This window comes from Vulcanococcus sp. Clear-D1 (assembly GCF_014654725.1).
Lineage (GTDB): Bacteria > Cyanobacteriota > Cyanobacteriia > PCC-6307 > Cyanobiaceae > Vulcanococcus.
The window spans coordinates 1-57,204 of sequence record NZ_JACVZV010000018.1; the positions used below are offsets into that span (position 1 = coordinate 1).

The 57,204-nt window shown below is 65.2% G+C and carries 52 protein-coding genes, 1 tRNA gene and 1 pseudogene (1 of these 54 only partly in view); 23 read left to right on the forward strand and 31 right to left on the reverse strand.

Annotated elements, in window-relative coordinates; genetic code table 11:
- Both H9532_RS06850 and mgtE read right to left on the reverse strand, forming a co-directional pair.
- Positions 1–310, reverse strand: a 310-nt coding sequence (locus H9532_RS06850; protein ID WP_296366840.1) for a sigma-70 factor domain-containing protein, incomplete at its 3' end; no start/stop codon positions are given.
- Positions 311–432: 122 nt separating this feature from the next.
- Positions 433–1,842 carry a magnesium transporter gene (gene mgtE, locus H9532_RS06855; RefSeq protein ID WP_296366843.1) on the reverse strand — a complete coding sequence of 470 codons (1,410 nt, stop codon included), beginning with the start codon at positions 1,840–1,842 and terminating at the stop codon, positions 433–435.
- Between the two features lie 71 nt (positions 1,843–1,913).
- Here mgtE and H9532_RS06860 point away from each other — a divergent pair, with 71 nt between their 5' ends.
- On the forward strand, positions 1,914–2,384 hold the full coding sequence (locus H9532_RS06860; RefSeq protein ID WP_296366846.1) for a glutathione peroxidase: 471 nt from the start codon (positions 1,914–1,916) through the stop codon (positions 2,382–2,384).
- Positions 2,385–2,550: 166 nt separating this feature from the next.
- Here the strand turns inward: H9532_RS06860 and H9532_RS06865 are convergent, their stop codons facing one another.
- Genes H9532_RS06865 through gyrB form a run of 4 tightly spaced genes read right to left on the reverse strand, consistent with a single transcriptional unit; the run spans position 2,551 to position 5,620 of the window.
- Entirely contained in the window at positions 2,551–2,967 is a 417-nt protein-coding gene (locus H9532_RS06865; RefSeq protein ID WP_296366847.1) for a CrcB family protein, read from the reverse strand.
- On the reverse strand, positions 2,960–3,322 hold the full coding sequence (locus H9532_RS06870) for a CrcB family protein (RefSeq protein WP_296366849.1): 363 nt from the start codon (positions 3,320–3,322) through the stop codon (positions 2,960–2,962). Before H9532_RS06870 ends, H9532_RS06865 begins: the two co-directional genes overlap by 8 nt.
- 3 nt (positions 3,323–3,325) lie before the next feature.
- Complete coding sequence (locus tag H9532_RS06875; protein WP_296366852.1) at positions 3,326–3,646, reverse strand: SH3 domain-containing protein; 321 nt, start codon at positions 3,644–3,646, stop codon at positions 3,326–3,328.
- A 12-nt stretch (positions 3,647–3,658) separates the two neighbouring features.
- Positions 3,659–5,620 carry a DNA topoisomerase (ATP-hydrolyzing) subunit B gene (gyrB, locus tag H9532_RS06880; RefSeq protein WP_296366854.1) on the reverse strand — a complete coding sequence of 654 codons (1,962 nt, stop codon included), beginning with the start codon at positions 5,618–5,620 and terminating at the stop codon, positions 3,659–3,661.
- A 209-nt stretch (positions 5,621–5,829) separates the two neighbouring features.
- Here gyrB and miaA point away from each other — a divergent pair, with 209 nt between their 5' ends.
- On the forward strand, positions 5,830–6,765 hold the full coding sequence (gene miaA / locus H9532_RS06885) for a tRNA (adenosine(37)-N6)-dimethylallyltransferase MiaA (RefSeq protein WP_296366856.1): 936 nt from the start codon (positions 5,830–5,832) through the stop codon (positions 6,763–6,765).
- Positions 6,766–6,810: 45 nt separating this feature from the next.
- The gene (infC, locus tag H9532_RS06890) at positions 6,811–7,458 is read left to right on the forward strand and encodes a translation initiation factor IF-3 (RefSeq protein ID WP_296366858.1); all 648 of its coding nucleotides are present in this window, start codon (positions 6,811–6,813) and stop codon (positions 7,456–7,458) included.
- 26 nt (positions 7,459–7,484) lie between these two features.
- Here the strand turns inward: infC and H9532_RS06895 are convergent, their stop codons facing one another.
- Complete coding sequence (locus H9532_RS06895) at positions 7,485–8,222, reverse strand: dienelactone hydrolase family protein (RefSeq protein WP_296366859.1); 738 nt, start codon at positions 8,220–8,222, stop codon at positions 7,485–7,487.
- Positions 8,223–8,437: 215 nt separating this feature from the next.
- Between H9532_RS06895 and H9532_RS06900 the strand changes: the two genes are divergently transcribed.
- Entirely contained in the window at positions 8,438–9,451 is a 1,014-nt protein-coding gene (locus H9532_RS06900; protein WP_296366861.1) for a GntR family transcriptional regulator, read from the forward strand.
- A 22-nt stretch (positions 9,452–9,473) separates the two neighbouring features.
- On the opposite strand, the gene H9532_RS06905 is transcribed toward H9532_RS06900, so the two are convergent.
- A tRNA-Gly gene (locus H9532_RS06905) sits at positions 9,474–9,545 on the reverse strand.
- A 2-nt stretch (positions 9,546–9,547) separates the two neighbouring features.
- Between H9532_RS06905 and cysE the strand changes: the two genes are divergently transcribed.
- Positions 9,548–10,390: a serine O-acetyltransferase gene (gene cysE, locus H9532_RS06910; protein WP_296366863.1), complete on the forward strand. Its 843-nt coding sequence runs from the start codon at positions 9,548–9,550 to the stop codon at positions 10,388–10,390.
- Between the two features lie 7 nt (positions 10,391–10,397).
- Here cysE and secA read toward each other — a convergent pair whose 3' ends face one another.
- From secA to rfbA, 5 genes are read right to left on the reverse strand one after another with little or no spacing between them, the layout of a single operon-like run.
- Entirely contained in the window at positions 10,398–13,268 is a 2,871-nt protein-coding gene (secA, locus tag H9532_RS06915) for a preprotein translocase subunit SecA (RefSeq protein ID WP_296366865.1), read from the reverse strand.
- Between the two features lie 29 nt (positions 13,269–13,297).
- On the reverse strand, positions 13,298–14,383 hold the full coding sequence (gene rfbB, locus H9532_RS06920) for a dTDP-glucose 4,6-dehydratase (RefSeq protein ID WP_296366868.1): 1,086 nt from the start codon (positions 14,381–14,383) through the stop codon (positions 13,298–13,300).
- Positions 14,383–15,303 carry a dTDP-4-dehydrorhamnose reductase gene (gene rfbD / locus H9532_RS06925; RefSeq protein ID WP_296366871.1) on the reverse strand — a complete coding sequence of 307 codons (921 nt, stop codon included), beginning with the start codon at positions 15,301–15,303 and terminating at the stop codon, positions 14,383–14,385. The genes rfbB and rfbD overlap by 1 nt, the downstream gene beginning before the upstream one ends.
- A complete protein-coding gene (gene rfbC / locus H9532_RS06930) occupies positions 15,300–15,890 on the reverse strand; it encodes a dTDP-4-dehydrorhamnose 3,5-epimerase (protein ID WP_296366873.1) in 591 nt (196 codons plus the stop codon). The genes rfbD and rfbC overlap by 4 nt, the downstream gene beginning before the upstream one ends.
- The gene (gene rfbA / locus H9532_RS06935; protein WP_296366874.1) at positions 15,880–16,764 is read right to left on the reverse strand and encodes a glucose-1-phosphate thymidylyltransferase RfbA; all 885 of its coding nucleotides are present in this window, start codon (positions 16,762–16,764) and stop codon (positions 15,880–15,882) included. Before rfbA ends, rfbC begins: the two co-directional genes overlap by 11 nt.
- Before the next feature lie 29 nt (positions 16,765–16,793).
- Between rfbA and H9532_RS06940 the strand changes: the two genes are divergently transcribed.
- Positions 16,794–17,249 carry a GNAT family N-acetyltransferase gene (locus tag H9532_RS06940; protein WP_296366876.1) on the forward strand — a complete coding sequence of 152 codons (456 nt, stop codon included), beginning with the start codon at positions 16,794–16,796 and terminating at the stop codon, positions 17,247–17,249.
- Between the two features lie 4 nt (positions 17,250–17,253).
- Here H9532_RS06940 and ribH read toward each other — a convergent pair whose 3' ends face one another.
- Positions 17,254–17,733 carry a 6,7-dimethyl-8-ribityllumazine synthase gene (ribH, locus tag H9532_RS06945; RefSeq protein ID WP_296366878.1) on the reverse strand — a complete coding sequence of 160 codons (480 nt, stop codon included), beginning with the start codon at positions 17,731–17,733 and terminating at the stop codon, positions 17,254–17,256.
- A gap of 22 nt (positions 17,734–17,755) precedes the next feature.
- Positions 17,756–17,944: a photosystem II reaction center protein PsbZ gene (gene psbZ / locus H9532_RS06950; RefSeq protein ID WP_010312528.1), complete on the reverse strand. Its 189-nt coding sequence runs from the start codon at positions 17,942–17,944 to the stop codon at positions 17,756–17,758.
- A gap of 146 nt (positions 17,945–18,090) precedes the next feature.
- Between psbZ and mutS the strand changes: the two genes are divergently transcribed.
- Positions 18,091–20,862, forward strand: a complete 2,772-nt coding sequence (mutS, locus tag H9532_RS06955) for a DNA mismatch repair protein MutS (protein ID WP_296366884.1) — start codon at positions 18,091–18,093, stop codon at positions 20,860–20,862.
- Here mutS and H9532_RS06960 read toward each other — a convergent pair whose 3' ends face one another.
- Positions 20,863–21,528 (reverse strand): precorrin-8X methylmutase, encoded by a 666-nt coding sequence (locus H9532_RS06960; protein ID WP_296366887.1) that lies wholly within the window; start codon positions 21,526–21,528, stop codon positions 20,863–20,865. It abuts the gene before it with no gap.
- Between the two features lie 197 nt (positions 21,529–21,725).
- On the opposite strand from H9532_RS06960, the gene H9532_RS06965 reads away from it, so the two are divergent.
- The 3 genes from H9532_RS06965 (at position 21,726) to H9532_RS06975 (ending at position 25,390) form a co-directional block, all read left to right on the forward strand.
- Complete coding sequence (locus tag H9532_RS06965) at positions 21,726–22,460, forward strand: type II toxin-antitoxin system Phd/YefM family antitoxin (protein ID WP_296366889.1); 735 nt, start codon at positions 21,726–21,728, stop codon at positions 22,458–22,460.
- Complete coding sequence (holA, locus tag H9532_RS06970) at positions 22,460–23,437, forward strand: DNA polymerase III subunit delta (RefSeq protein WP_296366891.1); 978 nt, start codon at positions 22,460–22,462, stop codon at positions 23,435–23,437. The genes H9532_RS06965 and holA overlap by 1 nt, the downstream gene beginning before the upstream one ends.
- A gap of 99 nt (positions 23,438–23,536) precedes the next feature.
- Positions 23,537–25,390 carry an aspartate kinase gene (locus H9532_RS06975; protein WP_296366893.1) on the forward strand — a complete coding sequence of 618 codons (1,854 nt, stop codon included), beginning with the start codon at positions 23,537–23,539 and terminating at the stop codon, positions 25,388–25,390.
- A gap of 1 nt (position 25,391) precedes the next feature.
- Here the strand turns inward: H9532_RS06975 and purF are convergent, their stop codons facing one another.
- From purF to H9532_RS07015, 8 genes are all read right to left on the reverse strand, one after another.
- Positions 25,392–26,969 (reverse strand): amidophosphoribosyltransferase, encoded by a 1,578-nt coding sequence (gene purF, locus H9532_RS06980; protein ID WP_296366895.1) that lies wholly within the window; start codon positions 26,967–26,969, stop codon positions 25,392–25,394.
- A 45-nt stretch (positions 26,970–27,014) separates the two neighbouring features.
- Positions 27,015–29,390, reverse strand: coding sequence for a phosphoribosylformylglycinamidine synthase subunit PurL (purL, locus tag H9532_RS06985; RefSeq protein WP_296366897.1), 2,376 nt, complete (start codon positions 29,388–29,390; stop codon positions 27,015–27,017).
- Between the two features lie 38 nt (positions 29,391–29,428).
- On the reverse strand, positions 29,429–30,568 hold the full coding sequence (locus tag H9532_RS06990) for a M10 family metallopeptidase (protein WP_296366899.1): 1,140 nt from the start codon (positions 30,566–30,568) through the stop codon (positions 29,429–29,431).
- A gap of 171 nt (positions 30,569–30,739) precedes the next feature.
- Positions 30,740–31,537 carry an RNA methyltransferase gene (locus H9532_RS06995; protein WP_296366901.1) on the reverse strand — a complete coding sequence of 266 codons (798 nt, stop codon included), beginning with the start codon at positions 31,535–31,537 and terminating at the stop codon, positions 30,740–30,742.
- Complete coding sequence (gene dnaN, locus H9532_RS07000) at positions 31,534–32,664, reverse strand: DNA polymerase III subunit beta (protein ID WP_296366903.1); 1,131 nt, start codon at positions 32,662–32,664, stop codon at positions 31,534–31,536. Before dnaN ends, H9532_RS06995 begins: the two co-directional genes overlap by 4 nt.
- 488 nt (positions 32,665–33,152) lie before the next feature.
- Positions 33,153–34,211: a threonine synthase gene (thrC, locus tag H9532_RS07005; RefSeq protein ID WP_296367441.1), complete on the reverse strand. Its 1,059-nt coding sequence runs from the start codon at positions 34,209–34,211 to the stop codon at positions 33,153–33,155.
- A gap of 79 nt (positions 34,212–34,290) precedes the next feature.
- Positions 34,291–34,887, reverse strand: a complete 597-nt coding sequence (locus H9532_RS07010) for an alpha/beta hydrolase (protein ID WP_296366905.1) — start codon at positions 34,885–34,887, stop codon at positions 34,291–34,293.
- A 27-nt stretch (positions 34,888–34,914) separates the two neighbouring features.
- On the reverse strand, positions 34,915–37,017 hold the full coding sequence (locus H9532_RS07015; RefSeq protein WP_296366907.1) for an AarF/ABC1/UbiB kinase family protein: 2,103 nt from the start codon (positions 37,015–37,017) through the stop codon (positions 34,915–34,917).
- 107 nt (positions 37,018–37,124) lie between these two features.
- Here H9532_RS07015 and recN point away from each other — a divergent pair, with 107 nt between their 5' ends.
- From recN to uvrA, 4 genes and pseudogenes are all read left to right on the forward strand, one after another.
- Complete coding sequence (gene recN, locus H9532_RS07020) at positions 37,125–38,795, forward strand: DNA repair protein RecN (protein ID WP_296366909.1); 1,671 nt, start codon at positions 37,125–37,127, stop codon at positions 38,793–38,795.
- 48 nt (positions 38,796–38,843) lie between these two features.
- Entirely contained in the window at positions 38,844–39,074 is a 231-nt protein-coding gene (locus H9532_RS07025; protein ID WP_296366911.1) for an AbrB/MazE/SpoVT family DNA-binding domain-containing protein, read from the forward strand.
- A gap of 74 nt (positions 39,075–39,148) precedes the next feature.
- A pseudogene (locus tag H9532_RS07030) lies at positions 39,149–39,412 on the forward strand (type II toxin-antitoxin system PemK/MazF family toxin); the annotation flags it as partial.
- A gap of 54 nt (positions 39,413–39,466) precedes the next feature.
- Positions 39,467–42,433, forward strand: a complete 2,967-nt coding sequence (gene uvrA / locus H9532_RS07035) for an excinuclease ABC subunit UvrA (protein WP_296366913.1) — start codon at positions 39,467–39,469, stop codon at positions 42,431–42,433.
- A gap of 17 nt (positions 42,434–42,450) precedes the next feature.
- Here the strand turns inward: uvrA and H9532_RS07040 are convergent, their stop codons facing one another.
- From H9532_RS07040 to H9532_RS16015, 4 genes are all read right to left on the reverse strand, one after another.
- On the reverse strand, positions 42,451–44,769 hold the full coding sequence (locus tag H9532_RS07040; protein ID WP_296366915.1) for a DEAD/DEAH box helicase family protein: 2,319 nt from the start codon (positions 44,767–44,769) through the stop codon (positions 42,451–42,453).
- A gap of 9 nt (positions 44,770–44,778) precedes the next feature.
- Complete coding sequence (locus tag H9532_RS07045) at positions 44,779–45,159, reverse strand: PIN domain-containing protein (protein ID WP_296366917.1); 381 nt, start codon at positions 45,157–45,159, stop codon at positions 44,779–44,781.
- Positions 45,156–45,422 carry an AbrB/MazE/SpoVT family DNA-binding domain-containing protein gene (locus H9532_RS07050; protein WP_296366919.1) on the reverse strand — a complete coding sequence of 89 codons (267 nt, stop codon included), beginning with the start codon at positions 45,420–45,422 and terminating at the stop codon, positions 45,156–45,158. Before H9532_RS07050 ends, H9532_RS07045 begins: the two co-directional genes overlap by 4 nt.
- A 71-nt stretch (positions 45,423–45,493) precedes the next feature.
- On the reverse strand, positions 45,494–45,835 hold the full coding sequence (locus tag H9532_RS16015; RefSeq protein WP_366664539.1) for a Uma2 family endonuclease: 342 nt from the start codon (positions 45,833–45,835) through the stop codon (positions 45,494–45,496).
- Positions 45,836–46,183: 348 nt separating this feature from the next.
- On the opposite strand from H9532_RS16015, the gene H9532_RS07060 reads away from it, so the two are divergent.
- From H9532_RS07060 to H9532_RS07070, 4 genes are all read left to right on the forward strand, one after another.
- Positions 46,184–46,426 carry a CopG family transcriptional regulator gene (locus H9532_RS07060; RefSeq protein WP_296366921.1) on the forward strand — a complete coding sequence of 81 codons (243 nt, stop codon included), beginning with the start codon at positions 46,184–46,186 and terminating at the stop codon, positions 46,424–46,426.
- Positions 46,426–46,869, forward strand: coding sequence for a TA system VapC family ribonuclease toxin (locus tag H9532_RS07065; protein ID WP_296366923.1), 444 nt, complete (start codon positions 46,426–46,428; stop codon positions 46,867–46,869). The genes H9532_RS07060 and H9532_RS07065 overlap by 1 nt, the downstream gene beginning before the upstream one ends.
- A gap of 90 nt (positions 46,870–46,959) precedes the next feature.
- Entirely contained in the window at positions 46,960–47,202 is a 243-nt protein-coding gene (locus tag H9532_RS16020) for an AbrB/MazE/SpoVT family DNA-binding domain-containing protein (protein ID WP_366664540.1), read from the forward strand.
- A 2-nt stretch (positions 47,203–47,204) separates the two neighbouring features.
- Positions 47,205–47,603 (forward strand): type II toxin-antitoxin system VapC family toxin, encoded by a 399-nt coding sequence (locus H9532_RS07070; RefSeq protein ID WP_366664547.1) that lies wholly within the window; start codon positions 47,205–47,207, stop codon positions 47,601–47,603.
- A 25-nt stretch (positions 47,604–47,628) separates the two neighbouring features.
- On the opposite strand, the gene H9532_RS07075 is transcribed toward H9532_RS07070, so the two are convergent.
- The 3 genes from H9532_RS07075 to queG are packed head-to-tail and all read right to left on the reverse strand — an operon-like array spanning position 47,629 to position 52,037.
- Positions 47,629–50,133 carry a DNA topoisomerase (ATP-hydrolyzing) gene (locus H9532_RS07075; protein WP_296366928.1) on the reverse strand — a complete coding sequence of 835 codons (2,505 nt, stop codon included), beginning with the start codon at positions 50,131–50,133 and terminating at the stop codon, positions 47,629–47,631.
- Positions 50,134–50,186: 53 nt separating this feature from the next.
- Positions 50,187–51,071, reverse strand: coding sequence for a hypothetical protein (locus H9532_RS07080; protein ID WP_296366930.1), 885 nt, complete (start codon positions 51,069–51,071; stop codon positions 50,187–50,189).
- Positions 51,072–51,098: 27 nt separating this feature from the next.
- The gene (gene queG / locus H9532_RS07085) at positions 51,099–52,037 is read right to left on the reverse strand and encodes a tRNA epoxyqueuosine(34) reductase QueG (protein WP_296366932.1); all 939 of its coding nucleotides are present in this window, start codon (positions 52,035–52,037) and stop codon (positions 51,099–51,101) included.
- 32 nt (positions 52,038–52,069) lie between these two features.
- On the opposite strand from queG, the gene H9532_RS07090 reads away from it, so the two are divergent.
- The 5 genes from H9532_RS07090 to H9532_RS07110 all read left to right on the forward strand — a co-directional run.
- On the forward strand, positions 52,070–52,720 hold the full coding sequence (locus tag H9532_RS07090) for an HpsJ family protein (RefSeq protein WP_296366934.1): 651 nt from the start codon (positions 52,070–52,072) through the stop codon (positions 52,718–52,720).
- Positions 52,721–52,776: 56 nt separating this feature from the next.
- Complete coding sequence (locus tag H9532_RS07095) at positions 52,777–53,526, forward strand: DUF502 domain-containing protein (protein ID WP_010312605.1); 750 nt, start codon at positions 52,777–52,779, stop codon at positions 53,524–53,526.
- On the forward strand, positions 53,526–54,152 hold the full coding sequence (gene nusB / locus H9532_RS07100; RefSeq protein WP_296366938.1) for a transcription antitermination factor NusB: 627 nt from the start codon (positions 53,526–53,528) through the stop codon (positions 54,150–54,152). Before H9532_RS07095 ends, nusB begins: the two co-directional genes overlap by 1 nt.
- Before the next feature lie 13 nt (positions 54,153–54,165).
- Positions 54,166–55,923: a signal recognition particle-docking protein FtsY gene (ftsY, locus tag H9532_RS07105; protein ID WP_296366940.1), complete on the forward strand. Its 1,758-nt coding sequence runs from the start codon at positions 54,166–54,168 to the stop codon at positions 55,921–55,923.
- Between the two features lie 150 nt (positions 55,924–56,073).
- Positions 56,074–57,204: the 5' portion of a GAF domain-containing SpoIIE family protein phosphatase gene (locus H9532_RS07110; RefSeq protein ID WP_296367443.1), read on the forward strand. The gene runs 189 nt beyond the window's last position; the window shows 1,131 of its 1,320 coding nt (coding positions 1–1,131); the start codon lies at positions 56,074–56,076; its stop codon lies off the right edge, out of view.

Below are 57,204 nucleotides of genomic sequence, written 5' to 3' on the forward strand. Positions count from 1 at the left end.
CCACGCTCACCACCAGGCGCAGGTTGGCCGCCACCATCCGCTCCTTGGCCCGCTGGCCGGAGCGCAGGCGCTTTTTGAGCTGTTGGGGGGTGAGCTGGGCAGCTTTCGCCAGCTGCTCGTGATCGGGCTTGGCGCCGCCGGCACGCATCTCGAGCTCCTGCTCGAGCTCCTCTAAGGCCACCAGCTCCTGCACCTGGCGGCCAAGGGTGATCTCCTGCTCATGGGAGAGCAACGGCACGCGACCGATATCGCGCAGGTAGGAGCGCACCAGATCGGTGCTCAGCCCCGAGGCATCAACAGCAACGACCACGGCAAGGCCTGTGAACTGATGTAAAGCCTACCCTGAAGAAGTGTGAAGCGTCTCTCAGAAAGCTCGCGGATCCCTCGGGAACGCTTTGGGATCAGGCCATGTCCAGCGTCTTCCGGCCTTCCTCAGCTCCCCGAACGGCTCAGCAGCCAGCTGGCGGTCTGCAGGTAGATGAACACGCCGGCCACATCGGTGGCGGTGGCAATAAATGGGGCTGACATCAACGCAGGATCCAGACCCAAGCGGTTGAACAACAGCGGCAGGGCAGCGCCCGCGGTGGCCGCCAGGGTGGTGATCGCCACCAGGCTGATGCCAGCGGCACTGGCCACCAGCCAGTTGCCACCGCTCACGTAGCCCGACCAGGGCACCACCACGAGCATCATCAACAGTCCAAGCAGCGCCCCAGCGATCGCCTCACGGCCAATCGCCTTGGCAGGCCCCAGGCTTTGAATCCGCTGGGTGCTGAGGCCGCGGATCACCACTGTGGAACTCTGGGCGCCCACGTTGCCGCCGGTGCCGATCAACAGCGGGATGAAGGCCGCCAGCACCACCACCTGCTTGAGCACCCCATCCATCGAGGCGATCACGGCGGCGGTGCCGCTGTTGGCCAGGAGCAGCACCAACAGCCACACCACGCGGCGGCGAGCCACGCTGAACAGATTGCTCTGGAAGTAGTCGTCTTCATCGCCGGCCTGCACCGCGCCGGCGGCGTAGAGATCGCGGGTGGCCTCCTGCTGGATCACGTCGATCACGTCGTCCACGGTCACGATCCCCACCAGCCGCTGCTCGCGGTCCACCACCGGCACGGCGAGGAAGTCGTAGCGCTGGATCACGCGCGCCACCTCCTCCTGGTCGGTGTCAGTGCCCACGCTCACCACCTCGCGGGTCATCACATCGCCCACCCGCTCCTCGGGATCGGCCACCACCAGATCCCGCAGCGAGAGGATGCCGGTGAGATGGCGGGATGCGTCGGTGACGTAGAGGGCGTAGATCGTTTCGGTGTCGCGGGCGCGGCGGCGCACGATCGTGAGCGCCTGGGCCACGCTGTGGAATTCCTTGAGGTCGATGAACTCGGTGGTCATCAACCGGCCGGCGGTCTCCGGCTCGTAGCCGAGCAGCTGGGCGGTCACGCGCCGTTCCGCCGGGCTCAGCTCCGCCAGCAGGCGCCGCACCACCTTGGCTGGTAATTCATCAAACAGATCCACCCGGTCGTCGGGGGCCATCTGCTCCACCAGCTCGAGCACCTCACCGGAGCGCAACCGCTCAAGCAGCGTCTGCTGCACGCTGGGCTCGAGGTATTCGTAAACCGCGATCGCTTCATTTTTAGGAAGCAGGCGGAAGGCGAGGGCCTGCAGGGTGCGAGGCAAACCACCGATTGCCTCGGCGATATCCACCTCCTGTACAGGCTGCAGGAGCAGCTTCACACCGTCGTAGTTGCCGGCCTCGAGCAGACCCTTGAGCTGCTGGGTGAGCCCCTCCGCCAACGCCGGGCCGTTGCTGGGAGGAACAGCTGCAGCGGCAGACGCCTCGCTCATGGCCCCGGGGCTGCGGCAGACTGAGTGTATGGGCTGAAGTGGCTAAGGTCCGGCCTTCTCAAACACGAGCGATGGCAATCAACGTGAGCGATGTGGTGGTGCACACCGCCTCAGGCGCTGAGCAAAAGCTGGGTGAGCTCGATGGCCAGGTGCGCTTGATCGTGAACGTGGCCAGCCGCTGCGGCTTCACCCGCCAGTACAGCGGCCTCCAGGCCCTGCAGGAGGCCTACGGCAGCCAAGGCTTCTCGGTGCTCGCCTTCCCCTGCAACGACTTCGGCGCCCAGGAGCCCGGCAGCGTGGAAGAGATCCAGCAGTTCTGCTCCACCACCTACGGCGTGAACTTCCCCATCTACGCCAAGGTGGCGATCAGCGCCGCTCCGTTCGACACGCTGGTGCAAGCCGAGCCCGCCGGCCCCGTGGCCTGGAACTTCGAGAAGTTCCTCGTCGGCAAAGACGGCAGCGTGATCGCGCGTTTCAAGAGCGGTGTTGAGCCCGAGTCCGCCGAGCTGAAGGGCGCGATCGAAGCAGCACTGGCGGCCTAATCGGGATCACCTCACAGCGCTGTCCAGGATTTTGTACAGATTGCACGGAATCCTGGACAGTTGCGCGGGCAGAACCAACCCAGCAGCCAGCGAAGTAAGGAGGCTGATTAGCGGCTCTTAGGGAGGAGCGGGAGCTCTGAACAGATGCAGAAGGCTCCTGCCCTGATCAGTCGAGCGGAGAACGGAACACCGATCGGCTCAGCGCAAGGCCACCCGCCGCGCAGAGGAGCCCAAGCACCAGGCTGGCGGCGATCAACAACAGGCCCCAAATGGGGCTGCCTGCCTGGATCAACTTGGCCACATCCAACATCCAGCTGCTGAAGGTGGTGAGGCAGCCGCAGAAGCCGATACCCAGCAGCAACACCAGGCTGGTGCGGCGGGGGATCGGCCCGGCCAGGAACCCGAGGATGAACGAACCCACGAGGTTCACCAGCAGATCAGCACCGGCACTGCCTCCCAGATGCGGTCCGAGCTGTACACCGCTCTGCCAGCGCAACAGAGCACCAGGCACGGCTCCGAGGCCCACCAGCAATAGCTCTCTGAGCTCGAAGCTCAGGCGCCGGGCTTCGAGCTGATCAGCCACCGATCACCATCCCGGCTGCCACGGCCACCAGCCCCGCCGCCACCGAGCCACCCATCAGCCAGAGAGCCTGGCGGCGCTGGCCACCCAGCCACGACTGCAACAGTTCCACCGCAAAGGTGGAAAAGGTACTGAGGCTGCCCAGAAAGCCCGTGGCCAGCAGCAAGGCGATCTGCTGATCCGGTTGGCAACGACCAGCCAGGGCCGCAATCAAGCCAAGTGCAAAACAGGCCGTGATGTTCACGCCAAAGGTCGCCCAGTGCTTGCGGGGGACCAAGGGCTCGAAGTGGTTCACCAGCCGGAAACGCAGCCAGGCACCGGGCACAGCCCCGATCGCCACCAGGAGCGCGTCACGCATGGATCAAGCAACAGCGAGCCAACCGCGCTGCTCACCCACCTCCACCTGCAGCCACTGCTCACCGCCGTGATCACACCAGCTACGCATTACCCGCAGGGGCTGATCGACATCAACCTCGGCTAGAGCAGGAGCCAGTTGATCCGGTGCGACCTGCAGCGCCTGGCTGCCAGTGCTGAGCAAAGGCTCGCCGGCGTTGCGGCGGCGCAGGTCGGGCAGACGTCGATCTGCACCCCCGGCAGGCAATGAAACCGGAGCAAACAAGGCAAAGGCCAGCACAGCCCCCCAGCGCCAGGCGCTGAAGCGCTGATCAACGGGGCGCGACACAGATCGACCCACTCAGATATCCAGTTGCGCCAGATCCAGCTCGGCGCTGTGGGTTTCAATGAACTCACGGCGGGGAGCCACTTTGTCGCCCATGAGGATGTTGAAGATGCGATCGGCTTCGGCGGCGTCTTCAATCTCCACGCGCTTCATCATGCGTGTGGTGGGATCCATCGTGGTTTCCCACAGCTGCTTCGGCATCATTTCACCCAAGCCCTTAAAGCGCTGGATCGTGTAATTTGCCTTCTCGCCGAAGCCTTCGATGGTGCTCCTCAGATCAGCTTCGTTGTAGCAATAGGTGTGGTTTTTGCCGCGCTCCACCTTGTAAAGCGGAGGGCAGGCGATATAGATGTAGCCGCCCTCCACCAACGCCTTCTGGTAGCGGTAGAAGAAGGTGAGCAGGAGCGTTCGGATGTGAGCACCATCCACATCGGCATCGGTCATGATCACGATGCGGTGGTAGCGAAGGTTCTTCTCATCGAACTCTTCGCCTTTGATGCCGAGGCCTAGGGCGGTGATCAGCGCCTGGATCTCGGTGTTCTTGTAGATCTTGGCGTCGTCGGTTTTCTCAATATTCAGGATCTTGCCGCGCAACGGCAGGATCGCCTGGAAGCGGCGGTCGCGGCCCTGCTTAGCAGAGCCTCCTGCGGAATCACCCTCCACGATGTAGATCTCGGATTCGCCGGGATCGCGCGAGGAGCAATCGGCGAGCTTGCCGGGGAGAGTGGAGCTCTCAAGCACGCTCTTGCGGCGCACCAGCTCCCGGGCGCGGCGGGCGGCCTCAGCGGCGTTGAACGCCTGGATCGCCTTCTCCAGGATCAGGTCGATCACCGAGGGGTTGAACTCCAGGTATTCGCTGAGGGCCTCACCCACCAACGAATCCACGATGCCGCGCACCTCAGTGTTGCCCAGCTTGGTTTTGGTTTGGCCCTCGAACTCAGGCTCGGGCACCTTCACCGACAACACAGCGGTAAGACCTTCGCGGATGTTTTCGCCGGCGAGGTTGGCGTCAGCATCCTTGCGCTTGCCGCGCTTCTTGGCAAAAGCGTTGAGCGTGCGGGTAAGAACGGTTTTCAGACCCTCGATGTGCGTGCCGCCATCCACCGTGCGGATGTTGTTGGCAAAACCGAAGATGTTGTCGGAGTAGGCATCCACGCACCACTGCAGCGCCGCCTCCACCTGAACACCATCCTTCTCGGAGTTCACATAGATGATGTCGGGATGAAGGGCATCCTTCTCCGCATTCATGTAGGCAACGTATTCCTTAATGCCGCCTTCGTAGAAGTAGATCTCTTCATGCGCAGCGCCTTCGTCATTCCTGGCCGCGGGGCGCTCGTCACGGAAGACGATCTTCACGCCACCGTTGAGGTAAGCGAGTTCGCGCAGGCGGGCCGAGAGGGTGTGGTAATCGAACTCAATGCCGCCCGAGAAGATCTGGATGTCGGGCTTGAAGCACACCGAGGTGCCTGTGCGGCTGGGATCCGCCGCGAGCTTGGAGGCCAGCGTTCCGATCGGGGCACCACGCTCGAAGCGCTGCTGGTGCTCTTGACCCTGGCGATGAACCGTCACCTCCACCCACTCGGAGAGGGCGTTCACAACGGAAACGCCCACGCCGTGCAGACCACCCGACACCTTGTAACCGCCGGCGCCGAACTTGCCGCCGGCGTGCAGCACCGTGAGCACCGTTTCCAGGGCGCTCTTGCCAGTGCGGGGGTGCACGTCGGTGGGGATGCCGCGGCCGTTGTCGGTCACGGCGCAGCTGCCGTCCTCATTGAGGACGACGAGAATTTCGTTGCAATGGCCGGCGAGCGCCTCGTCGACCGAGTTGTCGACGACCTCGTACACCAGGTGGTGCAAGCCCCGCGGCCCGGTGGTGCCGATGTACATCCCCGGGCGCTTGCGCACCGGCTCCAGGCCTTCCAGCACCTGGATCTGCTCGGCGCCGTAGGCGGCCTGAACTTTGGTGGCTTCGCTCATGGGTTCCGGCGGGGGCACGTCCTCCTGCCGCAGGAGCCCGTTGGCAAGCGCGGCAAGGGGCAGGGAGGCGCGCAAAGGCCGTGCCTGAAGGCCCAATCTACCACCGATGCAATAGAGAAGCTCCTGGCGGCCACTCCGCGCGCTTTTCGGCAAGGGGTGCAACAAGTGACCCACGAGCAGGGCAACAGGCCCGCCGGCAAAGTGCCCGGATGAGCCAAGCCGAAAGCCTCGCCACAAGCGGTCGACAACACCCCGATCAGCCCCTGGTGATCGTGTTGCTGGGCCCCACCGCCAGCGGCAAAACGGCCCTTGGCATCGAGCTGGCCCAAGCGCTGGATCTAGCGGTGCTGTCGGTGGATTCGCGCCAGCTCTATCAAGAAATGGATATCGGCACCGCCAAGCCCACGGCAGCGCAGCGGGCGGCCGTGCGGCACGAGCTGCTCGATCTGCGCCGCCCTGATCAACCGATCAACCTGCAGGAGTTCCGCGCCGAAGCCGAACAGGCCATCGCCGCAGAACACGCCCGCCGCGGTATCGCCCTACTGGTGGGCGGCAGCGGGCTGTACCTCAAAGCGATCACCCAGGGGATGACCCCGCCGGCGGTGCCGCCTCAGCCGGAGCTGCGGGCGCAGCTTGAGGCCCTTGGCCAACCCCTCTGCCACCAACTGCTCTGCGCCGCTGACCCAACCGCCGGGGCGCGGATCATGGCCAACGACGCCGTTCGCACCCAACGAGCCTTAGAGGTGCTCTATTCCACGGGCCAACCGCTCAGCAGCCAGCAAGGCGCTACGCCACCGCCCTGGCGGGTGCTGGAGCTAGGCCTGAATCCGCCGGATCTCAAGCGCCGCATCGCCCTGCGCAGCGCCAACCTCTATGCCGAAGGCCTGGTGGAGGAAACCCGCGGCCTGATCGAGCGCTACGGCGCCGACTGCCCACTGCTCGACACCATCGGCTACGGCGAAGCCAAGGCGGTGCTGCACGGGGAGTTGCCAATCGACGCTGCGATCGCCCTCACCACCAAGCGCACCCAGCAATTCGCCAAGCGCCAACGCACCTGGTTTCGGCGGCAACACCAGCCGATCTGGCTCGATGGGGGCGACGCTTTACAGCAGGCGTTGCCGGCGATCGAGCGCGTCCTAGGGTGAAGGGTGAACAGCTTCTGTTTTCTCCTCGTCCTCTCGCCCGCCTGAATGCCACCCCGTCCTCGTTTTGACCGCCGCGCTCCCGTGCGGGAGCTCCCCAACATCAACGACCGCATCAGTTACCCCCAGCTGCGGGTGGTGGATGCCGACGGCAGTCAGCTGGGGGTGATCACGCGGGAGGCGGCCCTCGAGGTGGCCAAAGACCGAGAGCTCGACCTGGTGCTGGTGAGCGAGAAGGCTGATCCGCCGGTGTGCCGGATCATGGATTACGGCAAGTTCAAGTTCGAGCAGGAAAAGAAGGCCAAAGAAGCGAAGAAGAAGTCGCATCAAACCGAAGTCAAAGAGGTGAAGATGCGCTACAAGATCGACCAGCACGATTACGACGTGCGGATCGGTCAGGCCTCTCGCTTCCTCAAAGCTGGAGACAAGGTGAAATGCACCGTGATCTTCCGCGGCCGCGAGATCCAGCACACCGCCCTGGCTGAACAGTTGCTCCGGCGCATGGCCAAGGATCTCGAGGAGAAGGCTGAGATCCAACAGGACCCCAAGCGCGAGGGCCGCAACATGATCATGTTCCTCACACCGCGCAAAACCCCGCTGGCCAAGGAGAAGGAGGCCGAAGCCGCCGCCAGCAAGGCCGTGCGCACGATCGAAACGCCGCGCCAACAAGCTGCTGCAGCGGCAATCGAGGGCTGACCCAAAGAGCGCCTATGCCGGCGCTCTCACAGCACCTCTCCAAAGAGCCCAATCATCGCCGCCCAGCCGGCAGCTGAGGCTTCGGGGTGGAAATCGCCACGGGCTTCGCACATGTAACCGTGGCCGGCACCCGGGGCCAACACGAAGCGATGGCGGCCACCGGGCACCGCGACCAGGGCCTGCTCAATGGCGCTGAGCTCCTCTGGGGGCATCAGCGGATCCTGATCGCCGCAGAAACACCACAACCGGCCGGGAATCTGCGGCACATCCGTGAGCGTGGGGGCTCCACCACCGGGCCGGTCGGTGGAGACGCGCGCGCCATAGAAGTCGCAGGTTGCGGCAATCACCGGCAGGGTGGCCGCCAGCATCGCCAGGTGGCCGCCGAAGCAGAAGCCCACGCAGCCGAGGGGCTTACTGGCGAGCCCATCAGCGCTGTGGTGCCGCTGCATCCATGCGGCGGCAGCGGTCACGTCGGCACGAAGCTGATCAGCGCGAACCTGATCGCGATGCTCACGCCCCAGGGCAAGACCGGCCTCGTTGTAATCCGCCTCCAAGTGCGGGGCCGTGCGCCAGAAGGTGCTGATCGCCAGAGCGGCATAGCCCTGTTCCGCCAAGCGATCCACCACGCTGCGCACCCAGCCGTTCACGCCAAACACCTCCGGCAGCACCAGCACAGCCGCCCGCGGTGCCTCAGGCCGGGCCCACCAGGCGGGCATCACGCCGTCAGGAGTGATCACTTCGGTCCAGTTCGCCTGAATCGCCATCGCGTCGGTGTGCGGGAGTGATGGATCGCGACTAACCGCGCGATTGATCACATCAGAACACCGGCAACACACAATCCAAGCTTTCGTACAGACCGTACAGAATACGGATGAGCGCGTCACCAACGGCAACCGGCACAGCCGCTTATGCCGGGATTGCAATTGTCACCGGCGCCAAAGCTCCGTATGGTGGCGCCGCAGTGTTGTGCCAATCCGGTTTGCGGTTCCACATTCAGCAGGACAGCGACATCCCGGCGTCGAGCCAGTTGTACAACCAGATCTGCTTTGCCATCGCCGCGCGCCACTTCCCGCCCGGCCATCGCTTACCGAGCACTCGCCAGCTGGCGATGCAGACCGGCCTGCACCGCAACACGATCAGCAAGGTGTACCGCCAGCTTGAGAATGACGGCGTGGTGGAAGCCATGGCCGGCTCCGGCATCTATGTTCGCGATCAGCAGAACCCGCGCGAAATCAAGCTCGCCCCCGGCCCCCGCAGCCGCCACCTGCCTGACATCGACCGCGAGGTGCGCCAAAGCGTGGACGGTCTGCTCAACGCCGGCTGCACCCTGCAGCAGGCGCGCGATCTGTTCACTCGCGAGATCGACTGGCGCCTGCGCTGCGGCGCCCGCGTGCTGGTGAGCACTCCCCGTGAAGACATCGGCGCCTCAATGCTGATCGCCGAGGAGCTCACCCCCCATCTGGATGTACCCGTGGAGGTCGTGCCGATGGAGGAGCTGGAAAGCGTACTGGAGAGCTCCAGCAACGGCACAGTGGTGACGAGCCGCTATTTCCTGCAGCCGGTGGAGGAGATCGCGCGCCGCCACAGCGTGCGCGCCGTGCCGGTCGACCTCAACGACTTCCGCCACGAGCTTGATCTGCTCAAGGATCTCAAAGCTGGCAGCTGCGTGGGTCTGGTGAGCATCAGCCCGGGCATCCTGCGGGCTGCTGAGGTGATCCTGCACAGCATGCGAGGCAATGAGCTGCTGTTGATGACGGCGACTCCTGATCTGAGCAGTCGTCTCTTGGCGCTGCTACGCGCCTCGAGCCATGTGCTGTGCGATCGGCCCAGCTTGCCACTTGTGGAGCAGAGTCTGCGCCAGAACAGAGCACAGTTGATGCGGCTGCCTCAGGTTCATTGTGCCCAGAGCTATCTGGGAACTGCGACGATTGACCTGCTACGTAAAGAGATCGGTCTACTAAATTTGGAAGCAATAAGACTAGATAACCCTTAGTACCTAGTCATAATCAAACGTAAGCGGATGAAGAGATTCGAACTCTCGACCCTCTCCTTGGCAAGGAGATGCTCTACCACTGAGCTACATCCGCGTTTGCCGGGGCTGAACCGCCGACCCAGAGATCATGCACGACGGAGGGCCCTTCGGTCAAACCATGGAGGCCTTAGGCAGGATGGGGAGATGCTCAAAGCCCTGCGTGCCGACCTGGCCATCATCAAAGAGCGGGATCCAGCGGCTCGTGGGACGCTGGAGATCCTGCTGTGTTATCCGGGGCTCCATGCTCTGAGCCTGCATCGGCTGAGCCATCGGCTATGGCGCCTCCAATGGCCGTTGTCGCCCCTCATTGCCCGGTTGCTCAGCCAGATAGCGCGTTGGTGCACAGGTATCGAGATTCATCCAGGCGCGAGCATTGGTCACGGGGTGTTCATCGATCACGGCATGGGGGTCGTTATCGGCGAAACTGCTGTGATCGGGCATCAGTGCTTGCTGTATCAGGGCGTCACCCTGGGGGGTACAGGGAAGGCCCATGGCAAGAGGCATCCCACGCTGGGCAACAACGTGGTGGTTGGAGCAGGGGCCAAGGTATTGGGGGCGATCACCGTGGGCTCAAATACGCGTATTGGTGCAGGGTCGGTCGTGCTTCGCGATGTCGCTTCCGACAGCACCGTGGTGGGCATTCCAGGCCGTGTGGTTCACCAAAGCGGTGTTCGGGTAGACCCACTGGCCCATTCCGCTTTACCTGATGCGGAGGCTCGTGTGATTCGGAACCTGATGGAGCGCATCGATGCGCTCGAAGGAGAATTGGCCCGCACGCAAGCTTGTCTCAAGGAAGTAGCCGCTGGCCGCCCCCTTGAGGAGCCTTGCCGGGGGGCATCCCAAAACCTCAAGGATCGGGAAATCCTTGAGTTTCTCGGTGATGGGCCGGATATCGATTAATTATCTATTAAGCAGCCTGTGGTGCTGGAGCTGGCTGGAACATAAACATTGAATAAATCACATTGCGGCGCATCTGGGTCATCATCTCGAGGAACATGTCGTAGCCCTCGTTTTTGTATTCGATTAGCGGATCCTTCTGACCGTAGCCGCGCAGGCCCACCGATTCGCGTAAGGCATCCATGGCTTGGAGGTGTTCCCGCCAGAGGGTGTCGATCTGCTGAAGGATGAAGAAGCGCTCGGCTTCGCGCATCAGGCCGGGGCGCTGCTGCTCGATCTGCCCTTCTTTGATGTCGTAGGCATTGCGCAGCTGCTCCTGCAGGAAGGCCTTGAGCTCCTCCACCGAGAGGCCTCGCAGCTGCTCGGGCTTGAGATCCTCCAGCAAATACACGAATTCCTGAACCTTGCTCACCAGGCGATCGAGATCCCACTCCTCGGGGGGCAGGTCCGGATTCACATAGGCCTCCACGATGTCGGTCATGGTGCGCTCGCCGTAGCCCACAACCTGCTGCTTGAGCTCGCGGCCCTCGAGCACACGCCGGCGCTCCGCATACACGGCCTTGCGCTGGTTGTTCATCACCTCGTCGTACTCGAACACCTGCTTGCGGATGTCGTAGTAATACGTCTCCACCTTCTTCTGAGCACCCTCGAGGGAGCGGGTGAGCATGCCGGATTCGATCGGCATGTCTTCCTCCACGCGGAAGGCATTCATCAGGCCGGCCACACGGTCGCCGCCAAAGATGCGCAGCAGGTTGTCTTCCAGCGACAGGAAGAAACGGGTGGAACCCGGGTCGCCCTGACGGCCGGCGCGGCCGCGGAGCTGGTTGTCGACACGGCGGGATTCGTGGCGTTCAGTGCCAATCACGTGCAAGCCGCCGGCTTCGCGCACCTGCTCGTCTTCGCTGCCGGTCACCACCTCATATTCCGCCTTCACGCGAGCGATCATCGAGCGCAGGGCCTGGATCTGCGGGTCGTCGGTGGGGGCTTTCTCAGCGGCCTGGGCGATCTTGTCTTCCAGCTCGAGAACGGTGAGTTTGCGATCGCCCCAGGCCTTCACCAGATCGTGGGCGAGCTCGGAGAGGGAGTGCTCGGTGGCGTCGGTGAGGGCGCAGGGGTAGAGAGCGCCGATGGCGCGGGCTTCGGAAGGAGCCTTGGCGGCCGCAGCATTCGAGGCCGCTCCAAAACCGGGGGCTGCTTCGGGGGCACGCTGCAGGGGCACCGGCGGCTTATGGCCTTCCTCCGGGCGCACCAGGCGAGGCAGCAGCACCTCGCGCAGCTTGAGGCGAGCCATGTAGTCGGCATTGCCGCCCAGGATGATGTCGGTGCCGCGGCCGGCCATGTTGGTGGCGATGGTCACGGCGCCGGCGCGACCCGCCTGGGCGACGATCTCGGCCTCGCGCTCCACGTTTTCCGGCTTGGCGTTAAGCAGGTTGTGGGGGATCTGCTGTTCCGCCAACAGAGCGGATAGCAGCTCCGATTTCTCCACGCTGGTGGTGCCCACCAACACCGGCCGGCCAGTTTTGTGAACCTCGGCGGTTTCCAGCGCCACGGCGCGCCACTTGGCGGTTTCGTTTTTGTACACCTGATCGGTCCAGTCGGCCCGGGAGCGAATCCGGTTGGTGGGCACGATGGTGACTTCGAGCTTGTAGGTCTTCTCGAATTCCACTTCTTCCGTTTTGGCAGTGCCTGTCATGCCGGCCAGGCGCGGGTAAAGCAGGAAGAAGTTCTGGTAAGTGATCGAGGCGAGGGTTTGGGTTTCAGGCTGGATCGGCAGGCCTTCTTTGGCTTCGATCGCCTGGTGCTGGCCATCGCTCCAACGGCGGCCGGGCATCACGCGGCCGGTGAACTCATCCACGATCACGGCATCGCTGCCGCGCACGATGTAGTTCACGTCTTTCACGAAGAGTTCCTTCGCTTTGAGCGCGTTGTTGATGTAGTGGGCCCAGGGGTCGGCGGGATCGAACAGATCACTCACGCCGAGCAGCTGCTCGGCCTTGGCGTAGCCCTCATCGGTGAGGGTGCAGTTGCGCTGTTTCTCGTCAACTTCGTAGTCGCCCTCGGGGTCGATGCCGTCTTTACCGAGTTCGGCGGCGCGCACCAGGGCGGCGGCCACCTCGGCGGCCTTCTGGTATTTCTCCTGGGGACGCTCCACCTGGCCGGAAATGATCAGCGGCGTGCGGGCTTCATCGATCAGGATCGAGTCGACTTCATCAATCACGCAGTAGTGGAAGTCGCGCTGCACCACCTCGGCGATGTCGGCCGCCATGTTGTCGCGCAGGTAGTCGAAGCCGAGCTCTGAGTTGGTGGCGTAGGTGATGTCGCAGCCGTAGTTGAGGCGGCGGGTGGCGGGATCCATGTCTTGCTGGATCAGGCCAACCGAGAGGCCGAGGAAGCGGTGCACCTGGCCCATCCACTCGGCGTCGCGACGAGCGAGGTAGTCGTTCACCGTGACGACGTGCACCCCGCGGCCAGTGAGGGCGTTGAGGTAGGCGGGCAGGGTGGCCACGAGGGTTTTGCCCTCGCCGGTTTTCATCTCAGCGATCTGGCCGTCATGGAGCACCATGCCGCCGATCAGCTGCACATCGAAGTGGCGCATGCCGAGCACGCGCTTGCCGGCTTCACGCACCACAGCGAAGGCCTGCGGCAAGAGCTCATCGAGCAGTTTTCGCTCGCGCTCGAGCGTGGCTTCGAGGCTCAAACCGCGGTTTTTGCACTCGAGCTGTAGGGCGGCGAGCTTGCCGCGAAATTCGGTGGTGAGGCTGCGCAGCTCGTCGTCGCTGAGGGGAGCCACCTCCTCCTCCAGCAGATTGACGTCCGACACGATCGGCTGGTAACGCTTCAGCTTGCGGGCATTGGGGTCACCCAGCAGCAGCTTGAGCATGGAAAACGCCGACGTGTGCTGCGGGCAGCCTACTGAGAGTGGTGACCTGCCTTCAGGCCCTGCCGCTCCCCGCTCCAGCCGGAACGCTGACGCATCTCTGCGCACCATTCCAGATGGGCCAAGTACCAATCCACGGTCTGAGCCAGGGCCTGATCAAAGCTGTGCTGGGGTTGCCAACCCAACTCGGCTTGGATCCGGGATGGGTCGATGGCATAGCGCCGGTCATGGCCAGGGCGATCCGTCACCGGCGTGATCAACGCGGCATGGGGAGCGCTGGACTGTCGACGCTGATCCAGGAGGGCACAAATGCTCTCGACCACCTGCTTGTTGGTGCGCTCGCCCGAACCACCCACGCAGTAGCTGCGACCGGACTCGCCGCGAGTCGCCGCGAGCAAGAGAGCATCCACGTGATCCTCCACGTAGAGCCAGTCGCGCACGTTGCCCCCATCGCCGTAGAGGGGAATCGGTTCACCGGCGACGGCTTTGAGAATCACAACCGGGATCAGCTTCTCGGGAAACTGCCAGGGACCGAAGTTGTTCGAGCAGTTCGTCAGCACCACGGGCAAGCCATAGGTGTGGTGCCAAGCGCTCACCAGGTGATCGCTGGCAGCCTTGCTGGCGGAATAGGGGGAGCGAGGGTCGTAAGCCGTCGTTTCTGAAAAACGACCGTGCTCCTCTAAGGACCCGAACACCTCATCAGTACTGATGTGGTGGAAGCGAAAAGCGCTCTGACGCTCCGTTGGCAACTGCTCCCAGTGGCTCCGAACCGCCTGCAGCAGGTTGAAGGTGCCCAGCACATTGCTGCTGACAAAGACACCGGGACCATCGATCGATCGATCCACATGGCTCTCAGCCGCCAGGTGCATCACCAAATCCGGGTCCGCCTGCCGGATCGCCGCGGCTGTGGCCTCAGCATCACTGAGATCAACCCGAAGCAAGTGGTGGCGTTCATGCTCACCAATGCTCGTGAGATCACTGGCATAACCGCACTTATCCAGGTTGAAGACCTGGATCTGGCTTTCGTTGAGCAGCCGGCGCACCACGGCGCCGCCGATAAAGCCCGCGCCTCCTGTCACCAGCACCCGCTGAATCGAACCAGGCAGCAGAACCGACATCACAGAGGGGGGCTGGCTTGCGAGGAGGCTATGTGGCCCAGGACCTGCTGCAGGGCCTGACGCCAATGCAAGGCTTCAAGGCCCAGGGTCTCATGAGTCGCCGTGCAATCAAGCAGCGAATAGCTGGGGCGCTGCGCTGGCGTGGGGTAGTCCGCCGTGGTGATCGGCTGGATCCGCGCGGGGTTGGAGAGCAGACCTGCGGCCTGGCCGAGCTCAGCAATGGCGACGGCGAAGTCATACCAACTGGCCGCGCCGGCATCGCTCCAGTGAAGAGTGCCGCTGGTGCCCTGCTCCAACACGGTCCAACAGGCGCCGGCCAGACCAGCCGTCGAAGTTGGGCAACCCACCTGATCGGCCACCACCCCCAGCTGCTCGCGCTGCGCCATCAGCCGCAGCATCGTGAGCAGAAAGTTCTTGCCCACCGGGCCATAGACCCAGCTGGTGCGCAGGATGCAAAGCCGCTCGGGCGCGAGTGCCGACGCCGCGGACGCTTCGCCCGCAGCCTTGCTGGCGCCATAAACACCCAGGGGATGCACCGGCTGATCCGGTCGATAGGGAGAACCCTGGGCTCCGTTGAACACAAAATCAGTGCTCAGCTGCAGGAGCCGGCCACCCGTCGCAGCCAAAGCTTCAGCCATCGCTCCAGGGGCTTGAGCATTCACCGCATGGGCCAGCTCCGGCTCGCTCTCCGCCTTGTCCACGGCGGTGTAAGCCCCGGCATTGATCAGCCAATCGGGCTGATGCTGCTGCACCAGGGCCCGGCACGCCTCGGCGTCAGCCAGATCCAAGGCAATCGTGCCCTCCCCGCCGCTGCGGGTGGTTGTGATCAGCTGCACGGCAGTGCCAGCGATCGCAGCGGGCGCGCTGCGGCGCAAGGCCTGACCCAGCTGGCCGGCTCCACCGGTGAGGATCACCTTCATGGCTCAGACAGAGCAGTTAGCAACGGGGCTGCCGCATCCTTCTCAGAGAGCAGGGGTCCATCAGCTCCCAACTCGGCCACAGCCGGCCAGGTGATCGCCAACTGCGGGTCGTCCCAGCGAATGACTCGCTCGCAATCGCGGCTCCAAAAATCGGTGGTCTTGTAGAGGACCTCGGCCGACTCGCTCAAGGTGAGAAAACCATGGGCAAATCCTTCCGGCACCCAGAACTGCTGATGGTTGACCGCGCTCAGTCGAGCCGCCACCCATTGGCCGAAGGTGGGCGAGCCATGGCGAATGTCGACCGCCACATCAAAGATCTCGCCCAGCACGCAGCGCACGAGCTTGCCCTGGGGATGGGGCGGCAGCTGGTAGTGCAGCCCCCGCAGCACTCCCTGGCTGGAGCGGGAGTGGTTGTCTTGGACAAACTCGGGCACAGGCTGACCATCAGCTTCAAGAGCGGCCGCAAAAGCGCGCTGGTTCCAGCTCTCAAAAAAGAAGCCGCGATCGTCGCCAAACACCCGGGGCGTGATCAGCAGCGGACCGATCACGGCGTCTCCGGCCTGGGAGAACAGGCGCTCAGCCTTCATGCTCAAGCTCCAGAAGACCGAGCAGATAGCTGCCGTAACCGCTTTTGCAAAGGGGCTGAGCCAAACGCTCCAATTGCCCAGCGTTGATCCAGCCCATCCGCCAAGCCACCTCCTCGGGACAGCCCACCTTCAGGCTCTGGCGGTGCTCCAGGGTGCGGATGTAGCTGGAGGCCTCGTGCAGCGAGTCGCAGGTTCCGGTGTCGAGCCAGGCCATGCCGCGGCCCATCAACTCGACCTGCAGCAAACCTTCCTCCAGGTATTGGCGATTGAGATCGGTGATCTCCAACTCACCGCGGGCCGAGGGCTGCACCCGGCGAGCCCGTTCCACGACCGAGTCGTCGTAGAAATAGAGACCGGTCACGGCATAGCGCGATTTCGGCTTGGCCGGCTTCTCCTCGATGCTCAGCACCCGGCCGCTGCCATCGAACTGCACCACGCCGTAGCGCTCAGGATCTCGCACGGGATAGGCGAACACCGTGGCGCCAGCAGTGGCCGCCGCCACGCCGCTACCGAGTTGGGTATCGCCATGGAAGAGGTTGTCGCCAAGCACCAGAGCCGCCGGTGCCCCCGCCAGAAACTCGGCACCAATCAAGAACGCCTGGGCCAGACCATCGGGGCTGGGCTGCACGGCATAGCAGATCTCCATCCCCCAGCTCGCTCCATCCCCGAGCAACCTCTGAAACGCCACTTGATCGTGGGGTGTGGTGATGATCAACACCTCACGAATCCCCGCCAGCATCAGCGTGCTGAGCGGGTAATAAATCATCGGTTTGTCGTACACCGGCAGCAGCTGTTTGCTGACCGCCTGGGTGATTGGATGAAGCCGCGTACCGGAGCCCCCGGCGAGGATGATCCCCTTGCGCTGCTGAGCCAAGGTTTCCCGCCCGCTGGGAAGATGTTGGCATGGAAGGCACCAGGCTGATCCTGCACGCCCCAGGCGCTCCGGGCCTGCGCTGGTTTGGTCTTGGTCCGACCTGGAAACCAAGCCGCGGGCTCTACAAACTGCAGCGCCTGCTGAATCAACATGCCTTTTGGGCCCAGGGACGCTCAATCAAAGAGCTGAGACGCATGCTGCGGGGCAGTGCCGCCGTAGCCAGCCTCTGGCAAGGAAAACGTCTGGTGGGCTTTGCCAGAGCCACCAGCGATGGGATCTACAGAGCCGTGCTGTGGGATGTGGTGATCCCAGAAGATCTGCAGGGAAAAGGATTGGGAAGGCTATTGGTCGAAGCCCTGATGAGCTCACCACAGCTGCGCGATGTGGAGCGGATCTACCTGATGACAACCAACGGAGCGGGTTTCTACAAACAGCTGGGCTTTCAAGAGGTGGCAGGCCAGCGGCTGATGCGACGCGACAACTGAATCCTCAGCCAGGCAGGGCAGCCATCAAGCTGCCCATCTCGATCGCCTGCAGGCCGTAGCTCCAACCCAGATTGCTCTTGATGCCAGCGCGCTCAAGGGCCTGCTGCATGGTGTCGGTGGTGAGCACACCGAAGATCACCGGAACGCCGGTGTCACGGCTCACCGAAGCCACGCCTTTGCTCACCTCGGCCACCACCACATCGAAATGGGGTGTGTCGCCGCGGATCACAGCACCCAGGGTGATCACCACTTGATAGCGGCCACTGGCAGCCAGCTTCTGCGCCACCAGGGGGATCTCAAAGCTGCCGGGCACCCAGGCCGTATCAAGCTGGGTGCTGGCGGCGGAGGTATCGATGCCGTGGCGCGACAGGCAATCGAGGCAACCGCTCAGCAATTTGGCGGTTACCAGGTCGTTGAAACGAGCCACCACAATCGCAACGCGCAGCGACTGGGCACCAACGAACTGGCCTTCAAAAACGGTCACGCGGACTGGCCGTGAACTCGTCTCACACTACGAAGAAGCTCATGCCCCAGTTCACCAGCACCAAAGCCACCCAGGCGAGACCACCCAACAGGATCAGACGGTTGGAACGGCCGCTGGTGTCTTCACTGGCGTAAAGCACGGGCACCGCCACGATCAGGGCGAACGACATCACCACCAAAGCCAGAACCGTGAGGGTGTTGAGGATCGTCATGGAACAGCGGCGGCGCCGGCCGAGCAGTTGAGCGATTCTCCCACGCGCGTTCATGGCGAACGGCGCCTGCGCGAGGGTTCCTTCACATGTTGTGGCCGGTGAACGCCAAAACGGCCCACCTACGATCAGGCACCCGCTCCTGAGCCTTGACCGCGTCTTCCCCGCAGCAGCCGGAACTGGCCCTGCAGGGAACGCTGTTCGGCCTTGAGCCCGTTGATTCAGCGCCCCAAAAACGGGGCCAACAAGACAGCCAGAGATCAGCTGCATCCGGCGAAGCCAGCTGCGATCCACTGGATGAAGCCGCCCTAACCGAAGATGCCAACCGCCGGCCGCGGCAACGCCAGCAACCGCAAGCAGCCGCCGCCGAGGACGCCACCCCAGAGACCCCAGGCGCCGATACCTTCGACTCCGACCTGCCCCCCTGGCACCACCACGGCCTGGTGGAAGCGGAACAGCTCACGCCGATGCTGCGCCACTACGTGGAGCTCAAAGCCGCCCATCCCGAGCGGGTGCTGCTCTACCGCCTGGGCGACTTTTTTGAGTGCTTCTTTGAAGACGCCATCCAGCTCTCGCGCCTGCTGGAACTCACCCTCACCGGCAAGGAAGGTGGCAAGGCAATCGGACGGGTGCCCATGGCCGGCATTCCCCATCACGCCGCTGAGCGCTACTGCGCCGAACTGGTGAGCCGCGGCCTCAGCGTGGCCCTCTGCGATCAGGTGGAAACCACGCCCGCCAAGGGAGCCCTACTCAAACGCGAAATCACCAGGGTGCTCACCCCGGGCACCGTGCTCGAAGAAGGACTGCTCAGCGCCCGCCGCAACAACTGGCTCTGCGCCGTGGTGTGCGAGCAGTCGCGCTGGGGGCTGGCGGTGGCCGATGTGAGCACCGGCGAATTCCGCGTGACGGAACGCGATGGCAGCGATCAACTTCACCAGGAGCTGCTGCAGGTGGACGCCGCGGAGGTGCTGTGGCCGGGCGACGGCGAGCCCGCCTGGTGTCCAGATGCGCTACGGCTCACCCCCCTGCCCCGCACACCGTTCAGCGCCGAGGAAGCACGGGTGGCACTGCTGGAGCGCTTCCGGCTGGCCAGCCTCGATGGCCTCGGGCTGGGCGAGATGCCCCTGGGGATGAGAGCCGCCGGCGGTTTGCTCCGCTATCTCGACGACACCCAACCCGGCAGCGCGGTGCCCCTGGAGCTGCCCACTACCTGGCAGGCGGGCGATCAGCTGGTGCTCGATGCCGCCACCCGGCGCAACCTGGAGCTCACCCGCACCCAGCTAAATGGCGGGTTGCAGGGCTCCCTGCTCTGGGCCCTGGATCGCACCCACACCGCTATGGGCGGCAGGTGCCTGCGCCGCTGGATTGAAGCGCCCCTGGTGGACCGGATCGCAATCCAGGCTCGGCAAAACGGCGTGAGCGAGCTTGTCCACAACCGCCGACTGCGGGTGGCCTTGCGCCGGCTGCTGCGCCCCATGGGGGATCTAGAGAGGCTGGCCGGCCGAGCGGGTGCCGGCAGCGCCTCAGCCCGCGACCTGGTGGCCCTCGCCGATGGCCTGGAGCGGCTGCCGCAGCTGGCCAGCCAAATCAGCGCAGCCCAAGCCACAAGCCCGCCGCTCTCAGCCCTGGCACGCTCCTGGCCCGAACTCGATGCCCTCGCCACTGAACTGCGCCACCAACTGCTCGACACCCCGCCCCTGAGCCTCACGGAAGGAGGCCTAATTCACGACGGCGTCGATACCCAGCTCGATGGCCTGCGCAACCAACTCGACGACCAGGAGGCCTGGCTCACCGAGCAAGAGGCCGCCGAGCGCAGCACCAGCGGCATCAGCACCCTCAGGCTCCAATACCACCGCACCTTTGGCTACTTCCTGGCGGTGAGCAAGGCCAAGGCCCGCAGCGTGCCGGAGCACTGGATCCGCCGCCAAACGCTGGCGAACGAAGAGCGCTTCGTCACCCCCGAACTGAAAGCCCGCGAGGGGCGCATCCTGCAGCTGCGGGCACGGGCCGCCCAACGGGAATACGAACTGTTCTGCGAGCTGCGCGGCCGCGTGGGAGAACAAGCTGGCCCGATCCGCGCTGCCGCCCGGCTGGTGGCCGAACTGGATGCGATCGCGTCACTGGCGGAGGTGGCCGCGACGAGCGGCTACTGCAAGCCGGAGCTCACTAATCCGGACGGTCCGGAGGCGCGTCTGCTTCAGATCGAAGCCGGCCGCCATCCGGTGGTGGAACAACTGCTGGTGGAGGAACCCTTCACCCCGAACGACATCCAGCTCGGTTCAGCCACGGGCTCGCAAGCTGCTGGCCATCCCGACCTGATCGTGCTCACGGGCCCCAATGCCAGTGGCAAGAGCTGCTACCTGCGCCAAACGGGCCTACTGCAACTGATGGCCCAGATCGGCAGCTGGATTCCAGCCCAGAGCGCCCGGCTGGGGATCACCGATCGGATCTTCACGCGGGTGGGAGCCGGCGACGATCTGGCCGCCGGCCAATCCACCTTCATGGTGGAGATGGCCGAAACCGCCAACATCCTTCACCACGCCACAGAGCGCTCCCTGGTGTTGCTGGATGAGATCGGCCGCGGCACCGCCACCTTCGATGGCCTCTCGATCGCCTGGGCCGTAGCGGAATACCTGGCTGATCAGATTGGCGCCCGGAGCGTGTTCGCCACCCACTACCACGAGCTCAATGAGCTGGCAGATCAACTGCCCAACGTGGCCAACGCCCAGGTGCTGGTGGAAGACACCGGCGAAGAGCTGCGCTTCCTGCACCGCGTGGTGAACGGCGGCGCCAACCGCAGCTACGGCATTGAAGCGGCACGGCTAGCCGGTGTACCCCCAGCCGTAGTACGGCGAGCCCGCCAGGTGCTGGGGCGAATCGAGGCCAACAGCCATGTGGTGGTGGGGCCAGCGGCCGCCTGATCAGTAAGCCGCTTGATCCAACCAGGCTCGCCGCAACAAAGCGTTAACGGCTGCTCCCACCAAACCAGCTCCCCCACGGCTGCCCTCCAGGCGGATCTGGGGTAGAGGGCTCTGCGCCAAATGACGCTTGCTCTCTGCAACGCCAACAAAGCCCACCGGCATGCCAATCACAAGAGCGGGTGGCGCGGTTTGCCCCGCAGCCACCTGGTCCAACAACAGCTCCAGAGCCGTTGGTGCACTGCCAATCAACACCACGGCACCTGGATGGGCCTGCAGCGCCTGAGCCATGCCAGCAGCAGCTCGGGTGCTGCCCTCAGGCGCTTGGGGAGGCGCCCAATCCAGCACGCTGTGCACGGCATTGCCGAAGGTGCGCCGGGCCATCGGAGCCACAGCAGCGGCCGCCATGGCGGTGTCCGTGAGGATCGCAGCACCAGCTGCCAACGCCTGAAGACCAGCAACACAGGCCCCTTCTGAGAAGCGCACGTCTTGGGCGAGGCTCAGATCACCGCTGCTGTGGATCAGGCGCAACAACACGTCTTGCTCCACGGGCGACCAAACCTCAAGGTGGAACGCGTGGGGTGCAGAGGGATCGGCTAGAGCGGCACGAATCAGCCGAATGCTCTCGCTGAAAATCGGATGGTCAAAGCTGGCCCGGGCTTCAGCCACACCGGAGCCTCCCAGAGAGATCCAGGCAGCTTGATCGTTCGCTGAGCACCTGAAGCACTGGCCGGCCCGATCAACAACGCGACCGGCACGCACTCCAGAGATCCACCAGAGGGATCGGATCAAGCATCCACAGCAAGCACAGCTCCGTTCTCCTTCTTTCCTACCGTCTGTACAGAACCCTGAACACGGCGCGAACGATGCAGGACACCCCCCTTGGCGTTGAAGAAGCGCGCCGTCGCCTGCCGGAGCTCTTGGAACGCGCATCCGCTGGCGAGGCGTTTGTGATCCAGCGGCACAAAAAGCCCATGGCCGCTCTGGTGCCCATCGGTGGCCAGCCGCCCAACGATCCCCTGGAGCGACAACGCCAGATCCAAAGCTTGATGAGCCTGCAGGGCAGCGGCCGTGGCTGCTGGGATCCCAACCAGCGCCACCCCGCCAGACCCGCAGCCACGGCTCCGGACCTCGTTCAACCCCTCGACTCCTCTAACGCGTTCAGCCCAGGACAGCTGGTACGGGGCAGTCGCATTGCCCTGGATGGATCGGCGCTGGTGGCATTCCTGGCCGATGCCAAGGGCACAGGGAAATACCTTGAACCAATCATGCAGGGCATCGCCCAAGGCACCTGGCAGGGCGTGATCAGCAGCGTGAGCCTGGCGGGAGTGTTGGAGGGTCCCCTAGCGCAAGGCGATGAAGCCCTGGTCCAGCGCTACATCACTGCATTCGCTAGAGCCCAGCAATGGCGGCAGGTACCCGCGGATGGTGCTCTCGTGCTCGCCGCAGCGCGGCTGCAGCGGCAGGAACCGCAGCTCGAAGCGATCCAAGCCCTGGAACTTGCCACCGCCATCGCTTCGGAAGCGGCTGTGTTGGTGACCGATCACCCCGCCCTCGCCCAGACTGGCCAGCACCCGGTGCTCAGCGCCCTGCGCCTCTGATGCCCATCCATTTGCTCTGGGGCGACGACGAAGCAGCCCGCACCCGGGCGGTGGAGCACCTGATCCGTGAGCACACCGATCCGGCCTGGCAAAGCATCAACCTGGCCCGCCTCGATGGCAACGACACCAGCCAGGCCACGCAAGCCCTCGAAGAAGCGCGCACACCTCCCTTCGGCGGCGGGGATCGGGTGGTGGTGTTGCAACGCAGCCCATTCTGCAACCAGTGCCCAGCGGAGCTGGCCGAGCAGCTGGAAGCCTCCCTGGCCCTGATCCCCAGCAGCTGCCATCTGCTGCTGGTGAGCCATGGCAAACCCGACGCCCGCCTGCGCACCACCAAAGCGTTGCAAAAACTGGTCAAGGCGGGCAAAGCCAAAGAACAAAGCTTTCAACTGCCCGCGGTGTGGGATGGCGCCGGCCAGGTGGAGCTGGTGCAGCGCACCGCCCGGGAGCTGGGGCTCAGCCTGGAGCCAGCTGCTGCCGAAGCCCTCAGCGAAGCGATCGGCAGCGACAGCGCCCGCCTGGCCAGCGAACTGGAGAAGCTGGCCCTCTATGTGGGCGCACAACCGATCACAACCGCGGCCGTCGAAGCCCTAGTGGGCAGCCACGCCACCAACGCCCTGCAGGTGGGCGATGCCCTGCTCGCCGGCAAGCCCGCCGAAGCCGTGGCCTTGGTGGATGCCCTGCTGGAGGCCAACGAACCAGCGCTGCGGATCGTGGCAACCCTTTGCGGGCAGATCCGCGGCTGGCTGTGGGTGAGCCTGCTGGATCAACAGGGCGAAAGCGATGTGAATGCCATCGCCAAGGCCGCCGGCATCGGCAACCCCAAACGCATCTATGTGATGCGGAAGCAGATCCGGGGTCGCCCGCCCGCCCGCTTCCTCGCCCTGCTGCGACAGCTGCTGGAGGTGGAAGCGGCCCTCAAGCGCGGCAGCGATCCGGGCGATGCCTTCCGGGATGGTTTCCTTCTCGCAAGCTGAAAACGCGATGAGGGCCGTACCCAAACCAGCGACCACCAAGGCGGCGTAGGACAATCACGCGTTAACGCTGTATCCGCGCCGGCGCCGGCGCCCATCGCTATGGCCCTGCTGGTCCAGAAGTTCGGCGGCACTTCCGTGGCCGATGTGGAGCGGATCCAGGCCGTGGCCCAGCGCATCGCTGCCAGCCGTCAGGCCGGCAACGATCTGGTGATCGTGGTGTCGGCCATGGGCCACACCACCGATGAGCTCACGGGGTTGGCGCGGGCGATCAGCAGCAACCCCCCCCAGCGGGAGATGGACATGCTGCTGGCCACCGGTGAGCAGGTGTCAATCGCACTGCTGGCGATGGCACTCAACACCCTGGGGGTGCCGGCCGTATCGATGACCGGCCCACAGGTGGGCATCCTCACCGAATCAGCCCACGGCCGCGCTCGCATCCTCGAGGTGCGCACCGACCGCCTGCAGCGCCTGCTTGGCGACGGCAACGTGGTGGTGGTGGCTGGATTCCAGGGCACCAGCAGTGGCCTGAGCGGCCTTCCCGAGATCACCACCCTGGGCCGCGGGGGCTCCGACACCTCGGCCGTAGCCCTGGCAGCGGCCCTCGGCGCCGATGCCTGCGAGATCTACACCGATGTGCCGGGGGTGCTCACCACCGACCCGCGCAAGGTGGCCGATGCCCAGCTGATGGACACGATCACCTGCAACGAGATGCTCGAGCTGGCCAGCCTCGGCGCAGCGGTGTTGCACCCACGGGCCGTGGAAATCGCCCGCAACTACGGCGTGCCCCTGGTGGTGCGCTCCAGCTGGAGCGATCAGCCCGGCACCCTGCTCACCAGCGATGCCGCCAGCCGCCGCGGTAGCGGCGAGGGCCTCGAGCTGGGCAAACCCGTGGATGGCGCCGAACTCGACACCGACCAGGCCGTGCTGGCCCTGGCCCATGTGCCCGACCGCCCCGGAGTGGCAGCCCAGCTGTTTGAAGCGCTTTCAGCCGCGGGTCTGAACGTGGATCTGATCGTGCAATCCACCCACGAAGCCGACACCGCCTGCAGCGGCGATCATTGCGGCTTCACCAATGACATCGCCTTCACCGTGGCCGAGGCGCAACTGGATCGGGCTCAGCTGGTGTGCCGCGAGGTGCTGGCAGCCATAGGACCCGGCGCCGAAGGCGCCACGATCAGCGCCGAGGGCGGCATGGCGAAGCTGAGCATCTCGGGCGCCGGGATCATGGGTCGCCCCGGAGTGGCCGCACGCCTGTTCGACACCCTCGCCAAGAGCGGCATCAACCTGCGCCTGATCGCCACCAGCGAAGTGAAGGTGAGCTGTCTGGTGGCTGGCCATCAAGGCAATAAGGCGCTGCAGGCGGCAGCCCAGTGCTTCGAGCTCAACGAGCGGCAACTCCATCTCAACCCACCTCCCTCCGGCGCCGGCGAACCGGAAGTGCGCGGCGTGGCCCTGGATCGCGACCAAGCCCAGGTGGCCGTGCGCCGGATCCCCGACAAGCCTGGCACCGCTGCCGCGGTGTGCCGCGTGCTCGCCGATGCGGGCATCAGCCTCGATGCGATCGTGCAATCGGAGCGCAGCCACGGCTCCGGCGATCAGCAAAGCCGCGACATGGGCTTCTGCCTCAAACGCGAGGAACTGGAGCGGGCCCGCACCGCCCTGCAACCGCTGCTCAACCAATGGCCTGGCGCCAGCTTTGAAGAAGGCATGGCCATCGCCCGCGTCAGCGCCGTGGGAGCCGGCATGCCCTGCACCGCCGGCACAGCCGCCCGCATGTTCCGCTCCCTGGCGGATGCGGGCGTGAACATCGAGATGATCGCCACCAGCGAGATCCGCACCAGTTGTGTGGTGCCGGAGAGCGATGGCGTGAAGGCGCTGCAGGTGGTGCACGCGGCCTTTGGCTTGGGCGGTGCAGTACAGCATCAGGCCCAAGGCACTGAAGCGCCGGCGTGAATCAGACCGTCGCCGCGATCCCCTTGGGCTCGAGCATCAGCTTGCTGCCGCTGACGCTTTCATCCATCTCGATCGGATAGGCGCCGTCGAAGCAGGCGGTGCAGAAGTGGCCAGCGTTGGCCTGGGCGGCTTCCACCATGCCCTCTTTGCTCAGGTAAGCGAGTGAATCCACGCCCAGATGGGCGGCGATCTCCTCGAGGGTGAGGCGGGCGGCGATCAGCTGATCCTGGGTGTCGGTGTCGATGCCGTAGAAGCAGGGGTGGGTCACCGGCGGAGAGCTGATGCGCATGTGCACCTCGGTGGCACCGGCATCGCGTATGGCGGCTACGAGCTTGCGACTCGTGGTGCCCCGCACGATGGAGTCGTCGATCACCACGACGCGCTTGCCAGCGAGCACATCCGGCAGGGGGTTGAGCTTCACGCGGATGCCGGCTTCGCGCATGGCCTGGGTGGGCTGAATGAAGGTGCGGCCCACGTAGCGGTTTTTGATCAGGCCATCGCCGAAGGGGATGCCGCTGTACTGCGAATAGCCAATGGCTGCCGGGATGCCGGAATCAGGCACGCCGATCACGATGTCGGCCGCCACCGGAGTTTCGCGGGCGAGCACTTCGCCGATGCGCACGCGGTAGCTGTAGAGCGATTCGCCGAAGAAGCGGCTATCGGGCCGAGCGAAATAGATCATCTCGAACACGCAGAGCTTCGCGGGTTCGGTGATCCAGCGGCTTCGGCTGGGCTCGGAATCACCGAGACGAAAATGCATGAGCTCGCCGGGCTCGACATCACCGTCGAAGCTCGCACCAATGATGTCGAGTCCGCAGGTTTCACTGCTCACCACCCACTGGGCCTCGCTGGGCTCACCCATGTGGCCAAACACAAGCGGGCGGATGCCATGGCCATCGCGGAGGGCGTAGAGCCCCTCCGGCGTGCCGATGACCAGGCTGAACGCACCGCGGCAGCGGCTGGCAGCCTCGCGAATGGCGGCTTCCCAATCAAGACCTTGATTCACCGCATGCTGGATCGCGAAAGCGATCAGCTCCGAGTCGGTGGTGGAGGTGAACTCCACCTCGGGGATGTCGGCCGCAATCGCCTCGCGCAGTTCGCCGGCATTCACCAGGTTGCCGTTGTGGGCGAAGGCGAGGGGGCCGAGGCGGGTGTTGAGCAGCACTGGCTGGGCGTTGCAAGCCTTGCTGCTACCGGTGGTGGAGTAGCGGTTGTGCCCAATGGCCAGCTGGCCGGGCAGACGCTCCAGCACGCTCTGGTCAAACACCTGGCTCACCAGGCCCATATCCTTGTGCATGCGCACCTTGGGGCGCGCTGCCTCGCCGGGATCGGCATCAAACACGGCAATCCCCGCCGACTCCTGGCCGCGGTGTTGCAGGGCGTAGAGGCCGAAATAGGTGAGGTTGGCCACCGGCTGATCCGTTGCCAGCACAGCGAACACGCCGCAGGCCTCTTCCGGCTTATCGGGGCGCTCGGGGTTGAAGGCCTCGGATGAGAGCTGTTGAGTCGTGGAACGCAGGACGGAGTGCACGTCGGTCACCGCAGTTCCCACCTTCTGGTTTGTTTCAGCATTTTGCATCAGTGCGGCCTTTGTGCTGGGGCGTTGGACGGGCAGTCGGAGCGCTCAGGCGGTGGGCGGCAGATCCACGCCCATCCGGCGGGGGATGGCCTGCTCGAACTGGGCCTCCAGCTGGGCCACCGGCAGCTGCACCAGTGGTTGACCGGCCTGTTGGATCTGCAGCTCCGCCTCTGCGGCCACCACACCAAGGCACTGGGCGGGCACGCCAGCCGCATCGAGGGCCTGCTGCCAGGCGGCGCCCTGGGCCGGAGCGACGCTCACCAGGATGCGGGCCCCACCCTCAGCAAACAGCAGTCGATCGATCCGAGCAGCGCTGGCGGGAATCTCCAGGTGGGCACCGAGGCCGCTGGCGATGCAGCTCTCTGCGGCAGCCACCGCCAGGCCGCCGTCGCTGAGGTCGTGGGCGGAGCGCACCAGACCAGCCGCGATCGCCTGGCGCAGGAAGCCCTGCACTGAGCACTCGAGCTGCAAATCAATCTCGGGCGGGCGCCCTGTGACGGCTCCATGCACCCGCTCCAGATAGCTGCTGCCGGCCAGGCTCAGGCGGGGATCGGCGGGAGCCTCTCCTGCCTCCAACGGCACCCCAAGCAGCCAGATGGCATCGCCGGCTTCGCGCCAGGCCTGGCCGCGCACATGGGCCAAATCGTGCACGAGGCCCACCATGCCCACCACCGGCGTGGGGTGGATCGGCTGCATGCGCCCATCGGGCAGGCGGGTTTCGTTGTAGAGGGAGACGTTGCCGCCGGTGACGGGCGTGTCCAGCGCGGAGCAGGCCGCGGAGAGGCCGCGGCAGGCCAGGGCCAGCTGCCAGTAGCCGGTGGGGGTTTCGGGGGAGGGGAAGTTGAGGTTGTCGGTGACGGCGAGGGGTTCGGCGCCCACGCAGCTGAGGTTGCGGGCGGCCTCGGCCACCGCCGCCATACCGCCGCGCTCGGGATCAAGGGCCACCCAGCGGTTGGGGCAGTCCACCACCGCGGCCACGCCGCGGCTGGCCTGGGCCAGCGCGCCCTCGCCCTGCTGGGGCCGCAGACGCACCACGGCCGCATCGGCGCCGCCGGGAGGCACCACGGTGTTGGCCTGCACTTGGTGGTCGTACTGCCGATAGACCCAGCGCTTGGAGGCGATGGTGGGGTCGTCGAGCAACTCGAGCAGGGCCTCGTTCCAGCTGGTGGGTTGGCCGGATCGGGCGCCGCCCGCGGGGGTGATGCCAGCGGCGGTAGCGGCGGGCAGTTCGGCTTCGCTCCAGCACCAGTGGGCCTGGATCTCGGCAGGGGGTTCGCTGATCAGCTCATGGCGGTTGATCGGCGTGTCGTCGGCCAGGGCGCTGGCGGGCACCTCGGCGGCCACCTCGCCGTTCTGGAGCACGCGCACGATGTTGTCTTCCAGCACGCGGCCCACCACAGCGGCCTGCAGGCCCCAGCGGGTGAAGCGATCCATCAGCGCCTGCTCGCGGCCGGGCTTCACCACGAACAGCATCCGCTCCTGGGATTCGCTCAGCAGGAACTCGTAGGGGGTCATACCGGCCTCACGGGCCGGCACACGATCGAGATCCAGCTCGATGCCCAGTCCACCTTTGGCGGCCATCTCCGAGCAGCTGCAGGTGAGTCCGGCGGCGCCCATGTCTTGAGCAGCCACCACATCGCCGGTCTGGAAAGCCTCGAGGCAGGCCTCGATCAGGCCCTTCTCCAGGAAGGGGTCGCCCACCTGCACAGCGGGGCGATCATCAAGGGAGGCCTCGGTGAGCTCGGCGCTGGCGAAGCTGGCGCCGCCCATGCCGTCGCGGCCGGTGGTGCTGCCCACATAGACCACGGGGTAGCCCACGCCCTCGGCGCCGGAGCAGACGATCTGCTCGGTTTCCATCAGCCCCAGGGCCATGGCGTTCACCAGCGGGTTGCCGGAGTAGCTGGCGTCGAACGCCACTTCACCGCCCACGGTGGGCACGCCCACGCAGTTGCCGTAGTGGGCGATGCCGGCCACTACGCCCTCCATCAAGCCCACATTGCGCTCGTCCTCCAGGGGCCCAAAGCGAAGGGCATTGAGCAGGGCGATGGGCCGGGCGCCCATGGTGAAGATGTCGCGCAAGATGCCGCCCACGCCCGTGGCCGCTCCCTGGAACGGCTCCACAGCCGAGGGGTGGTTGTGGCTCTCGATCTTGAAAGCCAGGCGCTGGCCCTCGCCCAGGTCCACCACCCCGGCGTTCTCACCGGGGCCCACCAGGATGCGCGGGCCGGTGGTGGGGAAGCCCTGGAGCAGCGGGCGCGAGTTGCGGTAACAGCAGTGCTCCGACCACATCACGCCGAACATGCCCAGCTCAGCGCGGTTGGGGGCGCGGCCGAGGCGGCGGCAGATCTCGTCGTAATCCGCCTGGCTGAGGTTCTCCTTCTTGAGGGCTTCGGGAACGGAGTACTCGGGAGCGGCGACCACGACCTACGGAGCAGATCAGTCCAGTCTCGCTGAGCGACTCACCCGAGGTCGCCGGTGTAGCTGGCGGGCAGACCGACGGTGAGATCGCGAAGGTCGACCAGGCTCAAGTCGCCGCCGGTGTAGACGGCTTCCAAGCGATTGCCCACATAAATCCCTATTCCATCGAGCTGGCTGTAGGCGGTGCTGTTGATCGAGGTGGACCTGAAGCGCAGCCGGCGTGTGGAGGCGCCAAGAATGCCCACATGATCCTCCGAACCGAGCTCGGCGATCGCATCCACAGTGCCCTGGTTTCGACGGGGCCTCTTGGAGCCATCACGGCTGATCAACAACCAGTCAGTTGCCTCATCGGCGCTGCTGAAGAACTGGTTGCTGCCTAGATCACCCCAGAGCTCGTCGGCTCCTGGTCCTCCTGTAAGGGTGTCGTTGCCGAAATCCCCCAGGATGAGGTCGCTACCGGAGCCCCCAATAAGCGCGTCGTCGCTGCTGGTACCAATCAGCTTTTGGAACAACACTGGGGGCTGTGTGTCAGCGCCAGGGGCTTCGCCCCAGATCGCCTTGAGGGCCGCTAAATCATTGTTGCTGAACCAGGTGGGCCATTGATCAGCCCAGGGCGATCGATAGGCCATCAACGTCTCTTCGGGATAGGCACTGAGTGAAGAGTTGGCGCTCACAAATACATCCCCATCGGAGCTGTCGAAGGGATGCTCCAAGCCCAGGGTGTGACCCAGCTCATGCAAGGCGGAGAAATAGAAGTAGTCGCTCTCGTCGTTGAAGGCGGGCGTATTGAGCATCACCTCCCAGAAATCGCGCTGAGGTGTGTCGTTAAGGAGGGCGATGCCTAACGTGACGCCACCGCTATCTCCGAGGTTGATCTCACGATCGAGGTAGAAACGCACATCCGCTAGAGCGGGATCTTGAACCAAGCGAAAATCAAGGTTGATTTCAGCGTCTAACCGCTCAATTGAAGCCGTTAAAAAGCTGTAAAACGCATCCTCCATCGCGAGGGTCTGAATGGTTTGGGGGCCATAGCCACCGCCATTCACCGCCACCGGTCCGGCCGGACGATGCAGGTAGAGGTCCAGCACTCCATCAGTCACCACCTGCTGCTGACTGAAATCCCGAAAATCAGGTGCGATCAGCTGCTCGGAAGGAATCGTGCGAATGGAGCTCTGAGCCAAGGCATGGGACAAGCCCAGGGTGGTGGTGTCACCTCCAGCCAGGAAACACCTGTAACACACTTGATCTGCAGCAGCCTGATCTGTCCAGGCTAAACCCGCTGGACGCGGCTTCGAATGCCGAGCGATGTGTAAGGAATGCCGAAACGCAGGGCGCGTGCCGTTACAGCAGGGTTACAGCCAGGGGTCGTCTTCCGCTTCTTCAGATCGACGGCGGCGAGATCGGAGCGCATCTGCTGTGGGCGCATCCCAGTCATCCCAGGCGTCGCGAGGTTCACTCCCCTCTCGTTCAGGCCAGCGTTCAGCGGGTTCGTAGGGCTCGGCTTGCCGTTCCGGCTCCTCTTCCAACCAGCCTTCGAGGCGCTCTTCAAAACGATCGCCAGCCTGCTGGAACGAATCGCGCAGGCGCTCGGTTTCCTCCTGCAGCTGATCACGCCAGCGGCGGCCGCGGCGCAGGAATTCCTGGCGCACGCTGGCCCGCGCCAGCGGTAGGTCATCCAGACCACTCAACCCCGTAAACACCTGGCCAGGCTGCTGGTCGCTGATGCGCTCAGGGCTGAGGCGCCAACGGCTGCTGCCGGGCAGGCGCGGATCACTGCGGGCCACCAGGTAATGCACGATGCGGCCCGTGCTCAGCTCCACCGCGGCGTCGGCCACACTGCCGATCACCTCGCCGTGGCGATCGAGCAGCGCTGCTTCGATCAGGGTGGGCAGCCGATCCACCGTGGGGAGATCGGTATCAGCCCCAGGCCCCTTCACCAGGGCTTCCAGTTCACTGAAGCCACGCAACTGATCAAGGCGCCAGGCCTGGCGGCGATCGCCAAAGGCCGAGGGCTTGCTGATCCAACCGAGCAGGCGATGCACCGGGGGATGCATCCAGGCAATCGCACCGGCGCCATGGTCGATCCCCTGATCGCAACGCACCCGGCGGCACAGCAAATCGCTCAGCAGCAGTTGCTCCGGCAGGCTCACTGGCGGATCTGCACCGGCATCACCAGGTAAGTGAAGGCCGAATCATCCTGCGGTGCCAGCACCACCGGCGTTGTGGGGGCATTGCAGCGCAGTTCCACCCGCTCGGCGCTCATCGCCTTGAGGCCTTCGAGCACGTAGCGCACGTTGAAGGCGATCTGAATCGCGTCGCCGCTCACGTCGGCAGCAATCGCTTCGGATCCACTGCCCACATCCTGGGCATCAGCGCTGATGGCCAATTGGCCAGCCACGGGATCACTGGTGATCTTCACCACGTTGTTGTGCTGATCGGCCAGAACGGCCACGCGCTCCAGTGCGCCCAGCAAACCCTTGCGATCGAGCTTGAGGCTGCGGGCAAAGCTCTCAGGGATCAGCTGGCGGTAGTTGGGATAGGCGCCATCGAGGCTGCGGCTGGTGAGCACCTGATCGGCCCACTGGAACACCACCTGGCCGCGATCGCAGAACAGGCTCACCGGATCGCCGCCGCCGCGGCTGGACAGCAAGCGCTCGAGCTCCCGCAGTGATCGGGCTGGCACCGTCACATCCAGATCCGCTTCGCCGTCGGCGCTGTTCTGCAGCCGCAGCACGGCCAAGCGATGCCCATCGGTGGCGGCGCACTCCAACCCTTCAGCATCGAGACCCAGGTGCACGCCGGTGAGCAGCTGTTTGGCTTCATCGCTGCTGCTGGCAAACAGGGTGGCGCGCAGCCCCTTCACCAACACGTCGGGATCGAGCTTGATCGGTGTGGCGGCCTGGGCGAGGGGCAGCTCCGGGAAGTCTTCCGCCGGCATACCACGCATCTGGTAGCTGCCGGAGGCGCTGGTGAGTTCCACCTGCTCACCGCCTTCCTCACAGCTCAGGCTGATCGGGCTATCGGAAGGCATGCGGGCCACGATTTCGCCGAACAGACGGGCCGGCAGGGTGATGGCGCCGCTGCTATGCACCGAGGCGCTGAGGCTGGTCTGGATTCCGAGGCTCAGATCAAAACCGGTGAGGCTGAGCCGGCCGGTGCCGGCATCAGCGGTGAGCAGCACGTTGGCCAACACCGGGTGGGTGGGGCGCCCTGCCACGGCACGGCTCACCAGCTGAAGGCTGGCGTTGAGTTCGGCCTGGGAGCAGACCAGCTTCATGGCGGGGGCAAAGCGGTCCCCACGCTTCCACAACGCGCTGGGAAGTGCAACGGGCCTGGCGAGCGGTTTCCCCACTTCTCCCCAACCCGACGTCTAACGGATCAAAGGCTTTTAAAACTAAAAACCCAAACCCGTAGTCGTAGATGGTGGGGAAACCCACGGAAACGACCCAAAACGATTGCAGCACAAAGGATTTCATTTCCACATCCCTGGTGAATCCGGTTGTGAACAAACGGAGCGGCGGGCGATTTCCGCTAATTCCCGGGGCTGCGGAAAACGGATCGATTGAAGGGCTGGTTGTTCGGCTGCGTTTTCCAGTGGTCGCCTGGTCGGTTTTCCGCAGGTTGTGGGCAGACGCTTTTTCGGGTGGTTGCGACCTTCCTGGGCTCATGTGGGTGAAAAAGGCACAAAAAAACCCGCTGGGCAAACCAGCGGGTTTCAACTGAGGTGGTGAACGGCTGAAATGAGCAGCGCTGCTGCTCGCCGGTTCAGAAGCCCATCACGCGGGCCACGGTGGCCGTATCGGGCTCGAGGCCGGTGTGGAACTTGGAATCGTTGTGTTCGATGGCCGTGGTGGGGTCCTTGAGGCCGTTTCCAGTGAGCACGCACACCACCGTGGCGCCCGCGGGCACCTCCTCGCGGCGCTTGAGCAGGCCGGCCACGGAGGCGGCACTGGCGGGCTCGCAGAACACGCCTTCACCGCTGCCCAGCAGCTTGTAGGCCTCGATGATTTCGGCATCGGTGACGGCCATGAAATCGCCGTTGCTCTCGGCCCGGGCTTTGAGGGCCCGCTCCTTGTTCACTGGGTTGCCGATGCGGATGGCGGTAGCGATCGTGTCGGGCTGCTCCACGGTGTGGCCCAGCACCAGAGGGGCGGATCCAGCGGCCTGGAAGCCCATCATTCGAGGCAGCCTGCGGCTGTGACCGGCGGCCTTGTATTCGTTGAAGCCCATCCAGTAGGCGCTGATGTTGCCGGCGTTGCCCACGGGGATGCACAGCCAGTCGGGCGCCTCGCCCAGGGCATCCACCACCTCGAAGGCCGCGGTTTTTTGGCCCTGCAGGCGGAAGGGGTTCACCGAGTTCACCAAGGTGATCGGGTATTGGTTCGCCACCTCCTGCACGATCGCCAGGGCCCGATCGAAGTTGCCCTTCACCGCCAGTACTTCAGCGCCATAGAGCAGGGCCTGGGCGAGCTTGCCCTGCGCCACGTAGCCATCGGGGATCAGCACGAACGCGCGCATGCCGCCGCGGCGTGCATAGGCCGCGGCCGCAGCTGAGGTGTTGCCGGTGCTGGCGCAGATCACGGCTTCTGAGCCCGCTTCCTTGGCCTTGGAGATGGCCATGGTCATGCCCCGGTCTTTGAAGGAGCCGGTGGGGTTCAGGCCGTCATATTTCAGATACACCTTCACGCCTTTGCCGATGCGCTCGGCAATCACAGGGGCGGGGATTAGGGGCGTCGCGCCTTCATGCAGGGTGATCACCGGTGTTTTGTCGCTCACCGGCAGCCACTTGCGGTAGCCCTCGATTAGGCCCGGCCAGTCCTGCATGGCCGGGCGGGTGTGTCCCAGGCGCCGGCGAAGGGAGGACAACAGGGCCACGGGCAGCAGGGACGGTCTGGAGCCGAATCTACGGGGCGGGTTTCGCGGGCCGCTCGCTGCCGCCGGCGCTGCCCCGCAGGCCATCGAGCGGCGACTCCATAAAGAACTGGATCAGCTCACTCACCGATTTCGCTTTTTGGAGCACCGCCAGTAGGGCCGGAATGCTCACTTCCATCTCATCCACTGGGTAGGCCTTGAGGAAGCTGATGGCGCTGAGCTTGCCGCCGGTGGCCACCAGGGCATTGATCACGCCAGCCCGTAGGGCCGGAACACCCGATCGCTTGGCATAGAGCGGGTAGATGATCTGAGCGATGCGGGCCAGGAGCGCTTCGCCGAGGCGGGTGCTGAGCAGCCGGCTCGTGAGCAGCAGCGGAATCGAGAGCTCGGCCTTGAGCAGCTTGCTCACCTCCTCAGGCTTCTGCTTGGCGATCATCAGCACATCGGCCATCAGGCCCCGCGCTTTGCCCGTATCGGCCAGGTATTCCAGATCTGCCACGGCGATCGAGCGGCGGAAGGCCCCGGTCACGAACACCACGTTTTCGGCGGCGATGGCGGCGGGGCTGCTGCCGATCAAGCCCAGGCTCAGCACCGCAGCGGTGAGACGCTGACGCTTGCTGATCGGCATGGCTGGTGGCGGTGCAGTCGCCAGACCCTAGGCCGGCTTCCGCTGCAGATCAGCGCCCACCAACACATCGCGCACCAGGTGCACCACACCCCGTTCCGCCAGGCCGCGGGCCAGTTCGGCTCCCATGCGGCGCAGTTCCGTTTCCTGCAGCAGGCGCGGCACCCGTTTGAGCAGCAGCTGGGGATCGAAGCCCGGCAGCTGCGCCAGGATCGCCACCAGTCGCTGGATCGGCTCGAGCGAGAGCAGTTCGGCGTCGTTGGCGCTCATGGGCAGACGGTCGCGCAGGCCTGGCGGCCGCAGCGGCCTTGGCAGCCGCTGGCTGATGCGTAGGGCCGTTTGCCAGCCCAGGGCATCCATTTGGTTCACGGCGGCTTCTACGAGCTGGTTGCGGAGCATGCCGGCGTTGGGGGAGAACAGGAAATCGAGCACCTGATCCAGCAGGCCATCAAGGTCGAGCTGGCTGCCGCTGGCGGCACTGCTGATCAGGTTGTCGAGCCGCTGCCAGCGGAAGATCTCGCCGTCGAACAGCATTTCTTTGAGGCTGTTGCGCAGTTGCGGGTCGGGATCTTCCATCAACCGGCGGGCGAAATAGGGATAGGCGGCGCCGAGGATCTTGAAGTCGGGGTCGACGCTCAGGGCGATGCCTTCGAGCGTGACCAGCGAGCGGATGATCAGGGCGTAGTAGGGCGGCACCTGGAAGGGGAAGCGGTACATCACGCCACTGAGGTCGTCGGTGACGGCCTTGAAATCCATCCGGCTCACACCCATCTCCAGGGCCTGGCCGAACACGCTCTCGAAGGCCGGCACGATCGGCGAGAGATCCACGTCTTCCGCCAGGAAGCCGAGGCTCACGAAATCTTTGGAGAGCTTTCCGAAATTGCGGTTCACCAGGTGCACCACCGCCTGGATCAGCCCGGTGCGGCTCTCGCGGCTCACCTCGCTCATCATCCCGAAATCGAGATAGGCGAGGCGCCCATCGGGCAGGGCCAGCAGGTTGCCAGGGTGGGGATCGGCGTGGAAGAAGCCGTGCTCGAGCAGCTGTTGCAGCGAGCAGTTCACCCCGACGGTCACCATGTCGTCGGGATCGATGCCGAGTTCGCGCACCGCCTCGAGGTTGGTGAGTTTCACCCCATCGATCCACTCCATGGTGAGCACCCGCCGGGCGGTGGCATGGCGATAGATGCGTGGAACTGCAATGCGGGGGTTGTGGGCGTGCAGGGCCGCAAACGTTTCGGCGTTGGTGGCTTCATTGCAGTAATCCATCTCCTCGAATACCCGCTTACCCAGCTCATCGATCAGAGCCACCAGATCGGAGCGGATCAGGCCGATGTTGCGGTTGAGCCAGGCCGCGATATTCCGCACGATGTAGAGATCGAGCGTGATCTGCTCACGCAGGCCCGGGCGCTGCACCTTCACAGCCACCTTCTCGCCACTCAGCAACACACCGCGGTGCACCTGACCAAGAGAGGCGGCAGAGATCGGCTCCCGCTCGAGCTCGGCGTAGATCGTGTCGATCGGAGCGCCGAGGTCTTCTTCGATGCAGGCCATCGCCAGGGCCGAATCAAAGCCTGGGAGCTGGTCTTGCAGGCCCGCCAGCTCTTCCAGGAGCAGGGGCGGAATGATGTCCGGTCGGGTGGAAAGGGCCTGGCCGGCCTTGATGAAGGCGGGGCCCAGGGAGGCCACCAGGTCCGCGGCTTCCTTGGCCCGGGCGCGGGCGTGCTCGGGGTTGGCAAGACGGCGGGTGAGCCAGTCGATCCCCACGCTCAGCAGGTAGAGGCCGATCGGAACGAGCGTTTGCCAGACGCGCCGGATCAGGCGTTGGGGGGCGCCGGCGTAAATGCGGCTGATGGCGGCTGGGTCGTACTCGAGCAGACCTGAAACCTCGATGAAGTCGCTGAGGTCGGCCTGGTGGGTGGTGGTGGTTTCTACTTCCGGCGCTGCGCTGCGCACTGTTTCTGTACTTTCTGTACAGATCCCGGATTCCGCTTCGCTGGGTGTTGCGTTGAGGGCCTTCGTTTCGACTGTGCCGGCTTCGATCGCAACGCCATTGGCTTCGTTGCCCAGAACGGTGCGGCGCATGGCGGCGCTGGCGGCTTCCAAGGGTGTAAGCGAAGGCGTCGGGTTTGGCATGCCGCGGGTTGGGGCCCCGGGTGCCCTTTGAGGGTTGTCCCTCTTCTAAACGAAAGACACAGCCGCTACGGTCGGGCCGACTACCCGGCTGCTGCCGCGTCGCCCTCTTGCTCACAGGACTGCGCCTTCAGAACATCGCGCTGATTGAGCAGTTGCAGCTCGATTTCAGCGGTGGATTCACGGTGCTCACCGGTGAAACCGGCGCCGGTAAATCCATTCTTTTGGATGCCCTCGATGCGTTGCTCGGCGGCAGCGGCCCCCGTTTGCTCCGCCAGGGCAGTGATCGCGGTGTGATCGAGGCCAGCTTTAGCCTCACGCCTCCGCTCCGGAGCTGGTTGGAGCAGCAGGAGCTCGAGGCAGAAGAGGGCGAAATTCTGCTCAGCCGCGAATGGCGCCTCAGCGACGATCGCCTCAACAGTCGTCACCGGCTCAATGGGGTGGCGGTGAACAGAGCCCAGATCCAGGAGTTGCGCCCGCTCCTGCTGGATCTCACCGTGCAAGGCCAAACCCAGCAGTTGGCGCGCCCTGGGCAGCAACGGCGTTGGTTGGATCGCTATGCCGGCGAGGTGCTCCAGGCCCTCTTGATTCCGGTGTCGGAGGCCTACCGCAGCTGGCGTTCCGCTGCCCAGCAGCTGGAGCAGGCCCGCAGCAACTGGGAGCAGCTGCATCAGGAGCGCGAGCGCCAGGAGCAATTGCTGGTGGATCTCGAGGCGGCCCAGCTGGAGGATCCCGCCGAGCGCGAGCAGCTCCAGGCCGAGGAGAACCGTCTCGCCCATGGAGTGCGCCTGCAGGAAGGGGTGATGACGCTCCTCGGTCGCCTGGTGGATGGGGCCGATGACGCCCCGTCCGCCCTCGACCATCTGGCCGCCTGCGAGGGGGAGCTAGCGGCGATGCAGCAGCTGGATCCCTCGATCGCTGACCTGGCGGGCCAGGCCAGCGAGGCACTGGCTCAGTTGCAGGATCTGGTCCGCGAGCTGGATCGTTATGGCGCCTCGCTGGAGAGCGATCCAGACAGCCTCGGCCAGCTGCAGGAGCGCATCGCCCAGCTCAAAGCACTGGAGCGGCGCCACGGCAAAACCCTGGCCGAGCTGATTGATTGGCGCGATCAGTTGCGGGAACAGCTGGCGCCTGGCGGCGCTGAGGCCAACTTGGAAGCGCTTGAAGCAGCTGAGCTGGCCGCCCGACGCCAGCGCGACCGATACAACGGCGACCTCACCACGGCGCGCCAGGCCGCTGCCGCGCGCCTGGAGGACCAATTAATGGAGGCTCTGCGCCCCATGGGCCTGGCCAATGTGCGCTTCAGTGTGGCGATCGAGCCGGCTGCTCCTGGTGAGGAGGGGGCTGATGCGCTGCAGTTCCTGTTCTCGGCCAACCCTGGCCAGCCCCTGGCACCGCTGGCGGAGGTGGCCTCCGGTGGTGAGATGAGTCGCTTCCTTCTGGCCCTGAAAACCTGCCTGGCCGCGGCGGATCAACACGTGACGCTGCTGTTTGATGAGATCGACACCGGCGTGAGCGGCCGCGTGAGTGGCGCCATGGCCGAGCTCCTCCAGCGCCTGGCCCAGCAGCGCCAGGTGTTTTGCGTCACCCACCAGCCCCTCGTGGCCGCCGCGGCCGACCATCACTTCCGCGTGGCTAAGGAGGTGCGGGGCGGCGTCACCCACACGCAAGTGTCCCAACTGCGGGACACCCAGGCCCGCCAGGCGGAACTGGCGGAACTGGCGGGTGGCGATTCAGGTGAAACCCGCAGCTATGCGGCCAGCCTGCTGAAGCGGGCGTAAGGATGTAAGGAAGCCTTTCATAAGGATTGAAGGGCGTTGGTTCCTGTCATGACGATCGAGCTCGCCACGCTGACGGCCAAGGGGCAGGTGACCGTCTCCAAGGCCTCGCGCACGGCCTTGGGACTGCGCCAGGGTGATCAGTTGTCGTGGGAGCTGCAGGACGGCGCCGTGCGGGTCAAGCCTGTAACGCCGATGGATCTCACTTACCTGCGCGGGCTCGAAGCTGGCCTGCAGGAATGGACCAGCGCAGCCGACGACGAGGCTTTTGCGGATCTGTGACGCCTTACCCCAGCTTTTCGCTCGTTCGCGTTCCGTTTCCGTTCACAGACCGCGCTGTTTAGAAGCGACGCCCTGCACTGGTGGTGTCGGCTCCCGATTTTCAAAACCAGAGTGGTCATCTCATCCTGGCGATGGTGACCACGGCGAACCAGTCCAGCTGGCCTCTGGATTGGCTCATTCAGGAGTTGGAGGGAACGGGGTTGCCGAAGCCCTGTCTGGTGCGTCGCAAGTTGTTCAGCCTCGATGAGCGCCTGATCTTGGGCCGCCTTGGAGCGTTGGCCGATCAGGATCGTTCAGGTGTTGCAGCACACCTCCGGCGCCTCATCCCCAGCGACTGAGCAAACCTGCAACCAGCCAGCGCCCGTAGACTCCCCTATTCCCGAGCCGCCTGGATGCCCCGCGCCCTCGCCAAAAGCGTGAACGAGAAGGCTGCGCTTCAGGCTCTGAACGGTGGCTCCTTGGAGGACGTGATCCGGGTGCGAGGCGCCCGGCAGCACAACCTCAAAAACGTCGACGTCACGATTCCGCGCAACCAGCTGGTGGTGTTCACCGGGGTGAGCGGTAGCGGCAAGAGCTCACTGGCGTTCGACACGATCTTTGCGGAGGGGCAGCGCCGCTACGTCGAAAGCCTGTCGGCGTATGCGCGGCAATTCCTCGGGCAGGTGGATAAGCCCGATGTGGATGCGATCGAAGGGCTTTCACCCGCCATTTCGATCGACCAGAAATCCACCAGCCACAATCCGCGCTCCACGGTCGGCACCGTCACCGAGATTCAGGACTACCTGCGTCTGTTGTTCGGCCGCGCCGGTGAACCTCACTGCCCGGATTGCGATCGCTCGATCCGGCCCCAATCGATCGACGAGATGGTCGATCAGATCCTCACGCTGCCAGAGGGCACGCGCTATCAGCTGTTGGCTCCGGTGGTGCGCGGCAAGAAGGGCACCCATGTGAAGTTGCTGAGCGGCCTGGTTGCCGAGGGCTTCGCGCGGGTGCGCATCAACGGCGAGGTGCGTGAGCTCGCCGACAACATCGAGCTCGACAAGAACCACGCCCACAACATTGAAGTGGTGGTGGATCGTTTGGTGTCGCGCGAGGGCATTCAGGAGCGGCTCACCGATTCGTTGCGCACCGCCCTTAAGCGCGGCGATGGGCTGGCGCTGGTGGAGGTGGTGCCTAAGGCGGATGAGGCATTGCCGGAAGGCGTGGAGCGCGAGCGGCTCTACTCCGAGAACTTCGCCTGTCCGGTGCATGGCGCCGTGATGGAGGAGCTCTCACCACGGCTGTTCTCGTTCAACAGCCCCTATGGCGCCTGCGCCGATTGCCACGGCATCGGCCATCTGCGCCAATTCACGATGGAGCGGGTGATCCCCGATCCATCGCAACCGGTGTATGCCGCTGTGGCGCCCTGGGCTGAGAAAGACAACGCCTACTACTTCTCGCTGCTTTATTCGGTAGGCGAGGCCTTCGGCTTCGAGATCAAAACCCCCTGGAACGAACTCACCCCGGAGCAGCACGAGGTGTTGCTGCACGGCTCTAAGGAGCCCATTCCGATTCAGGCCGATAGCCGTTACCGCAAATCGCAGACCTACGTGCGGCCCTTCGAGGGGATCCTGCCGATCCTGGAGCGCCAGCTGCGCGATGCCAGCGGCGAATCGATGCGCCAGAAGCTGGAGAAATTTCTGGAGCTGGTGCCTTGTTCCAGCTGCCAGGGTCTGCGGCTCAAGCCGGAAGCTCTGGCGGTGCGAGTTGGCCCCTACCGCATCCACGAGCTCACCAGCACCAGCGTGGGCGAGAGCCTGCGCCGGATCGAAGAGCTGATGGGTGTGGGTGCCCATGAAGGTGACACGCCGCTGCTCAGCCCCCGTCAGATCCAGATCGGCGATTTGGTGCTGCGCGAGATCCGCATGCGCCTCAAGTTTCTGCTGGATGTGGGCCTCGACTACCTGAGCCTCGATCGCCCGGCGATGACGCTCAGCGGCGGTGAAGCCCAGCGCATCCGCTTGGCCACCCAGATCGGCGCCGGCCTCACCGGCGTGCTCTACGTGCTCGACGAGCCGAGCATCGGCCTGCACCAGCGCGACAACGACCGCCTGCTCAACACGCTGATCAAGCTGCGCGACCTCGGCAACACCCTGATCGTGGTGGAGCACGACGAAGACACGATCCGCGCCGCCGATTACATCGTCGACATCGGCCCCGGTGCCGGCGTGCATGGCGGCCACATCGTGGCCGAGGGCGATTTCAACGCCTTGATCAGCGCGGAAGACTCGCTCACCGGTGCCTACCTGAGCGGTCGCCGCTCGATCCCCACCCCGGCTGAGCGCCGCGACACCGGTTCCCGCAAGCTCACCCTGGTGGGCTGTGCGCGCAACAACCTCTCCGGCTTCGATGTGGAGTTTCCGCTCGGCCGCCTGGTGTGTGTGACCGGGGTGAGTGGCAGCGGCAAAAGCACGATGGTGAACGAGCTGCTGCACCCGGCACTGGAGCACAAGCTCGGCATGAAGGTGCCCTTCCCCTCTGGCGTGCAGGAGCTGAAGGGGATCAAGGCGATCGACAAGGTGATTGTGATCGACCAGAGCCCGATCGGCCGCACGCCCCGCTCCAACCCCGCCACCTACACCGGTGCTTTTGATCCAATCCGTCAGGTGTTCGCCGCCACGGTGGAGGCCAAGGCCCGCGGCTATCAGGTGGGGCAGTTCAGCTTCAACGTGAAGGGCGGTCGCTGCGAAGCCTGCAGCGGTCAGGGCGTGAACGTGATCGAGATGAACTTCCTGCCCGATGTCTACGTGCAGTGCGACGTGTGCAAAGGCGCGCGCTACAACCGCGAGACCTTGCAGGTGAAATACAAGGGCCACACCATCGCCGACGTGTTGGAGATGACCGTGGAGCAAGCCTGTGAGGTGTTCTCCGCCATCCCCCAGGCCGCCGATCGCCTGCGCACTCTGGTTGATGTGGGACTGGGCTACGTGAAGCTGGGCCAGCCGGCCCCCACCCTCTCGGGTGGTGAAGCCCAGCGGGTGAAGCTCGCCACCGAGCTCTCCAAACGCGCCACCGGTAAAACGCTTTATCTGATCGACGAACCCACCACCGGCCTCAGCTTCTATGACGTGCACAAGCTGATGGATGTGATTCAGCGATTAGTGGATAAGGGCAATTCTGTGCTGGTGATTGAGCATAATTTGGACGTGATTCGCTGCTCTGACTGGATCATCGATTTGGGTCCAGAAGGTGGCGACAAGGGCGGACAGATCGTTGTGACGGGCACGCCGGAAACCGTTGCTGCTCATCCCACCTCTCATACAGGTCGCTATCTCAAGCAGGTGCTGGAGCAACATCCGCCGCAGCCTGTGGCGGCTTGATCAGTCAACGAGCACGATCACGTCTTGAGCTCGTACCCCATTGCCTTGTAGCCCCGTAGCCGCCGCTCCCACATGCGCTGCGTGATCGGATGGCCGTGATCGAGCCAGTCGATGATGCGCACGCTGATTTTACCGGCTTGTTGCCGATGCAAACGACCGGCGTACTGCTGCAAGGTGCCCCTCCACGACACGGGCATCGCCAGCAGCAGCGTGTCGAGAGGCGGATGGTCGAATCCTTCGCCGACCAAGCGCCCTGTGGCCACCACGATGCGGGGGGTGTCTGGCGGGAGTGCCTCGAGCGCAGCCAGGGTGGCGTTGCGCTTGCGCGGGCCCAGACGGCCATGCAGCACGAACAGTGCGTTCACCTGTGGTTCGAGCGCACTGGCAATGGCTGTGATGTGGTTCGTGCGTTCGCTCAGGAGCAACACATTGCGGCCCTCCTGCCAGGCGTCCAGGGCTGCAGCCACGATCTGATCCGTGCGGTCCTGATCCTCTGCCAGCCGGCGCATCAGCTCCTGAACCGGCAGGTCGCTCGGCAGGGTTGCCGGCAGTTGGTGTGTACGGCTCACGAGCTCCAGCGTCTGCGGGGCTCCGGCGGGTTGGCTGGCTCGGTGCCGGATCGGGCCGCACTGCATGAACAGGATCGGTTGCAGTCCATCCCGGCGCACCGGTGTGGCGGACAGCCCAAGCACATAGCGGGCTTTCACCGCCTTGAGCACAGCCTCGAAGGAAGCGGCGGCGATGTGGTGGCATTCATCCACGATCACCTGCCCGTAGGTCTGCACCAGTGGATTCACGTCCCCCTGGCGCACCAGGGACTGCATCACGGCGATATCCAGATGGCCGCTGGGTCGGGTTTTGCCACCACCAATTGAACCGATCGCCTCGGGAGGTGGGTTGAGAAAGCTCTGCAGTCGTTCCTGCCACTGCCGCAGCAGCTCGGCGCGATGCACGAGCACCAGGGTGTTCACGTTGCGGCGGGCTGTGATCGCGGCGGCCACCACGGTTTTGCCGAAGGCCGTGGGTGCCTGCAGTACCCCGATGTCATGGCGGATCATGGCTGCCACCGAAGTGTCCTGGTCGCCGCGCAGTTGGCCAGCGAACGCCAGGTTCAGCGTTGAGCCGTTCTCGCGTTCATCCACCAGATCCGCCTGGATTCCCTGTTCTGCGAGCAGGGTCTGCACCGCTTCGAGGCAACCGCGCGGCAGAGCGATGTGTTGTGGAAAGTTCTCCGCGCATCCGATCACCCGCGGGGTGTTCCATACAGAGAGACGCATCGCCTGGGCTTTGTAGAAGGCCGGATTGGCGAAAGCGGCCAGGCGCACCAGGCGATTCAGCAGTGCCTGCGGCAGCCCGGCGCGCTCCACATACAGCCGATCCGCCAGGGTGAGGCGCAGCGATGAAGGCAGCGGACCACTCAGTTTTGGCAGTGTCGTTGCGGTCTGCCAGGGGGTGGCCAGGTCTTCCTCGTCGATGAAGCTCAGGTCCAGTGGATGCGCTCCGCCTGTGGCGTTCTGGATCACGTTCTCGAGCGCGGCCACCGGCATCCTGTGCAGCGAGGCCAGATAGGCCCACTGATCCGGGTAAGGCCTGAGCTCCTCATCCACGAACACGCTGCAGCCTCGTTGTCGGGGCTCTTTCTGCAGGGGCAGAGCGATCAGGTTGCCGAAGCCGCCTTTGGGCATGGCGTCCTGGTTGGGAAACAAGCGGTCGTAGGAGCTGAGCCGCAGCTGTCTGGTCGCGGCGCAGGTGTGGCTGATCAGGGCTGCCCCGAGGCTGCGTGCCTCCCGTGCCGGCACCGCTTCCTCGAAGAACACCCACACATGGGCGCCCTGCCCGGAGCGTGAGATCTCCAGGACCGCCGGCACCTCCAGTTCCCGGCACGACCGCAGCAAGGCTTGGGCGTCCTCACGCCAGTCCTCCTCGTCAAAGTCAACCGCCAACAGGAAGCAGTGGTCGTTCTCCAGTAACGGATAGAGGCCGAGGGTGTGCTCGCCGGCGAGATGGCCATAGATCGCCGCGTCCGTGACGGGCAGGAGCTCCCGGTGCTGGCAGTCGCGGCAGGCCACACGTGGCTTCTCGCAGACACCTTCCCGCCATTCGTTGGCGCAGGCGGGCGCGTAGCCCGAGCGCCCGCTCCGTTCGCTGTGCCAGCGCAGGGCGTAGACGTCCTCCCGGCCGCGGAAGAGTTGCCGGAACAGCTTTACTTTCTGCTGGGTTGAGAGGCCGCTCGTTTCGGCAGGCTCCCAGTCGATGCCGTGAGCCTCAAGCAGCGCGATCAGTCGGGCGTTTTCGCGGCGCAGTCGTTCCAGTTCCCGGGCGTCGGTGTCAGACACGGGTCATCGTCAGCGCAGCACCTGGATGTCCAGATCCAACGCCAGCTGCTTCCAGACGCGGTCACAGGTCACGACGGGGAGCCCGAGGCGCAGCCCCAGACTCAGGCAGGCTCGATCACCCAGCGATAAGCCCAGCTGTCGCGTGGAAGCCCACAGCTGGCCCGCCGTGTCGCCATCGGCTGGCAGGAATGGCTCGACACGCATTCCCAGAGCCTGCAGGTCTTCCCGCATTCCTGTCACATCCACGCCGGCAGAGATCGATTTCTGCACCACTTCGGCCCAGTTCACGCTGGCCATCAGGGCATCCGAGAGCAGAGCATCCACCAGCTCGGAGCCGGCCTCCTGCTGCAGATACGCGAGCAAGGCGGATGCATCCAGAACGACCGTCATCCAGCACCCTTGCCTTGACCTTCCTCGCGGCGTTCAGCGATCAATTCATCAGCCAGATCACGGTTGCCAGGCACCTGCGCGAAGCGCGCCTGCAGCCGCTGCTTGATCTGGTCCGCTTTTTCCAGCACGAGCCGTCCGGATTCCTGGCGCGCCACCAGCCGATCGCCTTCGCCAAGGCCCAGCGAGCGGCGTAACGGTGCGGGGATCACAAGTCGCCCCTGGCGACCAAGGCTCACTTCAGCTGGGAGGGATGGTTCAGGCATCAGCGTGGAAGCTGCCACGGTTGTGGTTTAGTGCCACACAGCTTAGTTCGTGCCACTGGAGCAAGTGTGTGTCAGGCCTGCCAGATCTCTGCTAAGTCGATCTGCAGACCAGGGAAGAGCTCTCCTGCATCCAGGGTTGTGACCGCCGCGAGGCGCTGCGGCGGGGCCTCACCGGCCTGCCAGATCTCCACTGCCTGTTCGGCGGGCAGCAGCAGCCAGCCAAGCCGGGCGCCATTGCGGCGGTAGAGCTCCATCTTCTGGTGCAGTGCGGTGCCGCCGCGCGGCCCTTCATCGCTGGGACTGGCCAGCTCCACCACCAGATCCGGGCAGAGCGGCGCGAAGCTGCGCTGTTGTTCCGGGGTCAATGCCTGCCAGCGTTCGAGATGCACCAGCGATGCATCCGGGCTGAGCACGGATCCGTCCGGCAGGCGGCTGGCTCGTAGGGCCAGGCCCAAAGCACGACCAGCGTGCTGGTGCGTGCGCTGGTCTCACTGCCGGTGGGCGTCGTGGTGATCAGGTGGCCATCGGCGGAGAGTTCCAGAACGGCATCTGGATTGGCCTCACACACCAGCTCAAACTGCTCTGGGCTCAACCGCAGCTGCTGGGCTAGCTGCACAGGCCAGTGCAGGGGCTCCAGGCATGGGGCATCGGGTGCTGTTGCAACCACCAGAGAACCTCAGGCTTGCCGTGTATTCAGGTTAAGAGCGGTGTCGCGAGGACGCTCGACATAGGATGCGTTGATGTTGACGCATCACAGCATCATGCGGACAACGCTCGATATCGACGACGACGTGCTCAGGGCTGCCAAGGAGCTGGCCCAACGGGAGCGGGTGTCCGCTGGGCAGGTGGTGTCACGTTTGCTCAGGCAGGCGATGACCGCATCGCAATCGCCAGCGCCGGTTGCACCTGAGGGCGTGGCGGGATTCCGGCCCTTCAGCAGTTCAAACCCGCAGGTGGTGACGAATGAGCAGGTCAACGCCATTCGTGATCAGGAAGGGCTTTGATGCGCGCTCTGTTGGATAGCAACGTTCTCATTGCTTTGTTGGATCCCGACCATCTGATGCATGCCGCCGCGCGGCGCTGGTTGGTCAGGGAGTTGGACGTCGGCTGGGCGAGCTGTCCGGTGACACAGAACGGCGTGTTGCGGATCCTGTCCCAGCCGGCTTACCCCAATCACAGGCCCGTGGCTGAAGTGGCTGAACGGTTGGCCGAAGCCTGTAGCCATCCCAGCCATCGCTTCTGGAGCGGTGGGGTCAGCCTGATCAGCCCTGCCGGCGTGGATTGGCGTCAGCTGCTCGGGCATCGCCAGGTCACGGATGCCTATCTGCTCGCCGTTGCTGTGGCGGAGGGAGGGCGCTTTGTCAGCTTTGATCAGCGCATCTCAGTGGATCTGGTGCCGCAAGCCCGGCCTGAGCAGCTTGTGGTAATCGAGTGTGAGTCGCGTTAGTTCAGCAGCGGTACGACGCATTGCCGCCAGGAGAGGAGCAATGCCGGTGACGCCTTACGCTGGTAAGACGTTGCGTGCTATGACGTTGAGATGGATGCTCTGCTCACCCTCTCGTCCAAGGGGCAGTTGGTGATCCCGGCCCGGTTACGCCAGCTGTTGGGTCTTCAGCCTGGAGACCGGCTGGCGTTGAGTTTGGAGGCCGATGGTCTTCGCCTAGTTCCTCAGGATCCACTCAAAACCCGATCCGCCCGTGCCTTGATCGGTTGTGCTGGGTACCAGGGGCCGCGACAGAGTTTGGAGCAGATGGATCCGGCGCTGTTTGCGCAGCCATGACCCTGCCTGTGGCGCTCGACACCAATGTGTTGGTGCGGCTTCTGGTGAACGACGACCCAGCTCAGGCCGAGCTGGCCGCGGCTTGTATTGATGCCAGCGCCGGTTGTTTTGTGCCCATCACGGTGGCTTTGGAGCTGGAGTGGGTGCTGCGTGGGGCCTACAAGTTGCCGCGTGAGGGGGTGATCACGGCCTTTGAGGGGCTCCTCGCCATCCGTCACCTCCATCTCGAGCAGGAAGAGTTGGTGAGGCGAGCGTTGGATTGGCACCGCCAGGGGATGGACTTCGCCGATGCACTCCATCTCGCCCGCAGTGAGGGTTGTGGGGCCATGGTGAGTTTTGACCAGAAACTGGCCCAGATGGCAGGACAGCTGAACCTTCAGCCCAGGGTCGAATCCCCTTGATGGTGCTCGTGGCCCCTTGGCGGATTTACAGGAGCAGAGGGACCAGTTCCGCTACCGCTTCGTAGCTACCAATTCCCAAGACCTGACCGGAGCCGCTGTCGTCTTCCGCTTGAAGCTCGGCGGTATCCAGTCGCAGACTGCGGCCATCGTTTAACAACGCGGCAACGACCGGGCTGCGATCTTCCCGCAGATCGATCAGCTGATCACCGCGTTGGCTGAAGCGCACGCCGATCTGACCGATATCGCCCCGCTGGCAGCGGCGCAGGTTGTTCACCGCCAGCCGCTTGAGCTGGCCGGAGCGGCTGGCTAGCAGCACACAGCCTTCGGGGCTGACACCGGCAGCTCCCACCACGCTTTCACCCGGAAGGAGGCGCAGCAGCACGGGCCCTTGCGCGTTGCGTCCCATCACCGGCAGGTTGGCGTCGTTCACCGCCAGCCGCAGCATGCGGCCGGTGGAGCTGGCGACAACCAGCTCCTCATCGTCTCGGCAGAGCACCACCCGCTGCAGGGTCACGCCGTCTTTGAGTTTGAGCACCGAGGTGGCACGGCCGGAGAGCTCCTGGAAATCTTCGAGGGGCAGTCGCTTGAAGCGACCATCGCTGCTCAGCAGACCCACGCTGGCTCCCGCCGCTTGCTCACCACTGGGCAAAGGCAGCAGTTGCACCACCTGTTCGCCGTTCATGCCTTCCGGCAGGAATTTCTCGACCGTGCCTGGTTGCTGCCCAGCGAATTCCCAACGCAGCAGCGCCACGCGGCCCGCATCGGTGAAGGCGAGCAGCGCCGGCTTTTCGCTGATCGGCAAGATCAGTCGTGCCGGAGAGGGGTTGTCGCCCAGCGGCGCCGGCTCATCGAGGTGTAGGCGCCCCAGTAGCTGCGGACCCACCACCTTCACCTGTCCGTCGGCCTGGATCACCAGACGGCCATCGCTGGGTAGCCCTTCGAAGGCGCGCTGACGCAGCAGTTCGGTGTTAGGGCGTTGGGCGGCAGTGCGCTGGGCCACCAGTTCGTCACCGCCTTCCACCAGGCGGGTGCGGCGCGGGGTGGCGAAGCGCTTCTTCAGGGCCTTGAACTCAGCCACCATCGCGTCGAGCAGCGCCGGACGCTCATCCAGCAGATGGCGCAGCCGGGCTCGCTCCTGGCGCAGATCCTCGGCTTCTTTGCGCAGGCTTTCCTGCTCCAGCCCGGTGAGGCGCCGCAGCGGCATGGCGAGCACGGCATCGGCCTGGCGCTCGTTGAGGTCGAGATGCACCTGCAGGCTGGCCCGGGCGCTGGCGGCGTCGGGAGCGGCGGTGATCATCTCGATCACCTTGGGCAGGGCGTTCAGTGCTGTGATCAGGCCTTCCACCACCTCAAGCCGGTCTTCGGCGCGCTTGAGGGCGTGCCGGGTGCGGCGGATCAGGGTGAGCTCGCGGTAGTCGAGGAATTCGTGCAGCAGCTGGCGCAGGGTGAGCTGGATCGGCTTGCCATGCACCAGCGCCAGCAGGATCGCGCCGTAGTTGCTTTGCAGGGCGGTGCGGCGTTGCAGTTCGCCCAGCACCGTTTCTGGGTTGGCATCGCGGCGCAGTTCCACCACCACGCGCATCCCTTCCCGGTCGGATTCGTCGCGAATGTCGGCGATGCCGTTGATCTTGCCGTCGTTCACCTGCTCCGCCAGCTTCTCGATCCAGCCGGCTTTGCTCAGTTGATACGGGAGCTCTGTGATCACCACGGCGCCGCGCTTGTGGCGGCCCTTGCCGGGTTGGATCTCTTCGATGTGGGCAACGCCCCGCATCGGGATGCTGCCGCGGCCGGTCAAATACGTGTCGCGCACACCGCTGCCGATCAGCACCTCGCCGCCGGTGGGGAAGTCGGGGCCGGGCACCAGCTCCAGCAGCTTCTCGTCGCTGAGGTCCGGTTTGCGTACCAGGGCGATCAGCGCATCCACCACTTCGCCCAGGTTGTGGGGCGGGATGTTGGTGGCCATGCCCACGGCGATGCCGGTGCAGCCGTTGAGGATCAGGAAGGGCAGCTGGGCCGGCAGCACCGTGGGCTCCTGTTGGGAGCCGTCGAAATTGGGGGCGAAATCAACGGTGTCGTTGCCGATTTCATCGAGCATCGCCTCGTTGGCGATCGGTGCTAGGCGCGTTTCGGTGTACCGCATGGCGGCCGGTGGGTCGTCGTCCACCGAGCCGAAGTTGCCGTGGCCATCCAGCAGCGGGTTGCGGCTGGCGAAGGTCTGCACCAGGCGCACCAGGGCGTCGTACACGGCCTGATCGCCGTGGGGGTGGTATTTACCGAGCACGTCGCCCACCACGCGAGCGCACTTGCGGTAGGGGCGATCCGGGGTGAGCCCCAGCTCGTGCATCGCGTAGAGGATGCGGCGCTGCACAGGCTTGAGGCCATCGCGGGCGTCGGGCAAGGCCCGGCCCACAATCACGCTCATCGCGTATTCCAGGTACGAGCGCTGCATCTCCTGGTGCAGCTCGATCGGCTGGATGCGCCGGTCGTCGGATGGGTCCGGCAGCGGCTGATCGGGGCGCGCCTTGGGCATCCGTGGCTCAGGCCGGGGGGGGGAAAGTGGCGCTCAGCCTACAGATCACGGGCTTATTCGTCGCCCAGGTCGTCGTTGCCGCCAGCATTGGCCTGGGCGCGCTCCACATCTGCCTTCAGGGCCGGCTCCGTGAGCAGCCGCGCAGCCGCGCTGCGCAGCCTGGGGCCCCAGAGCTGTTCCTTCTGCCAGCTGTCGAGCACGTAATTGGGTTCTTCGGCCAGGGCCTTGGCCGCCAGCTCCAGGCTTTCGGTGTTGCCGGGGGTTTTGCTGTTCAGGGCAGCGGCCAGGGCGAGGTTGGGCTCGGCGGCGGGTTTGATGTCCAGCACACGGCGCCAGCGCTTGATCGCATCCACGTCTTTGTTCTGCTCATAGAGCACCAGGGCCTGGTTGTTGATCGCTTCCCAGAAATCGCTTCGCAGCTTTGAGGCCCGCTCAAACGCCCCCAGCGCATCGCCCGGCTTGCCCATCAGGATGAAGGCGTTGCCGAGATCGAAATAGGCACCGGCGTTGTTGCCGTCGAGCTTCAGGCCTTGGCGGATCAGTTCAGCGGCTTCTGAGGGGCGGCCGTCTTTGAGGGCCAGGGAGCCCTGGGCGAACAGGATGCCGGCGTTTTTGGGATCGAGCTCCCGCGCCTTGGCCAGCGACACCGCGGCCTCCTTGTCTTGGTTGCTGCGCAGCTGGGCCTCCGCCAGCAGCACCCAGCCGCGGGGATCGCTGGGAATCAGTTGCACGGTGAGGGCCGCCAACCGCGCCGCGTCTTCGGCCTGGCCTAATCGCAGCAGCCGCGCTGCCGCCTGGGCGATGCCAAGGCCTGCTCCCTCGAGGTTTTGCTCGCTTGGCACCACCACGTAGGGCACCAGCGCCTGCGCCGGTGCGGCGCTCAGGGCCGAAAACATCAACGGTGCTGCCGCCAGAACCTTCAACCAGCGCGCAGCCATCGATGCAGGGCGATCACCAGGCGCAGGTTAGGCAGGGGCGCTCGCTCTGACAGCCGCACGGATGTTGCGCCGCCACATCGCCGGTTTGATTCGCCGCAGGGCGGAGGCCCGCAAGCGCTCATCCCACTCGGCATCGCTCCAGTCCAGGGCCTCCTCGGCGCGCAGATCGAGCCACCAGGGGCGCGGCTTCAGATCGGGATCGCTGCTGCTGGGCAGCGCGCGCTGATTCCACGGACACACGTCCTGGCAGATGTCGCACCCAGCCACCCAGCCCTCCAGGGAATCGGCGATCGCGGTGGGGAGTTCGGGATCGCGGTTTTCGATCGTGTGAAAGGCGATGCAGCGGCGGGCATCCACCACGAAGGGTTCACGGATCGCATCGGTGGGGCAGGCCTCCAGGCAGGCGCTACAGGCACCGCAGGCCGGCACCGCCGGTGGATCGGCCGGCAGCTCGAGGGTGGTGAGCAGGTGGCCGATCAGCAGCCAGGAGCCGTGCTCGTGGCTGATCAGGTTGCTGTGTTTGCCAATCCAGCCCAGGCCGGCTTCTTCGGCCCAGGCTTTGTCGAGCAGCGGGCTGCTGTCCACACAGGCGCGCCAACCGGCGCCAGGCGCCTGGTTTTCCAGCCAGCGCCCCAGGGCTCGCAGCCGCCCATCGATCACTCGGTGGTAGTCGCGCCCCCAGCCGTAACGGGCCACCTTGAGGCTGCCGGGGGCTCGCTCCGCTTCCACCCAGTAGGGCAGCCCCACCGCCACCACGCTGCGTACCCCTGGCAGCAGCGCTTCCACCGCCCGCCGGCGCGGATCCGCCATCCAGGCCATGTCGGCTTGATGCCCCGCCGCCAGCCAGCGCTCCAGGGCGGCGGTGCGCAGCCGCAGCCGTTCGCTGCCTGCGGCGGAAGCAATGCCCACCGCTGCAAAGCCCAGCTGCCGGGCCTGTTGCTTGAGGGTGTCAGCGAGTTCCACCACCCCTACGATTGCGCGATTGCATCAGCACCACTGTGAGTTCAGCAGCGTCCGGCCGATTCGGCACCCTGTTCCGTTGGCTGGGCATCACCCTCGTGGTGCTCCTGTTCCTGCAGCTTCTGGCGGTGCTCACCGTGAACGGCTGGGGCGAAGAGAGCTTCCGCCAGCTGCTTGCCACCACGTTGGTCACCCAGTCGCCGATGGCGTTTGTGGGGATGCTGCTGATGCTGATCGGTCAGCGCCTGGATGAGCCGGTGCCTGGCCGCACCCCGCTGCGCTGGTTTGTGTGTGTGGTGAGCGCCGTGTTGGCGCTGGCCGTGTTGATCACGATTCCGGTGAGCATCAGCGGCGATCGCGCCGTGAGCGATCAGGCCAACCAGGCTTTGCTCGCTCAGCGCGGTCAACTGGAGATGGCCAAGGCCCAGCTGGAGAACCCCCAGGTGCTCGAGCAGGTGATCGCCCAGGGCGAGCAAGCCGGTCAGATCCCGGCTACCGCCAGCGATGCCGACAAGAAAAAGGCAGCTCAGGCCTTCATGAACCGCCAGCTGGATCAGGCTGAAGATCAGCTTAAGCAGGCCGAAAACCGCCGCGATCTGGCGGCCAACCAGCGCCGCATTGGCGGCACGGGCACCGCTGTTGTGCTGCTGGTGGCCTTCACCCTGCTGGCGGTGGTGGCCGTTCTGTGAGGGCGGCTGGCTAAGTTGCGGGTTGGACTCTTTTCACCGGACGCCCCGGCCTGTCATTGGTGCAATCCAGTCCCAGACCTGAGCAGCCCCTGGGCGATCGCCTCCAGCAGGACCTCAAGAACGACCTGATCGCCGGCCTGCTGGTGGTGATCCCGTTGGCCACCACCATCTGGTTGGCCACCACGGTGACGCGCTTTGTGCTGGCGTTTCTCACTTCGATCCCCAAGCAGCTCAACCCCTTCAACACCCTGGATCCGATCCTCCAGGAGTTGATCAACCTCGGGCTGGGTCTGTTGGTGCCTCTGCTCGGGATCCTGTTGATCGGCCTGATGGCCCGCAACATCGTGGGCCGCTGGTTGCTCGAATTCGGCGAGGGAACCCTGCAGCGCATCCCCGTGGCGGGCAGCGTCTACAAAACCCTCAAGCAGCTGCTGGAAACCTTCCTGAGGGATAACTCCAGCCGCTTCCGCCGGGTGGTGTTGGTGGAATACCCGCGCGAGGGCCTCTATGCCCTGGGGTTTGTGACGGGCGTGCTCGGCGCCACCCTCTCCGCCGGCTTTGATCAGCCGATGCTGAGCGTGTTCATCCCCACGGCCCCCAACCCCACCACCGGCTGGTATGCCGTGGTGCCCGAAGCCTCGGTGAAAGACCTCGACCTCTCGGTGGAGGATGCCTTCCGCACGATCATCTCGGCCGGCATCGTCAACCCCGACGAGCGCGAAACCCCCGCCAGCCGCAGCTTCTCCAGCCTGCTGGCCCAGCTTCGGGCCCCGGCCTATTCCCCTCTTCCCTCCAACAAGGCCTGATGCAGAGCCGCACCGTTGCCCGTGAACTGGCCCTGCTGATGCTCGGCCAGATCAGTGATCGTCAGCCGGCGGCTGACATGCCCCTCGATGCGCTGTTGCAGCAGGCGCAGGCGTCGCTGAGCCAGCACGTGCGTGAGGCCTTGGATCAGGCCGCCACTGATCTGCAGGCCGCGCAGCAACAGCTGCTCGACAGCGAACTGCAGGATCAGGGCGGAGCCGAGCAGATCCCGCGCGTGCGCCAACACCTGCAGGAGGGCCTCGCCCATGCCGAGCAGGGCCTCAACCGCCTCTCCGCCAGCCTTGAGCTGCCCCGGCTGCTGATGCTTTCCGATCAGGATGAGATCCGCCGCGGTGCCGTGGATCGCACTCGGGCTGTGTTGCGCAGCCGTGAGGACCTCGATCAGCGCCTCGACGCCGTGATGGAAGGCTGGCGCCTCACCCGCCTGCCCCGCATCGACCGCGACATCCTGCGCCTCGCTGCCGTGGATATCGAGCAGTTCAACACCCCCGCCGCCGTGGCCTGCAACGAAGCCGTGGAGCTGGCCAACCGCTACAGCGACGAACAGGGCCGCCGCATGATCAACGGCGTGCTGCGCCGCTTCACCAGCGCCCCCGCCAAGGGCTGATCAGGAGGCGCCCATGGTTTTCGACTGGTTCAATCGCAGCGCGGCCCCTCAGAACCCTGAGGAGCCCCAGCCGGAACAAACCCCGCAGCCGCCGGCCGCCGATGAGGCACCTGCCGTGCCCGCGCCCGAGGCTGTTCAGCCGGAACCAAGCCTGGAGTCTGTCCCGTCAGCTCCTGCTACCCCCACTCAGTCCGCTGTTTCCGCCGCGGCCTCCGCGTCAGCGCCAGCACCCGCTGTTGGTGCCGTCGATCAGGACGCCCTCGATTGGGCCCGTCAGGCCTATGCCCGCCTGAAGGCCCAGCAAGAAGCTGAAAAACAGGCTGCGGCTGGTTCGCCGGCTGCGCCAACACCGGCGCCGACAGCTCAACCCGCATCGGCGCCGCCATCGCCTGAATCACCGGCCCCTGCTGCGCCCGTCGACGTCTCTCCATCGTTGCCTGCACCGGAGCTGACCGCTGCAGATGCACCTGCAACGCCTGCCCAGGAATCTGTTCAGTCTGTACAGGTTCCTGGGCAGTTCTCCCCAGTAACGCAACAGCCTGCTCCGGATTCGGCCCGTGATCAGGCGGCCCCTGAGCCCTCCGCTCCGCCAGAGCCTCCTGCCCTTGCCGCAGGCTTGTCGCTGCTGGAGCAGGCTGCCGCCCAGCGGGCGCAGCGCCAACAGGAGCTGCTGGAGCGGGCGATCGACGTGCCCGCGGCGCCCCCCCCTGCGCCCGCGGCCCCGGTTGCTGCACCCGCCGATGAAGCGGCCCCGCAGCTCGGTGCCTTCGATGAGGATTTCACCTGGTCGGCCGAAGTGCTCGCCGCCCAGGGGCGTCAGCTCAACGACATCTCGCTTGAAGAGATCGACTGGCTCGGCCGCCTGCGCCGCGGCATGGAGAAGACCCGCCGCGGTTTTGTCACCCAGCTGCTCGACAACCTCGGCGACGATCCCCTCACGCCGGAGGTGCTCGACGACCTCGAGAGCCTCTTGCTTCGCGCCGATGTGGGTGTGCAGGCCACCGATCAGGTGCTTGAGGCCCTGCGCAAGCGGCTCAACGAAGAGGTGGTGGAGCCCGCGGAGGGCATCCGCTTCCTGAAGGAGCAGCTGAAGGGCCTGCTCGATGCGCCGATTCAGGCCAGTGGCGCTCCGCTGCTGGCGCCCGAGCGCGGACGCCTCAACGTGTGGCTGATGGTGGGTGTGAACGGCGTGGGCAAAACCACCACCCTCGGCAAGCTCGCCAACCTCGCGGTGCGCAGCGGCTACAGCTGCCTGATTGCTGCTGCAGACACCTTCCGCGCTGCGGCCGTGCAGCAGGTGGCGGTGTGGGGCGAGCGCAGCGGCGTCACGGTGGTGTCGAACCCCTCAGCCAATGCTGATCCTGCGGCTGTGGTGTTTGACGCCATCGGCGCAGCCCAGGCCAAGGGCACCGATCTGGTGCTGGTGGATACCGCCGGTCGCCTGCAGACCAAGCACAACCTGATGGAGGAGCTCAGCAAGGTGCGCCGCATCGTCGACAAGTTGGCGCCTGATGCTGTGGTGCAGTCGCTTCTGGTGCTCGATGCCAGCCAAGGTCAGAACGGCTTGAAGCAGGCGATGGCCTTTGCCCAGGCTGCCGGCCTCACCGGCGTGGTGATCACCAAGCTCGATGGCAGCTCCCGCGGCGGCGTGGCCCTGGCAGTGGCCTCGGAAGCCGGTCTGCCGATTCGCTTTATCGGCGCTGGTGAGGGGATTCGCGATCTGCGTCCGTTCAACAGCTTCGAGTTCGTGGAGGCGTTGCTGGCGAAGTAGGCCACAGCGCCGCCAGCTCCTCCACAAAACGCGGCTATCTTGCGGGCACTTCGCGGCCGCTCGGTGAGCAGCAAGCCGCCCCCACGGCGGTCCGATCCACCGCTTCAGAGCCACGTCGACCGCGCTGCGCTGCCGCGGCCCTCATCGCCGCTGGCTTCGGTCCGTCAGCTGCTCGACAGCCTCAGCCGTGAGCAGCGCCGCAACCAGGAGCTGCTCGCCTCACTCGGCTTTGCCCTGCGCAGCTTCACCAACCTGGGGCGGTTTCTCGAGCTGGTTCCCCTGGTGGCCGCTCGGCTGGTGGAGGCTGAAGGAGCGGCGCTGCTCACCTTTCACCCCGATGGCCGTCTCTGGCGCGAGCAGCTGCATGGCGGGCCGCCGGAACTGCTGCGGGCCCTGGCCAGCCTTTCCGATGAGGAACTGCTCCAGGCCTCCGGCGATGAAGCGGTGGCGCTGCTGATCGATCGCCTGGTGCGGCGCCAGCTCACCGATCGGCCCCTGTTTGCCACCTCGGTGGTGGCCCGCGGCCGCAGCCGCGGCCGCCTTTATGTCTACGGCCCCCGCAGCGGTCTGAGCTGGAGTGAGAGCTACCGCCGGTATGCCCAGCTGGTGGCCGATCTCACAGGGGTGGCGATCGAAAGCGAACAGCTGCTGCAGGAGGCGCGGCGGCATGAGCGCGTGGATCGGCAGCTCTCCACCGGCGCCGAGATCCAGGCCCAGCTGTTGCCGGATCACTGCCCCGTGATCGAAGGGGTGGAGCTGGCGGCCCGCTGCCGGCCGGCCTTCCAGGTGGGCGGTGACTACTACGACTTCATCCCCACACGCCCTCAGCTGCTGGGCCGCCGCCGCGAGCAGGGGCGCTGGGCCCTGGTGGTGGGCGATGTGATGGGCAAGGGCGTGCCCGCCGGGCTGTTGATGACGCTGCTGCGCGGCATGCTCCGCGCCGAGGTGCTCAGCGGCCATGCCCCTGATCGGATCCTGCATGACCTCAACCAGCTGGCCCAGGAGGACCTGGCTCAGTCGCACCGCTTCGTGACGCTCTTTTATTCCGATTACGACCCCCGTACCCGCCTACTCCGTTACGCCAACGCGGCCCACAACCCGCCCCTGATCTGGCGGCGGATGCGCCATGCCGTGGATCGTTTGGATGCACCGGGCCTGCTGATCGGGCTGCAGCCGGAAGCCCAGTACGGCTGTGAGCAGATCGTGCTCGATCCGGGGGATGTGCTGCTCTGCTACACCGATGGCGTAACCGAAGCCAGCGGGCTCAATGGCGAGCGCTTT

Bases quoted from the DNA above. Each gene is read 5' to 3' on its own strand.
- H9532_RS07075 (WP_296366928.1), bottom strand. From the start codon at position 50,133: ATGCCCAAGGCGCGCCCCGATCAGCCGCTGCCGGACCCATCCGACGAC.
- mgtE (WP_296366843.1), bottom strand. From the start codon at position 1,842: ATGAGCGAGGCGTCTGCCGCTGCAGCTGTTCCTCCCAGCAACGGCCCG.
- rfbD (WP_296366871.1), bottom strand. From the start codon at position 15,303: ATGAAGGTGATCCTCACCGGTGGAGCCGGCCAGCTGGGTCAGGCCTTG.
- H9532_RS06895 (WP_296366859.1), bottom strand. From the start codon at position 8,222: ATGGCGATTCAGGCGAACTGGACCGAAGTGATCACTCCTGACGGCGTG.
- H9532_RS07010 (WP_296366905.1), bottom strand. From the start codon at position 34,887: ATGCCGATCAGCAAGCGTCAGCGTCTCACCGCTGCGGTGCTGAGCCTG.
- uvrA (WP_296366913.1), top strand. From the start codon at position 39,467: ATGCCCCGCGCCCTCGCCAAAAGCGTGAACGAGAAGGCTGCGCTTCAG.
- H9532_RS07045 (WP_296366917.1), bottom strand. From the start codon at position 45,159: ATGACGGTCGTTCTGGATGCATCCGCCTTGCTCGCGTATCTGCAGCAG.
- H9532_RS16020 (WP_366664540.1), top strand. From the start codon at position 46,960: ATGGATGCTCTGCTCACCCTCTCGTCCAAGGGGCAGTTGGTGATCCCG.
- H9532_RS07060 (WP_296366921.1), top strand. From the start codon at position 46,184: ATGCGGACAACGCTCGATATCGACGACGACGTGCTCAGGGCTGCCAAG.
- H9532_RS07080 (WP_296366930.1), bottom strand. From the start codon at position 51,071: ATGGCTGCGCGCTGGTTGAAGGTTCTGGCGGCAGCACCGTTGATGTTT.
- miaA (WP_296366856.1), top strand. From the start codon at position 5,830: ATGAGCCAAGCCGAAAGCCTCGCCACAAGCGGTCGACAACACCCCGAT.
- nusB (WP_296366938.1), top strand. From the start codon at position 53,526: ATGCAGAGCCGCACCGTTGCCCGTGAACTGGCCCTGCTGATGCTCGGC.
- H9532_RS06965 (WP_296366889.1), top strand. From the start codon at position 21,726: ATGCAGGACACCCCCCTTGGCGTTGAAGAAGCGCGCCGTCGCCTGCCG.
- H9532_RS07015 (WP_296366907.1), bottom strand. From the start codon at position 37,017: ATGCCAAACCCGACGCCTTCGCTTACACCCTTGGAAGCCGCCAGCGCC.
- H9532_RS07050 (WP_296366919.1), bottom strand. From the start codon at position 45,422: ATGCCTGAACCATCCCTCCCAGCTGAAGTGAGCCTTGGTCGCCAGGGG.
- rfbB (WP_296366868.1), bottom strand. From the start codon at position 14,383: ATGTCGGTTCTGCTGCCTGGTTCGATTCAGCGGGTGCTGGTGACAGGA.
- gyrB (WP_296366854.1), bottom strand. From the start codon at position 5,620: ATGAGCGAAGCCACCAAAGTTCAGGCCGCCTACGGCGCCGAGCAGATC.
- infC (WP_296366858.1), top strand. From the start codon at position 6,811: ATGCCACCCCGTCCTCGTTTTGACCGCCGCGCTCCCGTGCGGGAGCTC.
- thrC (WP_296367441.1), bottom strand. From the start codon at position 34,211: ATGCAGGACTGGCCGGGCCTAATCGAGGGCTACCGCAAGTGGCTGCCG.
- ftsY (WP_296366940.1), top strand. From the start codon at position 54,166: ATGGTTTTCGACTGGTTCAATCGCAGCGCGGCCCCTCAGAACCCTGAG.
- psbZ (WP_010312528.1), bottom strand. From the start codon at position 17,944: ATGACGATCCTCAACACCCTCACGGTTCTGGCTTTGGTGGTGATGTCG.
- H9532_RS06870 (WP_296366849.1), bottom strand. From the start codon at position 3,322: ATGCGTGACGCGCTCCTGGTGGCGATCGGGGCTGTGCCCGGTGCCTGG.
- secA (WP_296366865.1), bottom strand. From the start codon at position 13,268: ATGCTCAAGCTGCTGCTGGGTGACCCCAATGCCCGCAAGCTGAAGCGT.
- holA (WP_296366891.1), top strand. From the start codon at position 22,460: ATGCCCATCCATTTGCTCTGGGGCGACGACGAAGCAGCCCGCACCCGG.
- purF (WP_296366895.1), bottom strand. From the start codon at position 26,969: ATGCAAAATGCTGAAACAAACCAGAAGGTGGGAACTGCGGTGACCGAC.
- H9532_RS07025 (WP_296366911.1), top strand. From the start codon at position 38,844: ATGACGATCGAGCTCGCCACGCTGACGGCCAAGGGGCAGGTGACCGTC.
- rfbC (WP_296366873.1), bottom strand. From the start codon at position 15,890: ATGAAGGCTGAGCGCCTGTTCTCCCAGGCCGGAGACGCCGTGATCGGT.
- dnaN (WP_296366903.1), bottom strand. From the start codon at position 32,664: ATGAAGCTGGTCTGCTCCCAGGCCGAACTCAACGCCAGCCTTCAGCTG.
- H9532_RS06975 (WP_296366893.1), top strand. From the start codon at position 23,537: ATGGCCCTGCTGGTCCAGAAGTTCGGCGGCACTTCCGTGGCCGATGTG.
- H9532_RS06860 (WP_296366846.1), top strand. From the start codon at position 1,914: ATGGCAATCAACGTGAGCGATGTGGTGGTGCACACCGCCTCAGGCGCT.
- H9532_RS07065 (WP_296366923.1), top strand. From the start codon at position 46,426: ATGCGCGCTCTGTTGGATAGCAACGTTCTCATTGCTTTGTTGGATCCC.
- H9532_RS06940 (WP_296366876.1), top strand. From the start codon at position 16,794: ATGGAAGGCACCAGGCTGATCCTGCACGCCCCAGGCGCTCCGGGCCTG.